General features: G+C 61.8%; 48 protein-coding genes, 3 tRNA genes and 2 pseudogenes (2 of these 53 only partly in view). 31 read left to right on the top strand and 22 right to left on the bottom strand.

From position 1 onward, the window contains the following. From LOY37_RS17410 to LOY37_RS17395, 4 genes are all read left to right on the top strand, one after another. Window positions 1-437, top strand: partial view of a non-ribosomal peptide synthase/polyketide synthase gene (locus tag LOY37_RS17410; protein ID WP_258715388.1) — the 3' portion only. 11,935 nt of this gene lie to the left of the window's left edge; only the last 437 of its 12,372 coding nucleotides appear in the window; its start codon lies off the left edge, out of view; the stop codon is at window positions 435-437. Beyond that, on the top strand, window positions 437-3,850 hold the full coding sequence (locus LOY37_RS17405; RefSeq protein WP_258715387.1) for an amino acid adenylation domain-containing protein: 3,414 nt from the start codon (window positions 437-439) through the stop codon (window positions 3,848-3,850). Before LOY37_RS17410 ends, LOY37_RS17405 begins: the two co-directional genes overlap by 1 nt. Window positions 3,851-3,917: 67 nt before the next feature. Further along, the gene (locus tag LOY37_RS17400; RefSeq protein WP_258715386.1) at window positions 3,918-13,031 is read left to right on the top strand and encodes a non-ribosomal peptide synthetase; all 9,114 of its coding nucleotides are present in this window, start codon (window positions 3,918-3,920) and stop codon (window positions 13,029-13,031) included. 65 nt (window positions 13,032-13,096) lie between these two features. Further along, entirely contained in the window at window positions 13,097-14,056 is a 960-nt protein-coding gene (locus LOY37_RS17395) for an alpha/beta hydrolase (RefSeq protein ID WP_258715385.1), read from the top strand. A gap of 75 nt (window positions 14,057-14,131) precedes the next feature. Here the strand turns inward: LOY37_RS17395 and LOY37_RS17390 are convergent, their stop codons facing one another. From LOY37_RS17390 to pvdM, 6 genes are all read right to left on the bottom strand, one after another. After that, window positions 14,132-16,591, bottom strand: coding sequence for a TonB-dependent siderophore receptor (locus LOY37_RS17390; RefSeq protein ID WP_258715384.1), 2,460 nt, complete (start codon window positions 16,589-16,591; stop codon window positions 14,132-14,134). 93 nt (window positions 16,592-16,684) lie between these two features. After that, the gene (locus LOY37_RS17385) at window positions 16,685-18,334 is read right to left on the bottom strand and encodes a cyclic peptide export ABC transporter (RefSeq protein WP_258715383.1); all 1,650 of its coding nucleotides are present in this window, start codon (window positions 18,332-18,334) and stop codon (window positions 16,685-16,687) included. Window positions 18,335-18,348: 14 nt separating this feature from the next. Then, entirely contained in the window at window positions 18,349-19,695 is a 1,347-nt protein-coding gene (locus LOY37_RS17380) for a lysine N(6)-hydroxylase/L-ornithine N(5)-oxygenase family protein (protein WP_258715382.1), read from the bottom strand. A gap of 112 nt (window positions 19,696-19,807) precedes the next feature. After that, a complete protein-coding gene (locus tag LOY37_RS17375) occupies window positions 19,808-20,671 on the bottom strand; it encodes a formylglycine-generating enzyme family protein (protein ID WP_258715381.1) in 864 nt (287 codons plus the stop codon). Window positions 20,672-20,683: 12 nt separating this feature from the next. Further along, window positions 20,684-21,955, bottom strand: a complete 1,272-nt coding sequence (locus LOY37_RS17370) for an aminotransferase class V-fold PLP-dependent enzyme (RefSeq protein ID WP_258715380.1) — start codon at window positions 21,953-21,955, stop codon at window positions 20,684-20,686. A gap of 17 nt (window positions 21,956-21,972) precedes the next feature. Continuing rightward, complete coding sequence (gene pvdM / locus LOY37_RS17365; RefSeq protein WP_258715379.1) at window positions 21,973-23,322, bottom strand: pyoverdine-tailoring dipeptidase-like protein PvdM; 1,350 nt, start codon at window positions 23,320-23,322, stop codon at window positions 21,973-21,975. A 225-nt stretch (window positions 23,323-23,547) separates the two neighbouring features. On the opposite strand from pvdM, the gene LOY37_RS17360 reads away from it, so the two are divergent. Beyond that, entirely contained in the window at window positions 23,548-23,958 is a 411-nt protein-coding gene (locus tag LOY37_RS17360; RefSeq protein WP_258715378.1) for a hypothetical protein, read from the top strand. 39 nt (window positions 23,959-23,997) lie between these two features. Here LOY37_RS17360 and pbpG read toward each other — a convergent pair whose 3' ends face one another. Both pbpG and LOY37_RS17350 read right to left on the bottom strand, forming a co-directional pair. Next, window positions 23,998-24,921 (bottom strand): D-alanyl-D-alanine endopeptidase, encoded by a 924-nt coding sequence (gene pbpG / locus LOY37_RS17355; protein WP_082075415.1) that lies wholly within the window; start codon window positions 24,919-24,921, stop codon window positions 23,998-24,000. Between the two features lie 229 nt (window positions 24,922-25,150). Further along, window positions 25,151-25,333: a hypothetical protein gene (locus LOY37_RS17350; protein ID WP_093381111.1), complete on the bottom strand. Its 183-nt coding sequence runs from the start codon at window positions 25,331-25,333 to the stop codon at window positions 25,151-25,153. Window positions 25,334-25,590: 257 nt separating this feature from the next. Between LOY37_RS17350 and LOY37_RS17345 the strand changes: the two genes are divergently transcribed. Next, window positions 25,591-26,409, top strand: a complete 819-nt coding sequence (locus LOY37_RS17345) for a shikimate 5-dehydrogenase (RefSeq protein WP_045194586.1) — start codon at window positions 25,591-25,593, stop codon at window positions 26,407-26,409. A gap of 85 nt (window positions 26,410-26,494) precedes the next feature. On the opposite strand, the gene LOY37_RS17340 is transcribed toward LOY37_RS17345, so the two are convergent. From LOY37_RS17340 to nhaR, 3 genes are all read right to left on the bottom strand, one after another. Continuing rightward, entirely contained in the window at window positions 26,495-27,139 is a 645-nt protein-coding gene (locus LOY37_RS17340) for a YceH family protein (protein WP_045194583.1), read from the bottom strand. Between the two features lie 96 nt (window positions 27,140-27,235). Beyond that, a complete protein-coding gene (sstT, locus tag LOY37_RS17335) occupies window positions 27,236-28,447 on the bottom strand; it encodes a serine/threonine transporter SstT (protein ID WP_093381115.1) in 1,212 nt (403 codons plus the stop codon). A 198-nt stretch (window positions 28,448-28,645) separates the two neighbouring features. Then, on the bottom strand, window positions 28,646-29,542 hold the full coding sequence (nhaR, locus tag LOY37_RS17330) for a transcriptional activator NhaR (protein ID WP_045194578.1): 897 nt from the start codon (window positions 29,540-29,542) through the stop codon (window positions 28,646-28,648). Window positions 29,543-29,679: 137 nt separating this feature from the next. Here nhaR and LOY37_RS17325 point away from each other — a divergent pair, with 137 nt between their 5' ends. Both LOY37_RS17325 and LOY37_RS17320 read left to right on the top strand, forming a co-directional pair. Then, window positions 29,680-29,922, top strand: coding sequence for a hypothetical protein (locus LOY37_RS17325; RefSeq protein ID WP_045194576.1), 243 nt, complete (start codon window positions 29,680-29,682; stop codon window positions 29,920-29,922). A gap of 32 nt (window positions 29,923-29,954) precedes the next feature. Beyond that, complete coding sequence (locus tag LOY37_RS17320; protein WP_045194575.1) at window positions 29,955-30,704, top strand: TerC family protein; 750 nt, start codon at window positions 29,955-29,957, stop codon at window positions 30,702-30,704. A 77-nt stretch (window positions 30,705-30,781) separates the two neighbouring features. Here the strand turns inward: LOY37_RS17320 and LOY37_RS17315 are convergent, their stop codons facing one another. Next, window positions 30,782-30,958, bottom strand: coding sequence for a hypothetical protein (locus tag LOY37_RS17315; protein ID WP_258715377.1), 177 nt, complete (start codon window positions 30,956-30,958; stop codon window positions 30,782-30,784). A gap of 161 nt (window positions 30,959-31,119) precedes the next feature. Here LOY37_RS17315 and LOY37_RS17310 point away from each other — a divergent pair. After that, a pseudogene (locus LOY37_RS17310) lies at window positions 31,120-31,858 on the top strand (peptidase C39 family protein). A 22-nt stretch (window positions 31,859-31,880) separates the two neighbouring features. Here LOY37_RS17310 and LOY37_RS17305 read toward each other — a convergent pair. Continuing rightward, a complete protein-coding gene (locus LOY37_RS17305) occupies window positions 31,881-33,164 on the bottom strand; it encodes an FAD-binding oxidoreductase (protein ID WP_045194571.1) in 1,284 nt (427 codons plus the stop codon). A gap of 186 nt (window positions 33,165-33,350) precedes the next feature. Between LOY37_RS17305 and LOY37_RS17300 the strand changes: the two genes are divergently transcribed. The 4 genes from LOY37_RS17300 to LOY37_RS17285 all read left to right on the top strand — a co-directional run bounded on the left by LOY37_RS17300 (window position 33,351) and on the right by LOY37_RS17285 (window position 34,952). After that, a tRNA-Val gene (locus tag LOY37_RS17300) sits at window positions 33,351-33,427 on the top strand. A gap of 159 nt (window positions 33,428-33,586) precedes the next feature. Next, window positions 33,587-33,663, top strand: a tRNA-Val gene (locus LOY37_RS17295). A gap of 155 nt (window positions 33,664-33,818) precedes the next feature. Further along, a complete protein-coding gene (locus LOY37_RS17290; RefSeq protein WP_093381124.1) occupies window positions 33,819-34,391 on the top strand; it encodes an SPOR domain-containing protein in 573 nt (190 codons plus the stop codon). A gap of 135 nt (window positions 34,392-34,526) precedes the next feature. Further along, the gene (locus LOY37_RS17285; protein ID WP_093381127.1) at window positions 34,527-34,952 is read left to right on the top strand and encodes an HD domain-containing protein; all 426 of its coding nucleotides are present in this window, start codon (window positions 34,527-34,529) and stop codon (window positions 34,950-34,952) included. Window positions 34,953-34,955: 3 nt separating this feature from the next. On the opposite strand, the gene LOY37_RS17280 is transcribed toward LOY37_RS17285, so the two are convergent. The 3 genes from LOY37_RS17280 to LOY37_RS17270 form a co-directional block, all read right to left on the bottom strand. Then, window positions 34,956-35,648 carry an endonuclease gene (locus tag LOY37_RS17280; protein ID WP_045194565.1) on the bottom strand — a complete coding sequence of 231 codons (693 nt, stop codon included), beginning with the start codon at window positions 35,646-35,648 and terminating at the stop codon, window positions 34,956-34,958. A 6-nt stretch (window positions 35,649-35,654) separates the two neighbouring features. Continuing rightward, entirely contained in the window at window positions 35,655-35,924 is a 270-nt protein-coding gene (locus LOY37_RS17275) for a DUF1654 domain-containing protein (RefSeq protein WP_045194563.1), read from the bottom strand. Window positions 35,925-36,089: 165 nt separating this feature from the next. Continuing rightward, window positions 36,090-37,178, bottom strand: a complete 1,089-nt coding sequence (locus LOY37_RS17270) for an asparaginase (RefSeq protein ID WP_038994567.1) — start codon at window positions 37,176-37,178, stop codon at window positions 36,090-36,092. A 335-nt stretch (window positions 37,179-37,513) separates the two neighbouring features. On the opposite strand from LOY37_RS17270, the gene LOY37_RS17265 reads away from it, so the two are divergent. The 7 genes from LOY37_RS17265 (at window position 37,514) to LOY37_RS17235 (ending at window position 44,455) form a co-directional block, all read left to right on the top strand. Continuing rightward, the gene (locus tag LOY37_RS17265) at window positions 37,514-38,473 is read left to right on the top strand and encodes a sugar ABC transporter substrate-binding protein (protein WP_258715375.1); all 960 of its coding nucleotides are present in this window, start codon (window positions 37,514-37,516) and stop codon (window positions 38,471-38,473) included. Between the two features lie 47 nt (window positions 38,474-38,520). Beyond that, window positions 38,521-40,071 (top strand): sugar ABC transporter ATP-binding protein, encoded by a 1,551-nt coding sequence (locus LOY37_RS17260; RefSeq protein ID WP_258715374.1) that lies wholly within the window; start codon window positions 38,521-38,523, stop codon window positions 40,069-40,071. Then, window positions 40,068-41,060 (top strand): ABC transporter permease, encoded by a 993-nt coding sequence (locus tag LOY37_RS17255; RefSeq protein ID WP_045194554.1) that lies wholly within the window; start codon window positions 40,068-40,070, stop codon window positions 41,058-41,060. Before LOY37_RS17260 ends, LOY37_RS17255 begins: the two co-directional genes overlap by 4 nt. 4 nt (window positions 41,061-41,064) lie before the next feature. After that, entirely contained in the window at window positions 41,065-42,087 is a 1,023-nt protein-coding gene (locus LOY37_RS17250; protein WP_258607437.1) for a LacI family DNA-binding transcriptional regulator, read from the top strand. Between the two features lie 14 nt (window positions 42,088-42,101). Next, window positions 42,102-43,010, top strand: coding sequence for a ribokinase (gene rbsK, locus LOY37_RS17245; RefSeq protein WP_258715373.1), 909 nt, complete (start codon window positions 42,102-42,104; stop codon window positions 43,008-43,010). Then, window positions 43,007-43,411, top strand: coding sequence for a D-ribose pyranase (gene rbsD / locus LOY37_RS17240; RefSeq protein ID WP_045194548.1), 405 nt, complete (start codon window positions 43,007-43,009; stop codon window positions 43,409-43,411). Before rbsK ends, rbsD begins: the two co-directional genes overlap by 4 nt. A 72-nt stretch (window positions 43,412-43,483) precedes the next feature. Further along, window positions 43,484-44,455, top strand: a complete 972-nt coding sequence (locus LOY37_RS17235) for a nucleoside hydrolase (RefSeq protein WP_408980665.1) — start codon at window positions 43,484-43,486, stop codon at window positions 44,453-44,455. Here the strand turns inward: LOY37_RS17235 and LOY37_RS17230 are convergent. Beyond that, window positions 44,427-44,636 (bottom strand): hypothetical protein, encoded by a 210-nt coding sequence (locus LOY37_RS17230; RefSeq protein ID WP_045195702.1) that lies wholly within the window; start codon window positions 44,634-44,636, stop codon window positions 44,427-44,429. The genes LOY37_RS17235 and LOY37_RS17230 overlap by 29 nt on opposite strands. Window positions 44,637-44,828: 192 nt before the next feature. Between LOY37_RS17230 and LOY37_RS17225 the strand changes: the two genes are divergently transcribed. Both LOY37_RS17225 and LOY37_RS17220 read left to right on the top strand, forming a co-directional pair. Beyond that, on the top strand, window positions 44,829-45,131 hold the full coding sequence (locus LOY37_RS17225) for a hypothetical protein (protein ID WP_258715371.1): 303 nt from the start codon (window positions 44,829-44,831) through the stop codon (window positions 45,129-45,131). A 130-nt stretch (window positions 45,132-45,261) separates the two neighbouring features. Then, entirely contained in the window at window positions 45,262-45,579 is a 318-nt protein-coding gene (locus LOY37_RS17220; RefSeq protein ID WP_093381150.1) for an I78 family peptidase inhibitor, read from the top strand. A gap of 131 nt (window positions 45,580-45,710) precedes the next feature. Here LOY37_RS17220 and LOY37_RS17215 read toward each other — a convergent pair whose 3' ends face one another. Together LOY37_RS17215 and LOY37_RS17210 are read right to left on the bottom strand one after the other, a co-directional pair. Next, the gene (locus LOY37_RS17215; RefSeq protein ID WP_007956027.1) at window positions 45,711-45,923 is read right to left on the bottom strand and encodes a cold-shock protein; all 213 of its coding nucleotides are present in this window, start codon (window positions 45,921-45,923) and stop codon (window positions 45,711-45,713) included. Between the two features lie 163 nt (window positions 45,924-46,086). Next, a complete protein-coding gene (locus LOY37_RS17210; RefSeq protein WP_082075393.1) occupies window positions 46,087-46,389 on the bottom strand; it encodes a hypothetical protein in 303 nt (100 codons plus the stop codon). 384 nt (window positions 46,390-46,773) lie between these two features. Between LOY37_RS17210 and thrS the strand changes: the two genes are divergently transcribed. From thrS to LOY37_RS17165, 9 genes are all read left to right on the top strand, one after another. Further along, a complete protein-coding gene (gene thrS / locus LOY37_RS17205) occupies window positions 46,774-48,696 on the top strand; it encodes a threonine--tRNA ligase (RefSeq protein WP_045194537.1) in 1,923 nt (640 codons plus the stop codon). Next, on the top strand, window positions 48,696-49,247 hold the full coding sequence (infC, locus tag LOY37_RS17200; RefSeq protein WP_174242331.1) for a translation initiation factor IF-3: 552 nt from the start codon (window positions 48,696-48,698) through the stop codon (window positions 49,245-49,247). Before thrS ends, infC begins: the two co-directional genes overlap by 1 nt. 60 nt (window positions 49,248-49,307) lie before the next feature. Further along, complete coding sequence (gene rpmI / locus LOY37_RS17195) at window positions 49,308-49,502, top strand: 50S ribosomal protein L35 (RefSeq protein WP_045194535.1); 195 nt, start codon at window positions 49,308-49,310, stop codon at window positions 49,500-49,502. A gap of 29 nt (window positions 49,503-49,531) precedes the next feature. Next, the gene (gene rplT / locus LOY37_RS17190) at window positions 49,532-49,888 is read left to right on the top strand and encodes a 50S ribosomal protein L20 (RefSeq protein WP_010222414.1); all 357 of its coding nucleotides are present in this window, start codon (window positions 49,532-49,534) and stop codon (window positions 49,886-49,888) included. Window positions 49,889-49,992: 104 nt separating this feature from the next. Then, a complete protein-coding gene (gene pheS / locus LOY37_RS17185; protein WP_038994580.1) occupies window positions 49,993-51,009 on the top strand; it encodes a phenylalanine--tRNA ligase subunit alpha in 1,017 nt (338 codons plus the stop codon). A gap of 36 nt (window positions 51,010-51,045) precedes the next feature. Next, complete coding sequence (pheT, locus tag LOY37_RS17180) at window positions 51,046-53,421, top strand: phenylalanine--tRNA ligase subunit beta (RefSeq protein WP_123565570.1); 2,376 nt, start codon at window positions 51,046-51,048, stop codon at window positions 53,419-53,421. Window positions 53,422-53,424: 3 nt separating this feature from the next. After that, entirely contained in the window at window positions 53,425-53,727 is a 303-nt protein-coding gene (gene ihfA, locus LOY37_RS17175) for an integration host factor subunit alpha (RefSeq protein WP_002553164.1), read from the top strand. Continuing rightward, window positions 53,708-54,064 carry a MerR family transcriptional regulator gene (locus tag LOY37_RS17170; protein ID WP_010222411.1) on the top strand — a complete coding sequence of 119 codons (357 nt, stop codon included), beginning with the start codon at window positions 53,708-53,710 and terminating at the stop codon, window positions 54,062-54,064. Before ihfA ends, LOY37_RS17170 begins: the two co-directional genes overlap by 20 nt. Window positions 54,065-54,170: 106 nt before the next feature. After that, window positions 54,171-54,247, top strand: a tRNA-Pro gene (locus LOY37_RS17165). Between the two features lie 120 nt (window positions 54,248-54,367). On the opposite strand, the gene LOY37_RS17160 is transcribed toward LOY37_RS17165, so the two are convergent. The 3 genes and pseudogenes from LOY37_RS17160 to LOY37_RS17150 form a co-directional block, all read right to left on the bottom strand. Beyond that, window positions 54,368-55,224 (bottom strand): IS5 family transposase gene (locus LOY37_RS17160; RefSeq protein ID WP_258715370.1). Its coding sequence is split into 2 segments (ribosomal slippage): window positions 54,368-54,876 and window positions 54,876-55,224, totalling 858 coding nucleotides; the frame shifts between segments, so codons are not numbered across the junction. A gap of 33 nt (window positions 55,225-55,257) precedes the next feature. Further along, window positions 55,258-55,514 (bottom strand): annotated as a pseudogene (locus LOY37_RS17155) (hypothetical protein); the annotation flags it as partial. A 145-nt stretch (window positions 55,515-55,659) separates the two neighbouring features. Beyond that, window positions 55,660-57,316, bottom strand: the 3' portion of a protein-coding gene (locus LOY37_RS17150) for a response regulator receiver domain (protein WP_258715369.1). The gene runs 65 nt beyond the window's last position; 1,657 of the gene's 1,722 nt are visible here — the last part of the coding sequence; the start codon falls outside the window, past its right edge; the stop codon is at window positions 55,660-55,662.

Raw genomic sequence — 57,316 nt, 5'->3', positions numbered from 1 at the left:
ATGCGCTGCGAGCCGACCTGCCCGACTACATGATTCCAGCCCACGTGCTGTTCCTTGAACAGTTGCCGCTGACCCCCAACGGCAAACTTGACCGCAAGGCGCTGCCGGCAGTCGACAGCCAGGTTGGCAGCAGCGAATTCATTGCGCCAGGCACTGAGCTGGCCTGCCAGGTGGCGCAGATCTGGCAGCAGGTGCTGCAGGTCGAGCGGATTGGCATGAACGATAACTTCTTCGAGATGGGCGGTCACTCCTTGCTGGTGGTGAGCGTCGTGTCGCGAATTCAACTTGAGCTTGGTATGAAACTGACAGCGCAAACGGTTTTTCAATTCCCGGTCCTCGGCGCCTTGGTCGCCGAGCTGGAACAGAGCGGGTCTTCGCTGAACAGTGAAAAACTCAGCAGGCTCGATGCGTTGCTCGACGAAATGGAGGCCATCTGATGGATCAGCAGGTCGCCTTGAAGATTGCTCAGCGTTTCATTCTTCTGCCGCTGGAAAAACGCCGGCTGTACCTGGAAAAAATGCAGGCAGAGGGCATCTCGCCCGCCAACCTGCCGATACCGCGGGTGAGCGATGAGTTCGAACAACTGCCACTGTCTTTTGCCCAGGAGCGCCAGTGGTTTCTCTGGCAACTGGACCCTGACAGCGCCGCCTACCACATCCCCACCGCGCTGCGTCTACGTGGCCCGCTGGACATCGCCAGCCTGCAGCAGGCCTTCGACCTGCTGGGCGCGCGGCATGCCACACTGCGCACGCGGTTTGTCCAGAACGCCCAAGGTGGCACTTGCCAGGTCATTGATGCCCAGGCCAATTTGCGCATTGCGGTGCAGCCGTTGAGTGTGCCGCCGGGGCAGTCGGCCGAGCAGGCGCTCAGGCAGTTCATCAGCGCCGAAACCGCGCAGCTGTTTGACTTGCGCCAGGGGCCCTTGTTGCGGATCAAGCTGCTGACCCTGGGCCACGACGATCACGTGCTGGTGCTGACCCAGCATCACATCGTCTCGGATGCGCGCTCCATGCAGGTCATGGTCGAGGAACTGGTGGCCCTGTACAGCGCCCGCTTGCAAGGACAGCCTTGCAGCCTGCCGGCAGTGGCGCTGCAGTACAGTGACTATGCGATCTGGCAGCGCCACTGGATGCAAGCTGGTGAGCGCGAACGCCAACTGGCCTACTGGCTTGAGCAACTGGGCGATCAGCAACCGGTGCTGGCGCTGCCCACCGACCGGCCGCGCCCGGCCAGCAGGAGCTTTCGCGGTGCACGTGTGGAGATACAGCTGGACAGCGACCTGAGCCAGGCACTGCAAGGGCTGGCGCGACAACAGGGTGCAACGCTGTTCATGCTGTTACTGGCATCGTTCCAGGCGCTGCTGGCGCGCTATAGCGGCGAGCGGGATATTCGCGTCGGAGTACCGGTGGCCAACCGCAACCGCCCGGAAACCGAGCGCTTGATCGGCTTTTTCGTCAATACCCAGGTACTGCGTGCCGAGGTTGACGGGCACCTGCGTTTCAGCGAGCTGCTGGCCCAGGTTCGTGAGCGGGCGCTGGGCGCCCAGGCGCACCAGGACCTGCCCTTCGAACAACTGGTCGAAGCCCTGCACCCGGAGCGCAGCCTGAGCCATAGCCCGTTGTTCCAGGTGATGTTCAATCACCGCAGCGACACCCCGGGCGCGGCGCCTCAGGCCGCGCTGGCCCTGCAGGTCGAGGCGGTTGGCCAGGACAGCCAGGATGCACAGTTCGACCTCACCCTGACCACCCATGAATCCGCGCAAGGCATTGGCGCCAGCCTCAACTACGCTACGGACCTGTTCGACGCGGCCACCATCGAGCAGATGCTCGGGCATTGGCAAGCGCTGCTGCGGGCGGTGGCCGCTGACCCGCAGGCACGTCTGGGCCAGCTGGCGTTGCTCAACCCGGCGCAACAGCAGTCAACGCTGCGCTGCTGGAACCCGGCGCCGCAACAGTTCCCTGTGCGCCACTGCATCCATGAACTGTTCGAAGCCCAGGTCGAACGCAACCCGGATGCGCTGGCGGTGTCGCGCGGTGACCAGTGCTTGAGCTACGGCCAGCTCAACAACAGCGCCAACCAGCTGGCCCATCGGCTGATTGCCATGGGGGTGGGGGCCGATGTCCGGGTGGGCCTGGCGGCGACCCGCGACCTGCCGATGATCGTCGGCCTGCTGGCCATCCTCAAGGCCGGTGGCGCCTACGTTCCGCTCGACCCCAACTACCCGCAGGGCCGCCTGGCCTACATGATGCAGGACAGCGGCATGTCGATGTTGCTGGCGCAGGAGCAATTGCTGGCGCAGCTGCCGGTGCCGGAAGGCGTACCAACCCTGCTGCTGGACGTGGCGGATGACGGTGATTGCAGCAACCCGCAGCTCAAGCTCGACCCGGACAACCTGGCCTATGTGATCTACACCTCGGGCTCGACCGGGCTACCGAAGGGCACCTTGCTGGCGCATGCCAACGTCGTGCGTCTGTTCGCGGCCACCGAGCAGTGGTTCGCCTTCAACAGTGCCGATGTGTGGAGCCTGTTTCACTCATTCGCCTTCGATTTCTCGGTGTGGGAAATCTTTGGTGCCTTGCTGCACGGCGGCCGGCTGGTCATGGTCGACCAGGACACTGCCCGCTCGCCCGAGGCGTTCCTGGCGCTGCTGCAGCGCGAGCGGGTCACGGTGCTCAACCAGACCCCCTCGGCGTTCAAGGTGCTGGCCCAGGTTGCCTGCGCCGCGCCCGCCGGGACGCTGGACCTGGCCTTGCGTTATGTGGTGTTTGGCGGCGAAAACCTCGAGGTCAGCAGCCTGGCGCCGTGGTTCGAGCGCTTTGGTGACGAGGCACCGCGCCTGATCAACATGTATGGCATCACCGAGACCACGGTGCACGTGACCTATCGACCGTTGTCCAGGGCTGATCTGGGCAGTGCCCAGGGCAGCCCCATTGGCGAACCGATTGGCGACTTGTCCTGGTACGTGCTCGATGGCGACCTCAACCCGGTACCTCACGGCTGTGTGGGTGAGTTGTATGTCGGGCGCGCGGGGCTGGCCCGTGGCTATTTGAATCGCGGTGGTTTGAGTGCCAGCCGCTTTGTTCCCGATCCGTTCGGCAACCCCGGCGGGCGTCTCTATCGCACTGGAGACCTGGCGCGCTTCACCGCCAGCGGCACGGTCGAGTATGCCGGGCGTGCCGACCACCAGGTGAAGATCCGTGGTTTTCGCATTGAGCTGGGCGAGGTCCAGGAGCGTTTGCAAACCCTGGCAGAGGTCGACCAGGCCCTGGTGCTGGCGCACCAGGGCGTGGCCGGGCAACAACTGGTGGCCTACCTGATCGCTTCGCGCGCGGACATCGCCCTGGCCAGCGCCGAGGATCAAGCTCAGGCCGTGGAGCGTTTGCGCGGCTTGTTGTTGCAGGCGCTGCCCGAGTACATGGTGCCGACCCACATGGTCTTCCTCGCGGCGTGGCCGTTGACCGCCAACGGCAAGCTTGATCGCAAGGCCCTGCCGACGCCTGACCAATTGCAGGGATCACGCCGTTATCGCGCCCCGCAGAGCGCGCTCGAGTTGCAACTGGCAGCGGTCTGGCAAGAGGTACTGCAGGTGCCCCAGGTTGGCCTCGACGATGACTTCTTCAGCCTTGGCGGGCACTCGCTGCTGGCCACCCAGGTGATTGTCCGCATCCGTGAGCAAGTGAACCTGGAAGTGCCGTTGCGTGAATTGTTTCAGGCCCGCGACTTCAAGGCTTTCTGTGCGCTGGTGGCAACGCTTCAGGCGCAGAGCTCGCCGCTGGAAGACGAATTGGCTAAATCTCTGCAGGCCCTCAAACGTTTAACTGGAGATGAACTTGAAAAGCTAATTTCCTAATGAGGGTCTGGGTGTGCAAGAGCTGATCGGGGCAGTTGGAGCGCTTTCGTCAAAGGAACGCAAAGCCTTGGCGATACTGCTGAAGCAAAAAGGGATCAACCTCTTCAATGTCGCGCCGATTTTCAAGCGCAAAGCCGACGAGCCCTTGTTGTTGTCCTATGCGCAGGAGCGCCAGTGGTTTCTCTGGCAGATGGAGCCAGACAGCGCCAACTACCATATTCCACTCGCGCTGCGCCTGCGCGGCGAGCTCGACCTTGGCGCCTTGCAGCGCAGTGTCGAGGCGTTGCATCTGCGCCATGAAGCGTTGCGCACCACCTTTGTCGACGACGACCTGCAGGCCCTGCAGGTCGTCCACCCGTCCATGACTGCGGACTTCACCTGCCTGGACTGGTCGAACGAGCCAGCGTCGGCGCGTTCTGACGCGCGGCTGAAGGCCTTCGTCGAGGAGCAGGTCGGCCAGCTGTTCGATTTACGCCAGGGGCCGCTGTTGCGCGTCTGCCTGCTGCGCCTTGATGCCGATGAACACGTATTGCTGCTCATCCAGCACCATATTGTCTCTGACGGTTGGTCCATGGAGATCCTGCTGCGCGAGATCATCGAGTACTACAGCGCGTTCACCCAAGGCCGGGCCCCGGACCTTGCGCCGCTGCCGATCCAGTACGCCGACTACGCCCTCTGGCAGCGCCAGTGGATGGAGGCAGGTGAACGTGAGCGGCAACTGGCCTACTGGACTGCGCAGCTGGGTAGCGAGCATCCCTTGCTTGAGCTGCCCACTGACCGACCGCGTCCGGCTGAGCAGAGTTATCGCGGTGCGCGGCTGGCGCTGAGCCTGCCCGATGGCCTGGCCGATGCGCTCAAGCGTTTCGCCGGGCAGGAGAATGTCACCCTGTTCACCCTGCTGCTGAGCAGCTTCGAGCTGTTGCTGCACCGCTACAGTGGCCAGGCCGAGATTCGTGTCGGGGTACCCTCGGCCAACCGCAACCGGGTGGAGACCGAGGGGCTGATCGGTTTTTTCGTCAACACCCAGGTGATCAAGGCCTGCTTTGACGATCAGCTGACCTTCCGCCAGTTGCTGCAGGCCGTGCACCAGACAGTGCTCGATGCCCAGACTCATCAGGATTTGCCGTTCGAACAACTGGTCGAGGCGTTGCGCCCGGAGCGCAGCCTCAGCCACAGCCCGCTGTTCCAGGTCATGTACAACCACCAGAGCGACGCGCGCAAGCGTCACCAGCTGGCGGGGCAGGGCGGGCCCCTGACGATCGAGGCGCTGGCGTGGGAAAAGCACACCGCTCAGTTCGACCTGATGCTCGATACCCATGACAGCCCGAGCGGGCTTGCCGCCGGCCTGACCTACGCCAGCGACCTGTTTGAACGCGCGACCGTCGAGCGCATGGCTGCGCATTGGCTGGGCCTGTTGCAGGCGATCGTGCAACAGCCCGATCAGCGCGTCGCGGCCATGCCCCTGCTCGACAGCGATCAGTGGCAGCAACAGGTCGTGCGCTGGAACGACACGGCGATGGACTACCCCTTGGCGTGTTGCGTGCATCAGTTGATCGAACAACAGGCGCAGGCCACACCCGACCGGGTAGCCCTGGTTCTGGGTGCTGCGCAGCTCAGTTACCGCCAGCTCAATGAGGTCGCCAACCAGTGGGCACACCGCTTGCTGGGCGCAGGTGTCGGGCCCGATGTGCTGGTGGGTATTGCCGCCGAACGCAGCCTGGAAATGGTTATCGGCCTGCTGGCGGTGCTCAAGGCTGGCGGCGCTTATGTACCGCTGGACCCGGATTATCCCGCGGAGCGCCTGGCCTACATGATGCAGGACAGCGGCATGCGCCTGCTGCTGAGCCAACAATCGGTACGTGAGCGCTTGCCGGTGCCGGCCGATGTCGAATGCCTGCTGCTCGATCAACCTCAGGATGGCTGGCCTGTCAGCAACCCGGCGTGCTACCCGCACCCGCAGAACCTGGCCTATGTCATCTACACCTCCGGCTCCACGGGCAAGCCAAAAGGCGCGGCCAACCGCCACCTGGCCCTGACCAACCGGCTGTGCTGGATGCAACAGGCCTATGGCCTGGGCGAACAGGACCGGGTCTTGCAGAAGACGCCGTTCAGCTTCGACGTTTCGGTGTGGGAGTTCTTCTGGCCGCTGATGACGGGGGCACGCCTGGTGCTGGCGGCGCCGGGTGATCACAAGGATCCTGCGCGGCTGATCGAGGTCATCCGCCGTGAACAGATAACCACCTTGCACTTTGTGCCCTCGATGCTGCAGGTGTTCATGCTCGATGACCAGGCGGGTCTTTGCACCTCGCTGAGCCGAGTGATTTGCAGTGGCGAGGCGTTGCCGGCGGATGCCCAGCAACAGGTTCTGAGCCGCTTGCCGCAAGCCAGCTTGTACAACTTGTATGGACCGACCGAAGCGGCAATCGATGTTACCCACTGGACCTGTCGCGACGAAGGCCGCGACAGCGTGCCAATTGGCCAGCCGATTGCCAACCTTGGCACCTATGTGCTGGACGACGAGCTGACGCCGGTGCCCGTGGGGGTAACGGGTGAGCTGTACCTGGCCGGTATCGGGCTTGCGCGCGGCTATCATCGCCGTCCGGGCCTGAGCGCCGAACGGTTTGTCGTCAGCCCGTTCGCCAGCGGCGAGCGTATGTACCGCACAGGCGACCTGGCGCGTCAGCGCAGTGACGGGGTGATCGAGTACCGCGGGCGGATCGACCATCAGGTAAAAATCCGTGGACTGCGCATTGAGCTGGGCGAGATCGAGGCACGCTTGCTGGAACAGGATGAAATCCACGAGGCGGTTGTTCTGGCCGTTGCCACTGCCAATGGCCAGCAACTGGTGGCGTATCTGGTGCCGGCCCGGCGCGACTGGCCTGGCGACGACCGCCAGCGCCAGGCGCAGGCGCGCGAGCGGCTGCGGTCGCGCTTGCTGGCGGCCTTGCCCGACTACATGGTGCCCAGCCAACTGATGTTCCTCGACAGCCTGCCGTTGAGCCCCAACGGCAAGCTGGAACGCCGGGCGCTGCCGGTGCCTGATGCAGAGCAGATGCAGCAGGCCTATGTGGCCCCGGGCAGTGCCGTGGAAGTGGCGCTGGCGGCGCTTTGGCAAGAGGTGCTCAAGGTTGAACGGGTGGGTCTGAACGACAACTTTTTCGAACTCGGCGGCGACTCCATCGTGTCCATTCAACTGGTCAGCCGCGCGCGGCGCCAGGGCATCGTGTTCACCCCTAAAGAGCTGTTCCAGCACCAGACGGTGCAGAGCCTGGCGGCGGTCGCCCGGTCTCGCGAGGTCGGCGAAGGCGATGCAGTGGACCAGGGCCTGGTCAGTGGCGCGGCGTTGCTGCTGCCGATCCACCAGGCGTTTTTTGCCAGTGACATCCCCCAGCGTCACCAGTGGAACCAGTCGGTGCTGCTCAAGCCATCACAGCCGCTGCAGGCCGACCTGCTGGAGCGTGCGCTGCAAGCGTTGGTGATGCACCACGATGTCTTGCGTTCGTGCTTCAGCGCCGAACAGGTGTGCTATCTGCAGCCCGAGCGCCTGCTTGCGCACTGGGCGCAGGCCCCGCTGCTGTGGCAAATCGCGCCAGTCGACCTGGCCGCGCTTTCAGTCGACTGCGACGAGGCCCAGCGCAGCCTGCAACCGGCACAAGGGCAGTTGCTGCGGGCGCTGTTGGCGACCCTGGCCGACGGTCAGCAACGGCTGTTGCTGGTGGTCCACCACCTGGCTGTGGATGGTGTGTCCTGGCGCATCCTGTTCGAAGACCTGCAACAGGCCTACACACAGTTGGCGGCAGGCCAGCCTGTGGCCTTGCCGGCCAAGACCACTTCGGTCAAAGCCTGGGCCGAACGTCTGCAAACCTATGCGCGGGGCGACAACCTGCAGGCGCAGCTCGGCTACTGGCAGCAGCAGTTGCAGGGCGCATGCGCCGAGCTGCCCCAGGATCACGCCGACGGTACGCTGCGCAGTCGCGATGCGCTGACGCTGTACAGCCAGTTGAGCCCGCAGCTGACGCGCAAGCTGTTGCAGCAGGCTCCCGCGGCTTACCGCACGCAGATCAACGACCTGCTGCTGGCAGCCCTGGCCAGGGTGTTGCAGCGCTGGACCGGCGCCGACCATTGCCTGATCCAGCTTGAAGGCCATGGCCGTGAAGAGCTGTTCGATGAGGTCGACCTGACCCGCACCCTGGGTTGGTTCACCAGCATGTTTGCGCTCAAGTTGCAGGCCTTCGAGCAGTGGAGCGACACCCTCAAGGGGATCAAGGAGCAACTGCGGGCGGTGCCGGACAAAGGCATCGGCTACGGGGTGCTGCGTTACCTGGGTGATCAGCAGGCGCGTGAAAGCCTGGCGCAATTGCCGGTGCCGCGGGTGACCTTCAACTACCTTGGGCAGTTCGACGCCAGTTTCAGCAGCGATCAGGCACTGTTCGTTCCCGCCGCTGAAAACCGAGGGCTTGAGCGCAGCCTGGACGCGCCGCTGGGCAACTGGTTGAGCCTCAATGGCCAAGTGTACGACTCGGCCTTGAGCATAGGCTGGACCTTCAGCCGCAGCATGTTCGATGAGGCGACGATCGCGCACCTGGCCGCGCAGTACAGCGAGGAGCTCGAGCGTCTGATCGAGCATTGCTGCGATCAGGGCGTTGGCGCGGTGACCCCCTCGGACTTCCCGCTGGCGCAGGTTTCGCAGGCCTGGCTTGACCAACTGCCGATTGCCGCCGGCGAAATCGAAGACATCTACCCGCTCTCGCCGATGCAGCAGGGCATGCTCCTGCACACACTGGAAGACAACGAGTCGGCGCTTTACATCAACCAGGTGCAGTTGCCGGTGCAGGGCCTGGATGTCGAGCGATTCTGCCAGGCCTGGCAGGCGGCAATCGACCGCCACGAGGCCCTGCGTACCAGCTTTCATTGGCCCGATCGGCAGACGCCGGCGCTGCAAGTCGTGCAGCGCCGGGTCAAGCTGCACGTACAGACCCTCGACTGGCAGGATCAACCCTGGGATGAACAGCGTGTCGCGCAATGTGCCAGCGCCGAACGGGCCCGCGGCTTTGATATCGGCGCCGCGCCGTTGCTGCGCCTGTTGCTGATTGGTACCGGCCCCGGGCAATACCGGATGATCTGGACCAGCCACCACATCCTGATGGATGGCTGGAGCAATTCACGTCTGCTCGCAGAAGTGCTGCAGCATTACTGTGGCGCGCAGGTTGCGGCGCCAGGCGGGCGCTTTCGCGACTTCATCGGCTGGCTGCAGGGGCAGGACGCCAAGGGCCTCGAACAGTTCTGGAAGCAGCGCCTGCAGGCTTTGGTCGAGCCGACTTCGCTGAGCCAGGCGGTGCATCCGCGGCACAGCAGCAGCGAGCCCGGTCACCGGGCGCTGTACACCCGCTGGGATGCAGCGCGCACTGCACGGTTGCAGCAGGTGTGCCGTGACTTGCGTATCACCCCCAACACCCTGATTCAGGGCGCCTGGCTGCTCTTGCTGCAACGCTACACGCGCCAGGACACCGTGGTGTTCGGCGCCACGGTTGCCGGGCGACCGGAGGGCCTGGCCAATGCCGACACCCTGCTGGGCCTGTTTATCAATACCTTGCCAGTCATTCACCGCATCAAGCCGGAACAAGCGCTGGATGCCTGGTTGCGCGACCTGCAAGCCTACAACCTGGACGTGCGCGATCATTCCCATGTGCCGCTGGCGGATATCCAGCGTTGGGCAGGCATGGGCGGACAGGCGTTGTTCGACAGCATCATCGTGTTCGAGAACTACCCGATCGATGAGCGGCTTGGCGAGGCCCGGGACAGCGGCCTGCACTTTGGCGAGTCACGCAATCACGATGTCACCAACTTCCCGATGGACCTGGCCGTCCACCTCAACGACAGCCTGTCGATCGAATACCTGCATTTGCGCAGTGCCTTCAGCGAGCAGGCCGTCGAGGGCATCCGTCACGCCATGGAGGGGCTACTGACGGCCATGCTCGAGACACCGCTGCAGCGGGTGGGTAACCTGCAACGCCTGGATACCGCGCAGTGGCAGCAACTGCAGGCCTGGGGGGCACAGCCGGCGCGGCAGTACCGTCCGCTGTCGGTGGTCGAGCTGATTGACGAACAGGCCCGGCGTCAGCCCGGGGCGATTGCGGTGGAATGTGCGGGGCAGCGCCTGGACTATGCCGCCCTGCAGCGCCAGAGCAATGCTCTGGCCGCGACCTTGATGGCGCAGGGCGCGGGCCCTGAAGTTCTGCTCGGGGTGGCCCTGGAGCGTTCGCCGCAGATGATCGTGGCACTGCTGGCCGTGCTCAAGTGCGGCGCGGCGTATGTGCCGCTGGACATCGATTACCCGAGCGAGCGCCTGGCCTACATGATCGAGGACTCGGGCATGGCCCTGGTCATTACCCACAGCGATCTGCTCGGGCGCCTGCCGCTGCCGGCGCTGTTGCCACGGGTAGAGATGGATCGACTGCCGCTTGATGAACAGCGCGTCGGGCCAGCGCTTGCCTGCGGCGATGATCGCAACCTGGCGTACCTGATCTACACCTCCGGTTCCACCGGTCAGCCCAAGGGCGTGGCGGTTACCCGCGGGCCCTTGAGCATGCACTGCCAGGCAATTATCGAACGCTACGAAATGAACGCCAGCACCCGCGAACTGCACTTTATGTCGTTTGCCTTCGACGGTGCCCATGAGCGTTGGTTGAGCGTCCTCGGCAGCGGCGGGGCGCTGGTCATTCGCGACGCCGAACTGTGGACACCGGAGCAGACGTTCAAGGCCCTTGGGCAGCAGGCAATCACCATCGCCTGCTTCCCGCCGGCCTACCTCAAGCAGGTTGCCGAGTATGCCCGCCAGTGTGGCGAGCCTGCGCCTGCGGTGAACATCTACTGCTTTGGCGGCGACGCCGTACCCGAACAGACCTTCGAGCTGGTCAAGGCAGCATTGCGCCCGCAGTACTTCACCAATGGCTACGGACCGACTGAGACCGTGGTCACCCCGCTGCTATGGAAAGTGCCGGCCGATTCGACCTGTGAAGCTGCGTATGCACCGATCGGCCGCGCCGTCGGCTTGCGCGCCTTGCAGGTCCTGGACGATGACCTCAACCCGTTGCCTGCAGGCTTCGCCGGCGAGCTGTACATTGCTGGCGAGGGGGTCGCCCGAGGCTACCATCGTCGCCCGGGCCTGACCGCCGAGCGCTTCGTACCGGACCCTTTCGGCCAGCCAGGAACCCGGGCCTACCGCAGTGGTGACCTGGTGCGCCTGCGTGAGGACGGCATCATCGACTACGTCGGTCGTATCGATCACCAGGTAAAGATTCGCGGCTTTCGCATCGAGCTGGGCGAAGTCGAGGCCTGCCTGCGCCAGCAACCCGGGGTCAGCGATGCGCTGGTCATTGCCCGTGACTTTGCCGCCGGCAAGCGCTTGATTGCCTACGCGGTCACCCCGCACGGCATCGATCAGGGGCCGGCACTGCTCAGCGGTCTGCGCGCGGTGCTGCCCGACTACATGGTCCCGGCACAGGTTATCTGCCTCGCGGCACTGCCCATCTCGCTCAACGGCAAACTCGACCGCAAGGCCTTGCCAGAGCCGGATTTCAGCGCCGATAGCTACCTGGCCCCGCGCAGCGAGCAGGAACACCTGCTGGCGCAGGTCTGGGCCGAGGTGCTGCAAGTCGACAGGGTTGGCATCAGTGACAACTTCTTCGAGCTGGGCGGCGACTCGATTCTCAGCTTGCAGGTCATTTCCCGCGTGCGTAATCACCCGCAGCTGGACATCAACCTCAAGTTGCGCGACCTGATGCGCTACCAGACCATCGCCGGCCTGTTCGATCAGCAGGTCTTTGCCGGTGCTGCGCAGCAGGAGGACCTGAGCCACCTGGTCAGCGATGGCCGGTTCAGCCTGTTGCCGATCCAGGAATGGTTCTTCGCCCAGAACATGCCAGAGGCGCACCACTTCAACCAGGCATTGATGCTGCGCTCGCGCCAGGCACTCGAGCCGCAGGCGCTGGAGCAGGCTTTGCAGGCTGTGGTGCAGCAGCATGATGGCTTGCGCTTGTGCTTTGCCAAGGAGGGCGAACGTTGGTATCAGGCGTATCGGCCACAGCAGGCCCAGGCCGACAAGCCGCTGCTGGAGCAGGTGAGCGTGGCCGATGAGGCGGCGCTGGAAGACTTGACGGCCCAGGTGCAACGTAGCCTGGACCTGCAGCAAGGGCCATTGATGCGCGCCCTGAATATCACCTTTGCCGGCGAGCAGCGCTTGCTGCTGGTCATTCACCACCTGGCGATTGATACGGTGTCCTGGCGCATCTTGCTGCAGGACTTGCAACAGGCCTACCAGGCTTGCAGCCAGGGCAACAGCCCGGAGTTGCCGATTCGCACCAGCAGCTACCAGGCCTGGGCGACCCGTCTTGAACAACAAGCGCCGCTGCTGTTGGAGCGCGAGCTGGGGTACTGGCTCGAACAACTGCAAGACTCGGGGCAGCCTTTCCCTTGCGATAACCCCCGTGGCAAGAACCTGGTCGGCTTCCATGCGGTAGAGCGCATGGAGCTCGACGCCCAGCGCACCAGCGAACTGTTGACCCAGGTGCCGGCGGTCTACCAGACGCAGATCAATGACCTGTTGCTGGGCGCCTTGAGTCGCGTGCTGTGCCGCTGGACCGGGCAGGATGCGGCGTTGATCCAGCTTGAAGGTCACGGTCGTGAAGACCTGTTCGACGAGCTGGATTTGAGCCGTAGCCTGGGCTGGTTCACCAGCATGTACCCGGTACGCCTGGTGCCCGGTGCCGAGGATGACATCCGCGCCAGCCTGCTCGGGGTTCAGCGCCAGTTGGCGGCGGTCCCCGACAAGGGGCTGGGTTACGGCGTGTTGCGCTACCTGGCGGGCAATAGCCTCAGGCAGCAATTTGCCGGGCTGGCCCAGGCCAGGGTGACCTTCAACTACCTGGGCCAGTTCGACCAGAGCTTTGACGAGCGCGCCTTGTTGGTGCCGGCCGAGCAAAGCGTGGGGGCGTGCTACAGCCTGCAAGCGCCGCTGGGCAACTGGCTGGAGATTGTCGGCCAGGTGTTCGACGGCCGCCTGGCCTTGCGTTGTGTGTTCAGTACCCGGCGCTATCGTCGTGAAACCATTCGCCAGTTGATGGACGACTATCAGCGCGAGCTGCAGGCGATCATCAGCCATTGCCTGGCCCAGGCCGCCTGAGCCGCCAACCTGTGTGCCGGCAAACCTTTGCCGGCACGATTCGATACACCGTTTAGGAAGCTCAAATGTCTTTGCACCCTGATCTTGCTGATTTCCTCGACCTGGCCGAGGAAAGCCGCGGCCCGCTCGATCTGCCTTTTCATCAACAAACCCCGGAGCAGGCCCGGGCCGCGTTCGAGCAGACTACCCAGCAACTGCGCTGGCCCGTCGAGCAGCGGCTCGACTGTCAGGAACTGACGGTCACCAGCCGCGACGGCGGCGCGGTGCCGGTGCGCCTGTATCGTGCCCGGCAATGCGGGGGGGCACTGCCGTTGCTGGTGTACTTCCACGGCGGTGGCTACGTGGTGGGCAGCCTGGATTCGCACGATGGCGTTTGTCGCGAGTTTGCCGCAGGCGGCCAATGTGCAGTGCTGTCGGTGGGCTACCGGTTGGCGCCCGAACACCGTTTTCCGCAGCCGCTGCTCGATGGCGAGGATGTCCTGGCCTGGTTGCCCGGCCAGGCCCGGGCCCTGCAGCTGGACCTTGCCCGGGTCGCGTTTGCCGGCGACAGTGTCGGCGCGACCATTGCCACCGTGTTGGCGACCCAGGCTGCCCAGGCGGGGCCGGACGCGGCGCTGCAGCCGCGCTTGCAACTCCTGTGCTATCCGGTGACGGATGCCTCCCGGCGCAGCGCCTCCATGGAGCTGTTCGCCGAAGGCTACTTGCTCGAGAGCCAGACGCTGGAGTGGTTCTACCAGCACTACCAGAGTGCTGCGCAAGACCGCTGTGACTGGCGCTTTTCGCCGTTGCTGACAGATAAGCTGAGCAACGTTGCCCCCGCCTGCATTGCCCTGGCCGGGCTTGATCCGCTGCTTGATGAGGGCCGGGCCTATGCACACCGGCTGCAGGAGCAGGGCGTACCTGTAACGCTCAGGGAATACCCCGGCCTGACCCATGACTTTTTGCGCCTGGGCTCGGTGGTTGGCCAGATCACGGAGATCTACACGCAGTTATGCGCAGACCTGCGCCAGGCGTTCGAGCGTTGAGGCAAAGGTTTCACCCTGGCCATGAAAAAGGGGCACTGAACCGACGTTCAGTGCCCCTTTTTCCTGTGCCCTGGATCAGAACGAATACTTGAGGCTGGCCATCACATTGCGCGGTTCGCCGTAGAAGGTCGAACCGTAGGAGCCCATGCCGCTGAAGTACTTGCGGTCGGTCAGGTTGTTGAGGTTGATGTTGCCGCGCAGGTTGTCACTGAAATCGTAACCGGCCAGCAGGCCGACCAGGGTGTAGCCCTTCTGGTCGAAGCGGGCGGGGATTGCGCCGGGGCCAAAGCCCAGGGTGGTGTCGTAGTAGATATTGCTCTGCCATGAGACGTTGCCGCCCACTGTCATGCGGTTGAGCAGGCCGGGCAGGCGATAGGTGGTTGCGAACCGGGCAATCTGTTCAGGCTGGGTGGTGCTGACCTTGTTGCCGTCCTTGTCTTCGGAGGTGCGGTAGGTGTAGCCACCATGAACATTCCAGTCGGGAAGCAGTTCACCCGAGACTTCGATTTCAAAGCCTTTGGTGGTAGCGCCTGACACCGCCTTGTAAGCCGTGGCGTTGGGAATGTCCACACGCAGGCCGTCGGCTTCGGCGACGTTGTCCTGCTTGGAGGTGAACAGCGCGAGGCTGGCGTTCAGGCGGCCCTCGTAGTATTCGCCCTTGATCCCCACTTCGTAGCTTTCACCGGTCAGTGGCTCCAGCGGCGTGCCGTTGCGATCGGGGTTGAACGGTTGCGGTTTGAAGATATCGGCGTAGCTTGCGTAAACGGTGTGGTAGTCGTCCAGGTCATAGGTGATGCCCGCGTAAGGGGTGACCACGCCACTTTCGCGGGAGTTGTAATGGGTGTTGGGGTTGGGCAGCAACGGGTTGAAACCATCCTGGTTCCAGTAGTGGTCGGTCACCCGTGAACCGAGAATCACGTTCAGCCGGTCCGTCGGTTTGAGGATGGTCGCAAAGTACCCGGCACGCTCACGGGCAACGGTGTCGTAAGGCACGGTGAACAACAGTTTGCTGGGCTTGACCGGATTGTTGTCCCAGTTGAAAAAGTCATCGATCTTGTAACTGCCGAACGAATGGGTACCGGATTCGTTTTCGTTGCGTGCCCAGTTCAGGCCCATGACCATTTCATGGGTGCGCCCGAACAGCTGGAAAGGGCCGGTGGCATAAGCCGCTACGTCGACTTCCTTGGAGGTCGAGTAGTACTTGCTGGTAAAGGCGTTGGCCGAGTGGGTGACCGCGTCGATCTGGCCGTTGGCGGTGGCGGTGAGGTTGTCGACGTCATAGCGGCGGAAATTGGTCTCGACCTTGAGCAGCCAGTCATTTTCAAAATGGTGTTCGATGTTGGCGAAGTAGCGTTGGGTTTCGGTGTTGCTGTACGACCATTTTGCCCCGGAGTTGGTCGAACGCGACGGCTTGACCGTCGCGCCGTTGGTGTAGAACGCCGGCAGGTTGGAGTTGGTCGAGCCGTCGGCATTGCCTTTCTGATAGTCCATGCCGAAAGCGAAGGTGGTGCTGTCGGACAGGTCGGCCTCGATGATGCCGTAGAACACGTGGTCTTCACGACGCAGGTAGTCGATGTAGCTTTTTTCATCCTGAGTGGCAGCCACCATCCGGCCACGAATATGCTTGCTGTCGGTCAACGGGCCGGACAGGTCGACTTCGGTGCGGTACTGGTCCCAGCTGCCCGCGCCGGCGGTCACATGCCCCTGGAACTGCGCGGTCGGTTTTTTGCGCACGAAGTTGACCACGCCCGACGGGTAGCCGGTGCCATTGAGCAAGCCGGCCGAGCCGCGCAGGATCTCGATACGGTCGTAAATGGCGGTGCCGATCAAACCGTAGTTGTCGCGCAACGGGGCATTGGTGCTGAGGCTGGGCAGGCCGTCGAACTGAAAGTTGGAAATCTCAAAGCCCCGGGAATAAAAGGTATTGACCTCGGTATTGTCCTGGCTGACCGTCACCCCGGGCGTCTGGTTGAGCACATCGGCGATGCTCAACAGCCCTTGGTCTTCGATCTGCTGACGGGTGATTACGCTGACAGACTGCGGGGTCTTGCGCATCGACAGGTTCATCTTGGTCGCCGTACTGGTTTCACCGGTGGTGTAGGACCCGGTGCCCTCAGTGGTAAGGCCCAGGGATGAGCTGTTGACCGTGGTGGCATCCAGGGTCAGGTCGGCGCCGCCCTTGTTGCCATGGATGGTCAGCACATCGCCTTGCAGGTTGTAGCGCACGCTGGTCCCGCCGAGCAGTTCGGCAATCGCCTGGGCAGGCTCCTTGGTGCCGTTCAGTGCGCGGCTTCTAAGCCCGGCGACGTCGTCGGGGCTGTAGAGAATCTGGATGTTGGCCTGGGTGCCGAACGCCTGCAGGGCGCTGGCCAGCGATTGCGCTGGAATTGCAAACGCGACCATCTGCGCATGGGCCTGGGCAGTGACAGCCAGGGCGCTGAGGCCGACCAGGCTACTCAGTGCCAGTGGCCTGGTTAAAGTCCGACGAATCAGCAAAGCCCTGGTGAAGGGTGGCAAGCGGTATGCAGTGGTCAACGGAGGCTCCAGCGCGAAGGCAAACAAGTGAGAATGATTAGTATTTTTTGTAAGACGCTCTAGCAGGCCAAATCCGGAAAACTTTTTTCTTTTTCAAGCCATGGCACGTTCGGCCACGACTTGTCCGTTCTTCATCCGGATCAGTTGATCGGCGATATCGAAGTAACGGTCGTCGTGGGAAATGACAATGATGGTCTTGCCCAGGCGCTTGAGGTCGGGCAACAGCTCGGTGTAGAAAATGCGCCGGAACGTCGGGTCCTGGTCGGCGGCCCATTCATCGAACACCAGCACCGGGCGCTCTTCGATCCAGGCATTGACCAGGGCCAGGCGCTTGCGTTGCCCGGTCGACAGGTCGGTGGTGCTGAAGGCGCCGTCACGGATACTGACTTTGTGAGCGATCTCCAGGCGTTCCAGGTATTGCGAGGCTAGGGCAGGTACCTGCAGGCCGTCATTGACCAGGTCGTCGAACAGGTAATAGTCAGCAAAAATGGTGGTGAAGAGTTGCCGGTAGTCATCGCGGGCGCGATCGTCGATGACCTCGCCGTTGAGGCGGATCTGGCCTTGCTGTGGCGGGTAGAGCCCCAGTAACAGCTTGATCAGCGTGGTCTTGCCGCAGCCGTTTTCGCCGACGATGAAGACAATGTCGCCCTGGCGGATATCCAGGTTGACCGGCCCCAGGTGAAAGGGCGCGCAGCCGTCCCGGGTCGGGTAGCTGTGACAGACATCAAGCAGTTGCAGGCGCTCGACGCTCACTGTCGGCGCGCCCTGGTCGCTGAGCAGCAGGTGCGGCTCGGGCGATGAAAACTGCTCGGACAACTCGGCGATCCGGCGAAAGGCGATCTGCGCCCGGCTGACTATGGGCAGGGTGCTGACCAGATGCTCCAGCGGCCCCTTCATGTACAGCAACACCAGCACGAAGCCACTCATTACCGCTTTGTCGGCGCTCGGCCAGAACGACTGCAGGGCCAGGGCCAGGCCGATGACCACGAAGAACAGCATCGAGCCGAGGCTTTTGGCAATCACGAAAGTATTGATCGAGCGAATCTGGGTATTGCAGATATGCTCGGCAACCTTTTGTATCCCCGCGACGAACATGCGCTGGCGCCGGGGGCGGTGGATGCGCAGCTCCTTGGCGCCCTCGGCGATCGCACTGTAGTGTTTCTGCAGTTCATCCTCGGCTTCGCGAGCGGCCATGAAGCCCTTGATGCCACGAGCCCTGGCCACGTACTGGATCACCGTGCCGATGCCGATTGCCAGCAGCATCATGACAAACATTGGCCAGGACAGCATTGCCAGGTAACCCAGGCAGCCCAGGGTCACGGTCAGGGAAATGGCCAGGGGCGCAAAGGCGAAGGCGAACGAGCTGATGGTATCGATGTCGTGGGTCAGCACCGGAATCAAGCGATGGCTGCGGTAGCGTTCGATCTGCCCGATCGGGGCGCTGAGGACCTTTTCCCCCAGCTCCTTGCGCAGGTTGGCGATGATCTTCTGACCGATGCGGTTGCTGCCGATATCGGACAGAATCGAGCTCAGTAACGCCACCACACACAGCCCGGCGAAACTGGCAATCAGCGACGGGCCAAGGCCTTGCGGGCTGTGCAGGCCATCGTTGATGGTCGCCAGCAAGGCGGTGACACTCAAGCCACCGATCATGCCCAGAACAATCGACACGACCACCTGCGGCCAGAAAGGGCGCAACAGCGCCAACAGCTCGCGCATTGCGCCACGGTATTGCTTGCTCATGAAGGGTTCCTGGCTCAGGCGCTGGTCAGCGCAGTCGGCGCATGGGAAGTGGCAAAAGCAGGCACTGCCTGCTTGCCCAGGGTGTCGTACAGCGACTGGCCAATTTCGGCCGCGCGAATCGGCAGCACCGAGAGCAAGGTGTCGCTCAGGCCATGGGTGGCTTCACAGAAACCCTGCAAGTACACCGCGGCCTGCAGGTCGCTACTGGCCAGGGCGCGGTAGTCGCGGCCGACGCTGTAGTCCTCCAGGTAGTCTTGTAGCGGTGCCAGCAGTTCGCGGTGCGAGCGGCGCTCGTAGCCGGTGGCGAGGATCACGGCATCGTAACGATGGGTCTGCTGTTGCCCGGTCGAGAGGTCTTCCAGGGTCAGCTCGATGCCATCGGCCGTGGCGGAGGCCGCCTGCACCTGGCGGCGGCAGAGCACGGCGTGACGGAACTGATGGGCGACCTTCTGGCGATAGAGGATGCCGTAGATGCGTTCGAGCAGGTCGATATCAACGACCGAATAGTTGGTGTTGTGATATTCATCAATCAGCTTCTTGCGCTCCGGGCTGCTCTGGTTGAACACCAGGTCGGTGTACACAGGGGCGAAGACTTCGTTGACGAAGGGGCTATCGTCGGCCGGCTTGAGCGCCGAGGCGCGCACGATCATGTCGACCTTGACCGACGCAAAGCTGTCGTTCAGATCGATGAAGGCTTCCGCGGCGCTTTGCCCCGAGCCGATGATCGCAATGCGCATGGGTTTGCCTTCGGTGCAGGGCAAGCCGGCCAGGCTGCTGAGGTAGCGAGAATGGTGGAAGACTCGCGGGTCGTCCTTGAAGGCCGCAAAGATGCCGGGGACTTTCGGTGTGCCGCCACTGCCGACGACCACCGAGCGGGTCAGGCGGCCATGCTCCTGGCCCTGTGCGTCACGCGAAATGACCTTCAGGTGGCGGATCCGGCCGCTGTCGAGCACCGGCTCAATGCGCAGTACTTCTTCGCCGTAGCTGGCCTGCGTGGCGAAGTGCTCGGCGGCCCAGCGCAGGTAGTCGTTGTACTCCAGGCGGCAGGGATAGAAGGTGCCGAGGTTGATGAAGTCGACCAGGCGCTGCTTCTGGTGCAGGTAATTGACGAAGCTGTAGGGGCTGGTGGGGTTGCGCAGCGACACCAGGTCCTTGAGAAAGGAGATTTGCAGTTCGCTCTGGGTCGCCAGGGTGTTGCCGTGCCAGCGGTAGTCCAGCTGCTTGTCGATGAACAGCGCATCCAGCGCGTGACCATTGGTTTGCGCGAGCTCTTCCAGGGCAATGGCCAGGGCCAGATTGGAAGGGCCGAAGCCCACGCCGACGAGGTCGTGGACCTTCTGGGGGAAATGGATCTGGCTCATGCTATCGGTTCCTTCAGTGTCGGGGCCGATAGCCTCGAAGGCGGCCCCCGGGGCTTGGGGATTACAACGATAGGACGAGTGGCTTGCGGGACAATTTAGCGCCGTTGGCCCGTCACGGTTCGCGGACCAGGCGTACGCCAATCCAGTCTCCGCGGTTGCCTGGCAGGTTGGCGTTGCGGTTGCCGGAGCGCGAGAAAATCGGCGCCTCGCCCCAGTCGTTGCCACGAATCACCACCACCTTGCAGTCGGCCTGCTGCCAGGCACTGCCGTCGTTCGGGGCGCCTTCGTAGCTGTCGTGATAACAGTCGGCGACCCATTCGTAGACGTTGCCGTGCATGTCGTACACACCAAAGGCGTTGGCCGGGTAGCTGCCCACCGGCGAGCTGAAACTGAAGCCATCCCTGGGCCCGTAGACGTTGGCGTTGCGGCTGATCTGGTAGTCGCCGTCCGGGTCCATGTCGAACGGGAACGGCCCGTTGCTGCCGGCGCGTGCGGCGTATTCGCGCTGTGCTTCGCTGATCAACTGGTAGCGCTTGCCGGTCTTTTTCGTCAGCCAGTCGGCATAGGCCTGGGCATCGTGATAGCTCATGCACACCGCCGGTTGTCGCGGGCCTTGCTGGTAGCGCGGCTTGCTGGCCTTGCACTCGCGGCCCGGGCGGGTGTCGCCGTCGGCAATCTTGGCCCCGGACTCGCGCAAGTAGGCGTCCCATTCACTGGCAGTTACCTGGTAGCGGCTGACCGCGAACGGCTTGGCGAAGGTCACGGTGTGTTGCGGGCCTTCGTCGGGCTGGCGGCCGACTTCGTCGTCCGGGGTGCCCATGGTGTAACTGCCGGCCGGCAGCATGACCATTTCCGGGCAGCTGCTTTTACAGTCGCGAAAGACCTTGCCCGGTTGTACCGCGTCGGCGGCCTGGGCGCTGGCGATGCTGGTCAGCAGCACAAGTACGGATAGCGGGTAGAGCAGTGGTGAAGACATGCGAAGGCCTTTTCAGAGTTTTTTGATCAGCAGGGCCATGGCCCGATCGATTTCCTGCTCGTTGTTGAGCAGGCCCGGAGCGAAGCGAATCACCGGGCCGACGTCGCGCGACACGGCGTCGACCATTACCCGGTTCTGCACCAGGTAAGCGGCGATGGCATCGGCGTTGCGTTCCTTGACCCTGAAGAAGGTGAAGCCCGCCGAGTGTTCGCTGCTGAGCGGGGTGACCAGTTCGATGGCCTTGTGCTCTTTGAGCCGCTGCTTGAGCAGGTCGTTGAGCTGGTGGATGCGCGCCTGGACATCGGCCTTGCCCAGTTGCAGGTGCAGCTCGAAGGCCTTGCCCAGTGCCCAGCGGTGCTCGAAGGCGTGGTAGCCGCCGGGGGTCATGATGGTGGCGAAATCTTCGTCCTCGGAGAAAGTGGCGAAGGTCGGGGTCAGGTGCTGCATCTTCTCCGAGGCGGCGCAGATGATCCCGGTACCACGCGGGCCGAACATCCATTTATGGGTGCCGGCGATGAAGTAGTCGCAGTTGAAGTCGGCGAAGGTGCTGTTCTCGACACCGAAGCCGTGCACGCCGTCGACCACGTAAATGATCCGCTGGTTTTCATCGCGCTCGCGGTTGTGCCGGCGCACCAGTTCGCCGATCTGCCCGACCGGCAGCTTTACGCCGCTGCCCGAGTGCACCCAGGTCATGCCCAGCACCCGGGTGTTGGGGGTGATGGCCTGGTCGATCGTGCTCAGCACCTGGTCGGTGGAAATTTCCCAGGGCTGGCTGAACAGGCGCAGCTTGCGCACCTGGGTGCCTTCGTGGCGCTGACGGAAGGCCAGGGTGCGGTTTGTCGAGTAGTGCTCGTGTTCGGTGGTGAGGATTTCCTGTTGCGGGCTGACCTGCAAGCGCCCGTAAATCATCCCCAGGCCTTCGGTGGTGCTGCCGGTCAGGGCGATCTGCCGGGGCCTGACTTGCAGGTAGCGCGCCGCCCACTGGCGGACCTCGCCTTCACGCTGCCATTCGTACTGGCTCTCCCAGTCCATGCGGCTGGCCGGGTTGCGGTCGACTTCAGCGCGGTAGTAATCGATGGCTTCCTGCACCGGGCGCGGGTGGGCAGTGACCAGGAAATTGGCAAAGTGGGCGTAGTCCGGATCCAGGGGGAACAGCTGGCGCAGGTTGCGCCATTTGTCGCTGCCGCTCAGCGGCGCGGTCGGGGTGGCCAGCGCCTCGGGTAGCAACGGCAGGCTGGCGGCGAGCAGGCCGGCCTGCTTGAGAAAGGTACGGCGATCTGTCATGGCGGGCGGTTTCCGGCTCAAGGGGTGGCGGTGGCGGCAACGGGCTGGGCGGTTTTTTGCACCTGCGCCCACACCCGCAGGAAGTTGCCGGCCCACAGCTTGCCGATATCGGCCTCGGAGTAACCGCGGGTGAGCAGTTCGGCGGTGACGTTGCGGATCTCGCTGACATCCTTGAAACCCTCCAGGCCGCCGCCGTCGTTGAAGTCGGAGCTGATGCCGACGTGGTCGATGCCGACCTTCTTCACCGTGTAGTCGATGGCATCGACAAAGTCCTTGAGGGTGGCTTTGGGTTCTTGATCGAGGATGCCGTAGAGGCTGCTGGCGTACTCGCCAAAGCGTGTCTCGGGCCAGATGGCGATTACCGCGTCGCCGGGCATCAGGGCGTTGGCCAGGCCTTGCAGCGGTTGCAGGTCGAAGCGCAGGCGCAGGGCTTCGAGCTTGTCCAGGGTCGGCTTGCTCAGCGGTTTGAGGTACTGGCCGAAACCGACCACCTGGATGACGCCGCCGCTGTCCTTGATCAGCTGCATTTCCTTGTCGCTGAGGTTGCGCGGAATATCCACCAGCGCCCGCGGCGCCGAATGCGAGGCCACGAACGGCGCCTGGCTCAGGCGTGCGACGTCCTCCAGGGCCAGGGTCGACATCTGCGACACATCGATGATCACCCCCAGCGCGTTGAGGCGCTTGACCGCCTGCTCGCCCAGTGGCGACAGGCCGCCGAGGGCGTCGGCGGTGTCGTTGAAGAACGGCAGCGGGCGCGAGGAGTCGGCCCAATCGTTGTTGCCGGTGTAGCTGAAGCCGAACATGCGCATGCCGCGCTTGGCCCACAGGTCCAGCTGTGACAGGTCGTGGCCCAGCGGGTAGGCGTTGAGCATGCTGATGAACACGGCGAACTTGCCTTCGCCATTGAGGCGCCGGAAATCATCCGGGGTATAGGCAATGCCGACCTGGTTGGGGAAGTCGCGGACCATGTTGCTGATGATCTTGTAGCGCACCTCCTGCTGGTGCCGGGCTTCGTCGACAAAGCCCGGGGTCGGGCGGTGCGGGGCATTGGCGCCGTTCCACAGCTCCGGCCAGCCGAAAATGGTCAACGCCGCGCCCGACAAACGCCCTTGCCCGGCCTTGACCAGGTCGAACTGGCCGTGGCCGTCCTTGTCGATCTCGTTGCCGGCGCTACCGAAGTTCAGCGGCACAGTGACATGGCTGTCGAACGACAGCATGTGCTCGTGCAGGGCATTGGCCTGTTCGACGATCGGGCGCGGGTAGCCGTGCTGGGATTTGAAGTACAGGTAGCCGGCGGTGGCAGCGGCCACTGCCAGGGCCAGGGGCAGGCCGATGTAGAGGGCTTTGCGGGAACGGGATGTGGTCATTGCCATCTCGACGTTAGGCTGATCGGAACGGTTTGCCCGGTGCACAGGCGTGCCGTGGGCAAAGCTTGGGTATCAGGAGGGACGAGTGGCGTGCGGGCAAATTTATCCGGGGGGGCGCCTGGTTCAAGTTTGCGCCTATGTGGCCGATAGCCGGGTTAACCCCAACACCATCAGGACGATAGAAACATGGCAGGTTTTAGCGCCGTATCAATCAACGGGACCCCATTGAACAGCAGCATCAACACCGGCATCACCGTCACCGGCCAGGAAAGACAGGCCGGGATGGAAGCGACGGGCGCGGTCAGTGTCGACCTGTCCAAGCTGCGTGATAGCGGCAAGGCTGAAGAGGCCAAGGAAAAGGAAGAGGCCAGTGCCGGCGAAGAACCGGCGCACATCAAGCAATTGCGCGAGATGATCAAGAAAATGCAAAAGCAGTTGGCCGAGCAGCAGAAACGCTTGCAGGAAGTCCTGGCCAGCGACATGGAGCCGATCCTCAAGGCTTCCGCTGTTGCTGCCGCGCAATCGGCGGTGGGCGCGACCACGGCGTCGATCGCCAGCGCCACGGCAACGCTGCTCAAGGCGCTGACCGAAGCCGGTGGCAGCAGCTCGGGCTCGTTGGTCAGCACCAACGCCTGAAACGAAAAAGGGCCTGTGCATGCACAGGCCCTTTTGTTTTCAGTCAGCCAGTTGCCGGTTCTGCGTGCGCTCTGACTTGTAGCGCATGGCCACTGCCGGGGCCGGCTTGGTGCTGCCGGTCTCAAGCCACTGGCGCATGCGGCTGGCGTCGGCAAAGTGGGTGTACTTGCCAAAGGCATCGAGGATCACCATGGCCACCGGGCGGTTGTCCATCTTGGTCAACAACACCAGGCAGTGGCCGGCATCGTTGGTGAAGCCGGTCTTGGTCAGCTTGATGTCCCAGTTGCTCTTGTTGACCAGATGGTCGGTGTTGCGAAAGCCCAGGGTGTAGTTGGGTTTTTTGAACGCCACGGTCTGCTCGCGGGTGGTGCTCAAGCTGCTCAGCAGCGGGTAGTTGCGCGCCGCCATCAGCAGCTTGCTGAGGTCGCGGGCAGTGGAAACGTTGCTGGTCGAAAGCCCCGTCGGCTCAACATAACGGGTGTGGCTCATGCCTAATGCACGGGCCTTGGCGTTCATCGCCTTGATGAAGGCGTTGTAGCCGCCCGGGTAGTTGTGCGCCAGGGTTGAGGCCGCGCGGTTTTCCGACGACATCAGGGTGATCAGCAGCATGTCCTTGCGGTTGAGCTGGCTGCCCAGCTTGACCCGCGAATACACCCCTTTCATTTCCTTGTTCTGGGCGATGGTGACCGTGAGCATCTCGTCCATGTTCTGCTTGGCGTCGAGCACCACCATGCCGGTCATCAGCTTGGTCACCGAAGCGATCGGCACCACCCGGTCAGGGTTGTTGGCGTAGAGCACCTTGTTGGTTTGCAGATCGATCAGCAGGGCGCTGCCGGAGGCCAGGTGCAATTTCGCTGGATCGCGTTGTTGCTGGGCCGGGGGTTGAGCAGCAGCGGTCGACGTGACAGTCGCAGTACCTGTGAGCAACAGCAGCAGGCTTAGAATCGAAAGGGAAGTTTTCACGTTGAGGCTCACTAGAAGTTGTTATGTCGTTGGCTGTGCAAGGGTTTTCCCCCAAAAAACCGCTGCATTCTAGGAGTATGGCCTAGTTGCTGTCGATTGCCCGGACAGCGCTATCGTGCAGATGAAAAAAACTTAATCCAAGTGCCTTTCAGCGGCCCATAAAAAGCCCCGCCAAAGGGCGGGGCAAGGGGCTGTGCGGAGCAACGCACGATAAAACGGTGGGCAGGCCTCAGGCTTGCAGGCCGGGGCCCTCGAGACGCTCGGCGAGGGCCTGGGCGGCCGGCAGGGAGGTCAATGGCCCGGAGATCGCTTCGCCATTGCGCACCAGGTACCAGCAGGCCAGCAGGCCCAACTCCCTGAGCGAGGTGGGGACGGCGCTGCCGATGACGGACATGATGTTGATAGGGGCCATTGGGGGTTCCTCCCGTGAGTCATGGGCCTACCTTAGCGTCGAGTGCCGGGTGGTTGAAATCAACGCGCTTGATAGTGATCATCAGCCACGACAGTTCATAGCCACTCCTCACAGCACAACGCCGACGTCGGGGATATTTATAAGACTGCGGGAACCGAAAAAATCACACAGGTTCAGAGTAAAGGTTATGTAAGGGCCGATCAGCGGTCTGCGGCGGGCGAGGGCGCAGTGCCAGTCCGTTTCCTGAGGAGATTTCAATGGCAACATTTCCAGGCAAAGACACCCAGCTGTGCATCTCATTGGCGGGACGGCCGGGCACCTTTGGCGTGCGCTTTCACAACCATCTGTATCAGCAGCTGGATCTGGATTTCTACTACAAGGCCATGACTACCGATGACCTGCCGGCAGCCGTTGCCGGTATCCGTGCCTTGGGCATCCGCGGCTGTGGCGTGTCGATGCCTTACAAGGAAGCCTGCCTGGCCCTGGTCGACGGCATTGACCCGTCGGCGGCGGTCATCGAGTCGATCAACACCATCGTCAATACCAATGGCCACCTGGAAGGCTATAACACTGACTACCTGGCCGTGCGCCATTTGCTCCTGCGTCATCAGGTGGATCCGTCGACGGCCTTCGCCCTGCGCGGCAGCGGCGGCATGGCCAAGGCGGTGGCCAGTGCCCTGCGCGATGCCGGCTTTAGCCAGGGCATCATCGTTGCCCGCAATGAACAAGCCGGGCGGCAGCTGGCCGACAGTTGCGGCTATCGCTGGCAGGCAGAGCTGGGCGACCTGTGCCCGCCGATGCTGGTCAATGTCACGCCGATCGGCATGGCCGGTGGGGTTGAAGCCGAACAGTTGGCCTTCGCCCCCGAGGCGATAGCGGCGGCGCAACGGGTATTCGATGTGGTGGCGATGCCGGCGCTGACGCCGTTGATCGTCGAGGCCCAGCGTCTGGGTATACCGGTGATTACCGGGCTGGAGGTGATTGCCTTGCAGGCGCTGGAGCAGTTCGTGCTGTACACCGGGGTACGGCCAACGGCGGAGCAGGTGGCGCGGGCAGTGGCGTTTGCCCGCGGCTGAAGGGTAAAACCTATCGCGGGGCAAGTCGGGTCGCCGCACCGCCGCTCCCGCAGTGGGTCTGATGGTACACAACCCCGCGATGCTGTTACTCGAACTGCGCCAGGCGCTCTTCCAGCGCCGCAATCCGTGCTTCCAGCGCTTCGATCCGCTCCAGCGACACCGCGCCACCGGCCGAACGCTCCGGCCCTTGCTGGCGCGCCGCCAGGATCGCCTCGATTTCGGCCGGATCGCCCAGCGCATGGGTGTAGCGATCTTCACGCTGCCCGGCCTGGCGCGGCAGGTGCAGGGCAAAACCGCGGGCGATCAGGCGCTCAAGCTGGTGCACCACCTGCTCGGCATCTTCGAACTCATGCATGCGGCTGCTGCGGGTCAGCAGTTCGTTAACCGTTTGCGGCCCGCGCAGGAACATCAGCCCCAGCAGGGTTACCTGCGCCGGCACCAGCTCCAGGGCCTTGTCCACGCGCTGCTCCCAGCGGTCGGCGCGGCTGCCCATCTGCAGGCGGGTCAGGCCCTGGCCTTCGAGCGCGCGCAGGGCCTGGCCAACCTGGCCCTGGCTGAGGTTGGTGACCGGCTCACGGCTGGTCTTCTGGTTGCAGGCCAGCACTAGGGCGTTGAGGGTCAGCGGGTAGGTTTCCGGGCTGGTGGCCTGTTTTTCGATCAGCGAGCCGAGCACGCGGATCTCGGTGCTGGTGAAGCGGGCGTCGGAAGCGGTTTCGTGTTCGGCGGACATGGCCCTGTCTCTATGCGAAGAAAGGCCTCTAGCCTAGGTGCGCAACAGGGTAAAACACAAGCAGCCGGTGCAGGACGCACCGGCTGCAGGTCAAGCTCAGGCGGCCTGGCGCTCTTTGGCCATGCAGGCCGCAGCGGTGAACAGTACGTCGGTGGAGGAGTTCAGCGCGGTTTCCGCCGAGTCCTGCAGCACACCAATGATGAAACCGACGGCCACCACCTGCATGGCGATCTCGCTGGGGATGCCGAACAGGCTGCAGGCCAGCGGGATCAGCAGCAGCGAGCCGCCGGCCACGCCCGAGGCGCCACAGGCGCAGACAGCGGCGACAACGCTGAGCAGGATCGCGGTCGGGATGTCGACGGCGATGCCCAAGGTGTGCACGGCAGCCAGGGTCAGCACGGTGATGGTGGTCGCTGCGCCGGCCATGTTGATGGTCGCGCCCAGCGGGATCGACACCGAGTAGGTGTCTTCGTGCAGGCCGAGTTTCTCGCTCAGGGCCATGTTGACCGGGATGTTGGCCGCCGAGCTGCGGGTGAAGAAGGCGGTGATGCCACTTTCACGCAGGCACAGCAGCACCAGCGGGAAGGGGTTGCGGCGAATCTTCCAGAACACGATGATCGGGTTGACCACCAGCGCCACGAACAGCATGCAGCCGATCAGCACGGCCAGCAGGTGCAGGTAACCGAGCAGGGCGTCCAGCCCGGACTGCGCCAGGGTCGAGGCGACCAGGCCGAAAATCCCCAGCGGCGCAAAGCGAATCACCACGCGTACGATCAAAGTCACGCCGTTGGACAGGTCGGCAACCACCGTGCGCGTGGTCTCCCCGGCGTGACGAATGGCCACACCCAAGCCAATGGCCCAGGCCAGGATGCCGATGAAGTTGGCGTTCATCAGCGCGCTCACCGGGTTGTCGACCACGCTCAGCAGCAGGCTTTGCAGTACTTCAGTGATGCCACCGGGAGCACTCAAGGCAACGTCCGAGGTGCTAAGCGCCAGGTTGGACGGGAAGGCCATGCTGGCAATCACTGCGACCACGGCGGCGGCGAAGGTACCGAACAGGTACAGCACCAGGATCGGGCGGATATGGGTTTCGGTGCCGTGACGGTGGTTGGCGATCGAAGCCATGACCAGGATGAACACCAGGATCGGCGCCACCGCCTTGAGCGCGGAGACGAAGACCTTGCCGACGAAGCCGAGGCTTGCGGCGGTCGTGGGGGCGAACACGGCCAGGGCAATGCCGGCAGCGAGGCCGATCATGATCTGGACCACCAGGCTGGTGCGGTTCAACAGGTTTAGAACAGGGGTCATGGCAGGTGTTTCTCTGTCTTGTTCAGGGCGCGGTGGGCGAACCACGGCGCTGGAGCATGGGGCACCTGGCGGGGCAGGGCCGAGAAAAAGGGCGCGACTTTAGCACAGCAGGGCACATTTGGTGTTTGCGCTGCGTCAGACGGTAGGACGCAAGTGTAGTCTGCGCGCCCTTTGCAAACGGCGATGAACCCACGCCAGCTACCAGTTGAACAGCTCGCGGCGTGCGCCTTCGGTGATGGCGACGATACCCGGGTGCTTGACCTTGCGCTCCACTGAAATGGCATAGAACGACTCGTTGACCGCGTCGGTCTGGCCGATCAGCTCGACGCCATACTGCTTGCAGACCTCGTCGGCGATCACGCTGGGGGCAATGAAAATGCCGCTGCCCGATTGGCCGAAGGCCTGCATCAAGGCGCTGTCGTCGAACTCACCGACGATCCGCGGCTGTAATTGCTGTTCGGCGAACCAGCGCAGCAGGCGGCTGCGCACCACGGTTTCCTGGCCGGGAATCAACAGCGGCGCGTGTTGCAGGCAGGCCGGGAAGTTGCGCCCGTACTGTTCAGCCAACGCCTGCGTGGCAAAAAAGCTGATGCCGCATTCACCGAGCTTCTGGCTGTAGCCCTTGATGTCCAGGTGGCTGGGCATGGGGCTGTCGGAAATCACCAGGTCCAGGCGCTGGATCGCCAGGTCTGCCAGCAGCCGTTCGAGCTTGTCTTCGCGGCAACTCAGGCGCAGGGCGTCTTCCATGTCCATGGTCGGCGCCAGCAGGCGGTAGACGATGGACTTGGGCACCACATCGGCCACCCCGACCCGGAACAGTATCTGCTGCTCATCCGGCCGGGCCCGCAGCATCGCCTCGAGTTCGCCGCCAATCTGGAACATCTGCTCGGCGTAGGTCAGGGTCTGCCGGCCGCTTTCGGTCAGCTCCAGCTGGCGCCCGACCCGGCGAAACAGCTCGATGCCGTAGGTTTGCTCAAGCAGGGTGATCTGCCCGCTGATGGTCTGCGGGGTCAGGTTCAGTTGCTCGCAGGCACGCACGATGCTGCCGGTCTTGGCCACTACCCAGAAGTAATGCAACTGGCGGTAATTGAGCATGGCGATTTCCCGATTCGTAAAAACCGAAGTATAACCGCTGAAAATACGAATTTTCCTGATGTATCTGGCTCTTTAGAATCCCTTGCCATCACGGTGCCCCTGAATGCGCACCGATTTAATTGCATGGAGACCCACAGATGCTTCACTTCAAATCCATCGGTACACCCCTGGTGTTGCTGTTGGCCCTGCTGGCCATGAGCGGTTGCGAGCAGGCGGAAAAGTCCGCCCAGCAAATGCTCAACCAGGCGGCGGAGTCGGCCAAGGAGGCCATCGACAAAACCAACGAAGCCGCCCAGCAGGCCCTGAGCGAAGCCACCGGCTCCGAAGGCAGCGACAAGGCAGGCAAACCCGAGCGCGACGCCAGCGCCCAGGACATCTGACCCACCCCTTACCCCGATGCAGGATTTGATTCATGGAATACTTGTTGGAACTCGCTGCAAGCCCGACCGCCTGGGTCGCCCTGGCCACCCTGGTGGCCATGGAGATCGTCCTCGGTATCGACAACCTGATCTTCATCTCGATCCTGACCAACAAGTTGCCTGAAGAGTACCGCTCCAAGGCGCGGCGCATTGGTATCAGCATGGCCCTGATCATGCGCCTGGGCCTGCTCAGCACCGTGGCCTGGATCGTCCAGCTGACCGAGCCGGTGGTCGATGTATTCGGTCATACCTTCTCCTGGAAGGACATGATCCTCATCGCCGGTGGCCTGTTCCTGCTGTGGAAAGCGACCAAGGAAATCCACGAGAGTGTCGACCCGCGCGCCCAGGCTGAAGCCAAGGCGTCCTCGACCATCACCCTGGGCTTTGCTGCGGCGATTGGTCAGATCCTGGTGCTCGACATCGTCTTCTCGATCGACAGCATCATCACCGCCGTGGGCATGACCGAGCACCTGCCGATCATGATCATTGCCGTGATCAGTGCCGTGATCGTGATGCTGGTGGCCGCCGACCCGCTGGCCCGCTTCATCAACGACAACCCGACCGTGGTGATGCTGGCCCTGGGCTTCTTGATCATGATCGGCATGACCCTGATCGCCGAAGGTTTCGGTGCTCATGTACCCAAGGGTTATGTGTATGCGGCGATGGCCTTCTCGACGGCGATCGAGATCCTCAACATCATGTCGCGCCGGGCACGCTTGAAGCGCGAGGCGGTTGAGGGCTGATAAAGCCATCGCGGGGCAAGCCCGCTCCTGCAGTCACTGTGGGAGCGGGCTTGCCCCGCGATGCTTTTCAAGGATTTCTAATGCGCCCCGGCATGCCGGCGACTGCGCCGTACCGGTACAGCGTCTTTGCCTTCAGGCTGGATGCGATGGTGCGGATGATGACGCCGGGCGATGCGCAGCACCCCCCAGAGCATGGCAGCAGCGACGCTCAACCAGGCGCCGAGCAGCAGCAAAATTGCCATTGTCAGGCTCATGTGTGCCTCCTCAAATCCGCGCCAAGGCAACGAGGCTCGCCACGCGGACACGTCTTCAGTCTAGCCCGTTGCAGGTTGCAGGCTATTGACCGATGGTCTAGAGGCTTGGGCCGCTTTGTTCTAAGCCTGCAACGGGCTATACCCACGGCGCGCGCCAGCCTATGATCAGCGCTCAGGGCCGGGCAGTGGCTGCCGGCCGTCATCGAGCGAGTGTTCATGCCTGCACTGACTTCCCTAACCGCCTTTACCCCGCGCCGCCTGCTGCTGGCCTGCGCGCTCGGCCTGGCCCTGGCCGGCTGTGCCAGCCAGCCGCCATCCCAGCTGAAAAACCTGCCGCAACGGGTCGAGATCGGCTCGGTGCCTTTCTACCGTGGCGAAGCCAACCAGAGCGCCTCGATGGCCCTGGCGGCCTTGCTCTCGCAACAGGGGGTGCGCATCACTCCGGGGCTGCTCGACAAATCGCTGGGCCTGCCGCAGCACATCGACCAGCTTGAGCAGGCGATCCCGCGGGTGGGCCGCGAGTACGGCATGGTCGTGTATCCGCTCGAACCACGCCTGGACGCCTTGCTGGCGCAGGTAGCGGCGGGCAACCCGGTGTTGCTGCGCTTTCAGCAAGGTTCGACGTTCTGGAGCGAGCCACGCTATGCCTTGCTGGTCGGCTATGACCGTTACAAGCAGCGGGTATTGTTGCGGGCAGGGATGAACCGGCGCCTGCTGATGGAGTTCGATGACTTCGAATCAGCCTGGCAAAAGCAGGGGAGTTGGGCGGTGCTGGTGCAGCAGCCGGGCCAGTTGCCGGCCCAGGTTGACCGTCAGCGCTGGCTGAAAGCGGCCAATGACCTGGCCCAGGCGGGCCAGGAACAAGCCGCCCGGCAGGCCGTCAGCGCCCTGGGGCAGTGACGGCGCAGGCCGGGCAGGGGGCTTAGAAGCCCAGGCGATCGCGCAGGCTGTAGTACCAGGCGCCCAGGGCGCTGAACGGTACGCGCAGCAGCTGGCCACCCGGGAACGGGTAGTGCGGCAGCTCGGCGAAGGCATCGAAACGCTCGGCCTGGCCACGCAGGGCCTCGGCCAGCACCTTGCCCGCCAGGTGGGTGTAGGTGACGCCGTGGCCACTGCAACCCTGGGAGTAATAGATGTTGTCGCCCAGGCGGCCCACTTGCGGCAGGCGCGACAGGGTCAGCAGGAAGTTGCCGGTCCAGGCGTAGTCGATCTTCACGTCCTTGAGCTGCGGGAAGGCCTTGAGCATTTTCGGGCGGATGATCGCTTCGATGTTGGCCGGGTCGCGCGCACCGTACACCACGCCACCGCCGAAGATCAGGCGCTTGTCGCCGGTCAGGCGGTAGTAGTCGAGCAGGTAGTTGCAGTCTTCGACGCAGTAGTCTTGCGGCAGCAGGCTGCGCGCAAGCTCTTCGCCCAGCGGCTCGGTGGTGATCACCTGGGTGCCGCATGGCATCGACTTGGCGGCAAGTTCCGGCACCAGGCCGCCGAGGTAGGCGTTACCGGCAACGATGATGAACTTGGCGCGTACTTTACCTTGTGGTGTGTGCACCACCGGGTTGGCACCGCGCTCGATGCGGATGGCCGGCGATTGCTCGTAGATCTTGCCGCCCAGCGACTCGACCGCGGCCGCTTCGCCCAGGGCCAGGTTCAGCGGGTGGATGTGGCCGCCGCTCATGTCGAGCATGCCGCCGATGTACTGGTCGCAATCGACCACTTCACGGATGCGCTTCTGGTCCATCAGCTCCAGCTGGGTGTGGCCGAAGCGTTCCCACAGGCGCTTTTGCGATTCCAGGTGGCCCATCTGCTTGGGCGTCAGGGCGGCGAACACGCCACCGTCTTTAAGGTCGCACTGGATGTTGTATTTGGCCACGCGCTCACGGATGATGCGCCCGCCTTCAAAGGCCATGTGGCCCAGCAATTGTGCCTGCTTGGGGCCGACGGTGCGTTCAATGACGTCGATGTCGCGGCTATAGCTGTTGACGATCTGGCCGCCATTGCGGCCCGAGGCGCCAAAGCCGACCTTGGCAGCTTCCAGCACGGTGACCTTGAAGCCGCTCTCCAGCAGGAACAGGGCGCTGGACAGGCCGGTATAGCCGGCGCCGATCACGCAGACATCGGTCTGTACCTCTTCCTGCAGCGCCGGGCGCGGCGGAACCGGATTGGCCGATGCGGCGTAGTAGGACTGAGGGTAGGGGGTATTGGCCATGCTGCGAAACCTCTGTTTTATATTTTTTACGACTGTACCGATGCTATCAATAATAATAAACACCCGCTAGTCGTGTGTTGAAAATCCTTTACCCCGGCTTTTAGCAAATACTTTTGATATTCAGTGGCTTAGCGTTAAAAAAAGAGTTGACACCTTTCGGCGATTGGGTAGAATGCGCCCCACAGCAGGCACATAGCTCAGTTGGTTAGAGCACCACCTTGACATGGTGGGGGTCGTTGGTTCGAATCCAATTGTGCCTACCAAATCAAATCCGCCCCTGCTGGCGGTACACAAAAAGGCGATCCGCGAGGGTCGCCTTTTTTGTTTGCGGGAATTTTTTGCCGGCAAAGCAAAGCTGCTGATTTTTTTATGAAATTTCGCTTTACGAAGGTTAAAGACCTGCGTATTATGCGCCCCACAGCAGGCACATAGCTCAGTTGGTTAGAGCACCACCTTGACATGGTGGGGGTCGTTGGTTCGAATCCAATTGTGCCTACCAAACAAATCCACACTGCTGTGTGGTAACAAAAAGGGCGATCCGCAAGGGTCGCCCTTTTTGCATTTCAGCTGTAGGAGCGGGCTTGCCCCGCGATAGGGCCCTAAAGGCCAGCCAAGAATGCTAAAATCCGCCGCTTGCATTCAGGAGATAGACGCGTGCGCAAAGTGGCGGTGGTAATGGCGGTGCTGGCTCTGGCCGGTTGCGAAAACGAAGTCGAAGGCGTGCACAAGCAGGTGGCCGAACACCTGCAGAACCCCAAGACAGCCAAGTTCGCCAACGTGCGATTCGACCAGCAAGGCATTATTTGCGGCCAGGTGCGCGGCAAGGACGACGCCGGCGTGTTCGTGCCGTATCGCAGCTACGTGGCGATCAAGCAGGCCGCGGGCGACTATCAGCTCATTATTGCCGACCAGGGCAGCAACCTGGCCATTCGCGAAAAATGCGGTGGCGCTGACCTGCAGCGCGCCGCCGACGCTGCGGCAGACAAACCTGCGCCCCAAGGCTGGGATGTCGAGATCGTCCAGGGTGCGAACATGGGCGCCCTCAGCGACATGACCGCACGCCTGATCGAAAAGCAGATTCCGTCCTCGGTGGTCTACCGCAACGGCAAGCCGGTGGTGCTGCTCGGCCCTTATCCCGACAAGGCGCAAGCCGAGGCGCAGCAAGCCGATGTCATGGCGCGCCTGGGCACCGACTCGATCGTCATCCAGCACGACGCCCCGCGCTAGTTTATTAAGGTTGAGAGTTATGAGGGCGAGGTATTCATTCTCAACTGATTGACTATGCTATGCGTGACGGGGAGTTGATCGATGTCTACAGCATGGCGCGTCTACGACGCCAGCCGCGCTGAGCAGGAGGGCCATATGTCTACGCTGGAGCGGGCCATTGCGGTTGCGGCGAGGGCACATGAAGGGCAGCGCGATAAAGGCGGAACGGCCTATATCCTCCACCCGTTGCGGGTGATGCTGAGGGTGTCGACGGCCGAGCAGCGCATTGTCGCGGTGCTGCACGACGTGCTCGAGGATTCACCGATGACCCTCTCTGACCTTGCCCGCGAAGGCTTCGCCCTGAAGATCCTGGCCGCCGTGCAGGCGCTGAGCCGGCGCGATGACGAAAGCTACGAAGCCTTCGTGGTGCGGGTCGGCGATGATCCGCTGGCGCGGGTGGTCAAGTTGGCTGATCTGGCCGACAACAGCGACCTGTCGCGGATCCCCATGCCCGGCCCCGATGACATCGCCCGCCTGGCCCGTTACCAGCAGGCCAGCGCCTACCTGCAGGCGCTGGCCTGAGCCTCAACCGCAGGCGCTGAGGTTGACCGGGCCGACGAACTCGTTGCCATGGCCCATCACGCAAGCCACCCGCTGGTTGCGCTGGCGCTCCCAGGGCTGCGGCGGGTAGGTCTTGTTCCAGGCTTCGTACAGCTGGCGGTCCTGCTTGGACAGCTTGAGGCTGTACTGCTTGCTCATATAAAAGTAGGTGCGCGCAATCATGCCGCGAATGGACGGCCGCGGCATGACCTTCTTGGCTTTAAAGTCCACCTGGGTCAGGCACGAGCCGTATTGTCCGCGCTGCTCGGGCAGCCAGCCGAAACTGAAGTTGCTGCGGTCGCCATTGACCTCGCCAATGCTCGGCACCAGGTTGTGCAGGTCGGCCTCGGCGCGCTGGTAGACCTTGTCATTGCGCGAGCAGTTCTTGCGCCCGCCGCTTTGCCAGCACTGGCGCTGGTGGCCGATCTGCCAGGCCGGGACGATATGCTCCCACTCGATGCGCGAGGCGCGGTTGGCATTCTTGCGCGGCACATACCCGCAGGCCTGCAAATCGACCTTGTTGCCGTTGTATTTGCAGCCGCAATAAAACTCGGTGGACTGCGGCGCATACAAACGCCAGGCGACCTTCTTGGCTTCGCTGAAGGTGCGCGGTGCATCGGCGTGGGCGGTGGTGACACTGAACAACAAACAAGCTACTGCAAAAACCGGAAATCTCATGCGCTTTCAATCTTCCTTCGGCACAACCCAGAAAATCTGCACGCCACCGTCATCGCGGTAGGCGAGGGTGACGTTGTCGTTCTCGGCGATTTCGTCGAGCAGGGTGGCCCAGTCTTCAGGCGTTTCGTGCTCCAGGCGGAAGATCAGCGCGGCCCGGGCTTTTTGTGCGGTGGGGGAATTGATGATTTTCTGGATGCGGGTGCCCAGTTGCTCATAGCTGCTGGCAGGGGCGGAAGTGGTGGCCACAAAGCGTTCCTTTTTTAGCTGTATGCGCATACAGTATTTTACTGTAAGCAATTTCGCAACAGCTCGTCGGTGAAAGAGCGCATGTGACCGCAAACCGCGCCATTTGCTGCGGTCTGTTTAAAGTATTTTTTGCCAGGGTAGGGGAGGCAGGCTTGCCCGTCCTACAGGGCGGGCAAGCGCTTGGGGGTTACTCGATCAGTATTCCCAGAAGATCCGCTGCAGCTCTTTGCTGTCCTGGGTCTTGGTCATTGCAACCATGGCCAGGATCCGGGCTTTTTGCGGGTTCAGGTCGTGGGCGACGACGAAGTCGTTCTTGTCGTCAGGCTGCTCGGCGTTGCGCAGCACGAAGCCGCCGGCATTGACGTGGGACGAGCGAATGATCTGCACGCCTTGCTTGCGCAGGTCGATCAGGGTCGGGGCTACTTTAGAAGACACCGAGCCATTGCCGGTACCGGCGTGGATGATCGCCTTGGCGCCATTTTGTGCCAGGGCCTTGTAGGCGGTGTCGGTGACGTTGCCGTAACCGTAGGCGATGTCGACCGCAGGCAGGCTGCTGATTTTCTTGATATCGAATTCCGAGTCGACGGTGTGACGCTTGGCCGGCAGGCGGAACCAGTAGGACTTGCCTTCGACGACCATGCCCAGTGGGCCCCATTGGCTCTTGAAGGCTTCGGTCTTGATGTTCACCGATTTGCTGACGTCGCGACCCGACTGGATCTCGTCGTTCATGGTGACCAGCACGCCCTTGCCGCGCGAATCCTTGTTGCTGGCAACAGCCACGGCGTTGTACAGGTTGAGCATGCCGTCAGCCGACATGGCGGTGCCTGGGCGCATGGAGCCGACCACGACGATTGGCTTGTCGGTTTTTTCTACCAGGTTGAGGAAGTAGGCGGTCTCTTCCAGGGTGTCGGTACCGTGGGTGATGACGATGCCGTCGACATCCTTGCTGTCGGCAAGCTCGGCAACGCGCTTGCCCAGTTGCAGCAGGTTTTCGTTGCTGATGCTTTCGGAAGCGATCTGCAGCACTTGTTCGCCGCGCACATTGGCCAGGGTGGCCAGTTCCGGAACGCCGGCGATCAGCTTGTCGACACCGACCTTGGCGGCCTGGTAGGTGGCGCTGTTGGCGGTGCTGGCGCCGGCGCCGGCGATGGTGCCACCGGTGGCGAGGATCACCACGTTGGCCAGTTTCTGTTGGTTCTCGACTTCCTTGGCGTTGACGCCTGCGGGCATTAACAGCAGCAGGGCCAAAGCGCCCGGAACGAAGGAATTAAGCGCAGCTTTCATCGTTGATCTCTCTTGTGTCTGGAGTTCGCTGTGTAACGCGCTAACAGAGGCAGATTCCGTACCAGAACAGCCGTTCGTCGGTTTTCATCTTCAATCTATTGATTTTCATGGGCTCAGAGCGCTTGGGAAAACGTCGGTAAAGCATTTTCCTATTCGGAATTCCGAATATTGTGTACAAGAGGTGTTCGGTTTTCCGGTTATTTTTAGGATAATTCCTACGTGCGCTTTCCAAATGGTCTGCGGCAGCGGATTTGACAAAATTTGGTTACGTTTTCATAGTGAGTTAACGCAAACGTTTGCGGCCCGATAAAAATCATAAGATCCGGAGTAAACCCATGAAGCTGCCCTTTGCTGGACGCCTGCTGGCGCTCGCCGTACTTTCCTCACTGTCCCTCGCCACACCCGTTTCCCACGCCCTGGCCGACGACGCCAAGCCGAAAGTCGCGCTGGTGATGAAATCGTTGGCCAATGAGTTCTTCCTGACCATGGAAGACGGCGCCAAGGCCTACCAGAAAGACCACGCCAATGAATTCGAGCTGGTGTCCAACGGCATCAAGGACGAGACCGACTCCAGTAACCAGATCCGTATCGTCGAGCAGATGATCGTCTCCGGGGTCAACGCCCTGGTCATCGCTCCGGCCGATTCCAAGGCCCTGGTGCCGGTGGTGAAAAAGGCCATGGATGCCGGCATCACCGTGATCAACATCGACAACCGCCTCGACCCCGAGGTGCTCAAGAGCAAGCACCTCAGCGTGCCGTTCGTAGGCCCCGACAATCGCAAGGGCGCGCGGCTGGTCGGTGAATACCTGGCCAAGCAGAAGCTCAAGGCCGGCGATCAGGTGGCCATTATCGAAGGCGTCTCGACCACCACCAACGCCCAGCAGCGCACTGCCGGCTTCAAGGATGCAATGGAAGCGGCGCAGATCAAGGTGGTCTCGGTGCAATCGGGCGACTGGGAAATTGCCAAGGGCAATGCCGTCGCCGCCTCCCTGCTCAACGCCAACCCTGACCTCAAGGCTCTGCTGGCCGGCAACGACAGCATGGCCCTGGGCGCTGTATCGGCGGTGCGCGCCGCAGGCAAGGCCGGCCAGGTGCAGGTGGTCGGCTACGACAACATCAACGCCATCAAGCCGATGCTCAAGGACGGTCGCGTGCTTGCCACTGCCGACCAGTACGCCGCCAAGCAGGCGGTATTCGGCATCGAGGCGGCGCTGAAGATGCTCAAGGGTGAGAAAACCGATGTCGACGACGACAACGTCATCCAGACCCCGGTCGAGCTGGTTACCCAACCCTAGTCGCAGCGTGCGCGCCTGCCATGGGGTGGGCGCCAGGAGAACAGGCAATGTCAGCGACTGCGGATGTCGTACTTTCAGTCAGCGCCATCGGCAAGACCTACGCGCAGCCGGTGCTCGGCGATATCGAGCTGAGCCTGCTGCGGGGCGAAGTGCTGGCCCTGACCGGTGAAAACGGCGCGGGCAAGAGCACCCTGTCGAAAATCATCGGCGGCCTCGAACGGCCCACCACCGGCCATATGCTTTACCAGGGCCAGCCGTACCAGCCCGGTAGTCGCGCCGCGGCCGAGCGCTTGGGCGTGCGCATGGTCATGCAGGAGCTCAACCTGCTGCCGACCCTGACCGTGGCCGAGAACCTGTTTCTCGACAACTTGCCCGGGCGCGCCGGCTGGATCAACCGCAAACGCCTGCGCCAACTGGCGGTGGCGGCCATGGCCCAGGTCGGCCTGGACGCCATCGACCCGGACACCCCGGTGGGCGAACTGGGCATCGGTCATCAGCAGATGGTCGAGATTGCCCGCAACCTGATTGGCGACTGCCATGTGCTGATTTTCGATGAGCCGACGGCGATGCTCACCGCCCGCGAGGTGGAGCTGCTGTTTACCCAGATCGAGCGCCTGCAGCAGCGCGGCGTGGCCATCGTCTACATCTCCCATCGCCTCGAAGAACTCAAGCGCATCGCCCAGCGCATTGCCGTGCTGCGCGATGGCAAGCTGGTGTGCGTCGAGCCGATGCAGCGTTACAACAGCGAGCAACTGGTCAACCTGATGGTCGGCCGCGAGCTGGGCGAGCATATCGATTTGGGCGTGCGCAACATCGGCGCGCCGATCCTCAAGGTCAACGGCCTCGGCCGTAGCGACAAGGTCAAGGACGTCTCGTTCGAGGTGCGCAGCGGCGAGATCTTCGGCATCTGCGGCCTGATCGGCGCCGGGCGTACCGAGCTGCTGCGGCTGATTTTCGGCGCCGACAGCGCCGACAGCGGCACTATCGAGCTGGGCAATCCCTTGCGCGAAGTGCGCGTCGATTCGCCGGTGGCGGCGGTGCGTCAGGGCATTGCCCTGATCACTGAAGACCGCAAGGGCGAAGGGCTGCTGCTGAGCCAGTCGATCAGCGCCAATATCGCCCTGGGCAACCTGCCGGCGATTTCCCGCGCCGGCATCGTTAACAGCGGCGCCGAGCGCGAACTGGCCGAACGGCAGATCGCCGCCATGCGCATCCGCAGTTCCAGCCCCGAGCAGGTGGTCGGCGAGTTGTCGGGCGGCAACCAGCAAAAGGTGGTGATCGGCCGCTGGCTGGAGCGCGACTGTTCGGTGCTGCTGTTCGATGAGCCGACCCGCGGCATCGACGTCGGCGCCAAGTTCGACATCTATGGCTTGTTGGCGGAGCTTGCGCGCCAGGGCAAGGCGCTGGTGGTGGTGTCGAGCGACCTGCGCGAGCTGATGCTGATTTGCGACCGCATCGGCGTGCTCAGTGCAGGGCGCCTGATCGACACCTTCGAGCGCGACAGCTGGACTCAGGACCAACTACTGGCCGCAGCCTTTGCCGGCTATCAGAAACGTGATGCGTTGCTGCACGAAGCGGCGCCCAGGACGACCCCATGAAAACCACCCAACTGGACACCGCTGCCCCCAGCGCCAAGCGCAGCGGCAGCTACTACGGCCTCGGCACCTACCTGGGCCTGGCCGGCGCCTTGCTGGCAATGATCGTGCTGTTCTCGTTGTTGAGCAGCCACTTTTGGTCTTACGCCACCTTCAGCACCCTGGCCAACCAGATCCCCGATCTGATGGTGCTGGCGGTGGGCATGACCTTTGTGCTGATCATCGGCGGCATCGACCTGTCGGTGGGTTCGGTGCTGGCCCTGGCCGGTTCCGCGGTCAGTGTGGCGATGCTCGGCTGGGGCTGGAGCGTGATGCCGGCGGCCTTGCTCGGCATGGCTGTGGCGGCGCTGGCCGGCAGCATCACCGGCTCGATCACCGTGGCCTGGCGCATTCCGTCGTTTATCGTCTCGCTCGGCGTGTTGGAAATGGCCCGGGGCATGGCCTACCAGCTGACCGATTCGCGCACCGCTTACATCGGCGATGCCTTTGCCTGGCTGTCCAACCCGCTGGCTTTTGGCATCTCGCCGTCGTTCCTGATCGCCTTGCTGGTGATCATCCTCGCCCAGCTGGTGCTGACGCGCACGGTGTTCGGCCGCTACCTGATCGGCATTGGCACCAACGAAGAGGCGGTGCGCCTGGCCGGCATCGACCCGCGCCCGTACAAGATCCTGGTGTTCTCGCTGATGGGCCTGCTCGCAGGGCTGGCTGCGCTGTTCCAGATTTCCCGCCTGGAAGCCGCCGACCCCAACGCCGGCTCCGGCCTGGAGTTGCAAGTGATTGCTGCCGTGGTCATCGGCGGCACCAGCCTGATGGGCGGGCGGGGCTCTGTGATCAGCACCTTTTTTGGCGTGTTGATCATCTCGGTGCTGGCCGCAGGCCTAGCGCAGATCGGCGCTTCGGAGCCAACCAAACGCATTATCACCGGGGCGGTGATCGTCATCGCCGTGGTCCTCGACACCTACCGCAGCCGGCGCGCGCGCAGGCGGAACTGAAACAATGGCAACCATCAAAGATGTCGCGGCACTGGCGGGGATTTCCTACACCACCGTGTCGCATGTACTGAACAAGACCCGCCCGGTCAGTGAACCGGTGCGCCTCAAGGTCGAAGCGGCGATCGCTGAGCTCGACTACGTGCCCAGCGCCGTAGCGCGCTCGCTCAAGGCGCGCAGCACCGCGACCATCGGCCTGCTGGTGCCCAACAGCGTCAACCCGTATTTCGCCGAGCTGGCCCGCGGCATCGAGGACGGCTGCGAGCGCAACGGCTACTGCGTGATCCTCTGCAACTCCGACGACAACCCGCAAAAGCAGCGCAGCTACCTGCGCGTGCTGCTGGAAAAACGCATCGACGGCCTGATCGTCGCCTCGGTCGGTGAAGACAACGACCTGCTCGACAGCCTGGCCAGCGTGCGCACGCCGATGGTCATCGTCGACCGCGCCCTGGAAGGCGTGGCCGCTGACCTGGTACGTATCGATCACGAACAGGGCGCTTATCTGGCGACCCGCCACTTGCTGGAACTCGGACATCGCGACATCGCCTGCATCGGCGGCCCGGCGACCACCAGCGTCGCCCAGTTGCGCCTGGCCGGTTTCCATCGGGCGCTGGCCGAAGCCGGCGTCAGCCCGCGCCAGGAGTGGCTGCTGAGCAGCGAATTCACCAGCATCGGCGGCTATAGCGCGGCAGCGGCGCTGCTCGAAGGCGAGCGGCCGACGGCGATTTTTGCCGGCAACGACATGATCGGCATCGGCGTATTGCGCGCCGCCGCCGAACGCAACATCTGCGTGCCCAGCGAGCTGTCGGTGATCGGCTTCGACGATATCCAGATTAGCCAGTACGTATTTCCGGCGCTGACCACCGTTGGCCAGTCGATCCGCGAGCTGGGCGAGAGCGCCGCCGAACTGCTGCTGCGGCGCATCGCCGAACCCCTGCGCGGCGCGCCAGAGCAGCGCATTGTTGCGCCGAGCATCGTCCTGCGCGAATCCACCGCGCCGCGCCCTGACCTTTTCAATGATTACCGCTGAGAACGAGCCCGCACATGCAAGCCAATGTAGTAGTGGTAGGTAGCCTGAACATGGACCTGGTGACGCGTGCCCAGCGCCTGCCGCGCGGCGGCGAAACCCTGGTGGGTGAAAGCTTCGTCACCGTGCCAGGCGGCAAGGGCGCCAACCAGGCGGTAGCGGCGGCGCGCCTGGGCGCGCAGGTGGCGATGGTCGGCTGCGTCGGTGACGATGCTTACGGCCAGCAACTGCGCCAGGCCCTGGTCGATGAGCAGATCGACTGCCAGGCAGTGAGCATCGCTGCCGGGGTGTCCAGCGGCGTGGCGCTGATCGTGGTTGATGCCGCCAGCCAGAACGCCATCGTCATTGTTGCTGGCGGCAATGGCCAGTTGCTGCCCGAATCAGTACAGCGCTTCGACGCCTTGCTGCAAAACGCCGAGGTGATTATCTGCCAGCTGGAAGTGCCGATGGCCACCGTCGCCTACACCCTTGAGCGGGGCAGGGCGCTGGGCAAGACGGTGATCCTCAACCCGGCACCGGCCAGCGGCCCGCTGCCGGCTGAATGGTTTGCCCATATCGATTACCTGATCCCCAACGAAAGCGAAGCCGAAGCCCTGAGCGGGCTGCCGGTCAACGACCTGGACAGCGCCAAGGCGGCCGCCACGCATTTGCTGGCCATGGGCGTTGGCAAGGTCATCGTCACCCTCGGTGCCCAGGGCGCGCTGTTTGCCGATGGTCAGGTGTTCAGGCATTTCCCGGCGCCAGTGGTGCAGCCTGTGGACACCACAGCGGCCGGCGACACCTTTGTCGGCGGTTTCGCCGCGGCCCTGGCGCGTGGCGAAGCGCAGGGCGCGGCGATTGCCTTCGGCCAGCGTGCAGCGGCGTTGTCGGTCACCCGCGCCGGTGCGCAGCCTTCAATCCCGCACTTGAGCGAGCTGCAGCCATGAAGAAGACGCCCTTGCTGAACATCGCCCTGTCGCGCCTGATCGCCTCCCTCGGCCATGGCGACATCCTGCTGATTGGCGATGCCGGTTTGCCGGTGCCGGCGGGGGTGGAGCTGATCGACCTGGCGCTAACCCCGGGCATTCCGGATTTCGCCAGCACCCTGCGCATTGTTCTGACGGAAATGCAGGTCGAAAGCCACGTGCTGGCGGAGGAAATCCTTCAGCATCAGCCGCCGGGCCTGACCGCCGTCGAGCAGTTGACCGCCCAGGGCGAACTGGGCGCCCGACGCCTGCTCAGTCACGAAGAGTTCAAGCAGTTGAGCCGCAGCGCCCGAGCCATCGTGCGCACCGGCGAGTGCCAGCCCTACAGCAACATTGCCTTGGTTGCCGGGGTGACCTTCTAGCTGTTCCATCTGATCATAAGGACGTGTCTTATGTTGAGCTGTGCCAAACGTTTGCTCCAAGGAGTGTTGCTGATGTCCGTGCTTTCGGCTGGCGCCCAGGCGGCGCCCATTGACCTGATTATCGATACCGACCCCGGCGCCGACGACGTGGTGGCGCTGTTCCTGGCCATGGCTTCGCCAGATGAGCTGAAGATTCGCGCCATCACCACCGTGGCCGGCAACGTGCGACTCGAGAAGACCTCGCGCAATGCCCGCCTGGCCCGCGAATGGGCCGGGCGCGAGGACATTCCGGTATACGCCGGCGCGCCGAAGCCGCTGGTGCGCACGCCGATCTACGCCGCCGATATCCATGGCGAAGAAGGCTTGCCCGGGGTAACGGTCAGCGAGCCGCAGAAGGGGCTGGCCAACGGCAGTGCGGTGCGTTACCTGATCGACACCTTGAGCAGCGCCAAGCCGCACAGCATCACTATCGCCATGCTCGGCCCGCAGACCAACCTGGCTTTGGCGCTGATTGAAGCGCCCGAAATCGTCAATGGCATCAAGGAAGTGATCGTCATGGGCGGTGCCCACTTCAATGGCGGCAATATCACCCCGGTGGCCGAGTTCAACCTGTTCGCCGACCCTCACGCTGCCGAAGTGGTGCTCAACAGCGGGGTCAAGCTCACCTACCTGCCGCTGGACGTCACCCACAAGGTGCTGACCAGCGAGGCGCGGCTCAAACAGATTGCCGACCTCAACAATGGGGCGAGCAAGCGCGTGGTGGATATCCTCAACGCCTACGTCAAGCAGGACATGAAGCACTACGGCATGCCTGGCGGCCCGGTGCATGACACCACGGTGATTGCCTACCTGCTCAAGCCCGAACTGTTCCGCGGCCGCCAGGTATTCATGCAGGTCGACAGCCGCGACGGCCCGACCTTCGGCCAGACCATTACCGACTGGTACGGCACCCTGAAAGAGCCGGGCAACGTCACCTGGATTACCGAGGGGGATGCCCAGGGCTTTTTTGATCTGCTCAGTGCCCGTCTGGCGCGTCTGCCATAACCGGCTGGCTGTAACGCTCAAAGACCTGGTCGACGTAGCTGCGTGCGTCGTCCGGGCCCAGGTCCTTGACCAGCAAGTCGAGGGCGATCAGCAGCAGTTCTTCGGCGCTGGCCGGGCTGTAGGCGCTCTGGCCCTCGGGCCATTTGACCTTGATGTCGGCATCGATGATGTGGCTTGTCATGAACATTCTCGAGTAAAACCTGCGCGCGCTGTCGGTTCAAATGCCGGGCCCTGGCGTTTGAAGGGGAGGCTGGCCTGCGCTCCGCCGATAGCTGCAGTAAATCATGGCCGCCGCCTGCATCGCACTGCGACTTAGGCATAAGCGCAGGGGGCGTGGCAAACTATCGGTGTTTTAGCTTGCCGGGACAGCGCAGTGCAGATCGACCTCAACAACCCCAACGACTTTACCCTCGACAACGTCCGGGCCCTGCTGGTGGCCGGCAATGGTGCGGTTCACAACCAGCTGCGGGTCAATCACAAGGGCATCGCCTGGTTGTCCCAGGTCACCGGTGGCCGCGAACTGCAGGGCCTGTCCTTTCGTCTGGAAACCTGGGCGGCAGGCTCCGGTTGTGTCGGCCCGCAGGTGGCCGATGACGAGCGCTGGATACGCCAGGTGTACAACGCCCTGAAAAACAACTGGCCCAAACCTGCCAGCGATTACATCGACCTGTATTGAGCTTGCGCAAAATCCGGTCACGATTAGCCTTGGTCTAGAGCGCTCTGGCTCGGGCACAATGGTCCGGTTTTGCAACGAAAAACCAGGAGTGCTGTCACATAGGCAGCATTCAAGTATTTAAGGAGGATTCATGTTCCGCACGCGTGCATCATTGGTAAGCCTGTTGGCTGTCGCCGTATTGGCAGGTTGCAGCAGCACTGGCGGCTCTTCGTCGAAGGCCCCGCAGGCTGCTGCCAACACCGATGGCCGTTGCCAGGCCAGCGGCGCCGAGTTCGCCATCGGCAAGCCGGCCACCCCCGAGTTGCTCGAGCAGGCGCGTAAAGCCAGCGGCTCGCAACTGGCCCGTGTGCTCAAGCCTCACGACGTCATGACCCTGGAATACCGCTCCGAGCGCCTGAACCTCAACGCCGACGAACAAGGCGTGATCACCCGCGTAAACTGCGGCTAAAACGGTCTCTGTGGGAGCGGGCTTGACCCGCGATAGGGTCATTACTGGTTCTATCGCGGAGCAAGCCCGCTCCCAAATCCCAGGCACAAAAAAACCCGCCACAAGGACGGGTTTTTTTATTCGGTCAGATCTTACTCTGGACGAACTTGTGCAGCCTGCATGCCCTTCTGGCCTTTTTCGGCAACGAAGGAGACAGTCTGGCCTTCCTTCAGGCTTTTGAAACCGTCGGTTTCGATAGCCTTGAAGTGAACGAACAGGTCGTCGCCGCCACCTTGTGGAGTGATGAAGCCGAAGCCTTTCTCATCGTTGAACCATTTTACGGTGCCGGTTTGGCGATTAGACATGGGTGTATCTCCAGGAAACATGATTTTCAGTAGTGCGGTGTTGCCGAGGCCAACAGGGTGCACGCCGACCATCATAGTCTAATTATGGGCTTGTAGCCCCTTTTACCTTCGCAGATTGCTGATCTGGAGCAAATTAGCGATGGATAACTGGCCAAAGGCCCTATTATTTCGGGTTTTTCGGGCCGCAGACCGCTGCAATATTTTTTTGCGCGCGCTCCATTACCGCTGCATCAACGCCATCCTCCAGGGTATCCAGGTCTTTCATCTCTTTGTCGCTGAGGTTTTTCTGGAGCACGTCTCCGGCGCATTTGCAGTGCTGTTCGGCTTTATCCTTTGCCAGGCCTTGCTTCTGCGCCTGCGCTACGCAGGTCGACTGGTAGTTGCCGGGCAGTTTGCCGGCATGGGCTCCCAACGGCAGCAGCAGGGCAGAGGCAGCCGCCAGGGCCAGAAGAGACTGAAGTCGCATAACCAAACACTCCTTGGGGTCGAGTCTCACAAGAGTAGGACGCTTCACAAACTCTGAGCGGAAAAAATCCGCGCAAGTTCACCGCCAAAGCTCAATTTGCGAATATTTCTGCCCAGCCGGCCAATCTGCCCGCAATCGCCCGAAAGCTTTGTGCTAGCATGCTGGCCTTGAGCTCGCCGCCGGCTGTTTCTTGCAGCTTGCAGCTTGCAGCTCCCAACTGTTTTTTTACTATTCCAGTCACTCTGGTTCGTTCCCTGGCAGGCCTTCGGGCTTCTGCCACTGTGAGGCAGGCTTTGCTTGTGCAAAGACAGGGGCGGATCGCGTACTGGCTCATCCCAACCCACGTGACCTTTGGTAGGGGTCACCACTAGGAGAGGAGGCGCCATGCCCATTATTACTCTTCCCGATGGCAGTCAACGTTCATTCGACAAGGCAGTTTCGGTTGCCGAAGTCGCCGCATCCATTGGTGCGGGCCTCGCCAAAGCCACCGTCGCCGGCAAGGTCGACGGCAAGCTGGTCGACGCCTGCGACCTGATCGAGAACGATGCCAGCCTGCAAATCATCACGCCCAAGGACGAAGAGGGGCTGGAGATCATCCGTCACTCGTGCGCCCACCTGGTCGGCCACGCGGTCAAGCAGCTGTACCCGACTGCGCGCATGGTCATCGGTCCGGTCATCGATGAAGGCTTCTATTACGACATCGCCTACGAGCGTCCTTTCACGCCCGAAGACATGGCGGCGATCGAACAGCGCATGCAGCAGCTGATCGACACCGAATACGACGTCATCAAAAAAGTCACTCCGCGCGCCGAAGTGATCGAAGTGTTCAAGGCCCGCGGCGAAGACTACAAGCTGCGCCTGGTCGAGGACATGCCGGATGAACAGGCCATGGGCCTGTACTACCACGAAGAATACGTCGACATGTGCCGCGGCCCGCACGTGCCGAACACCCGTTTCCTGAAATCCTTCAAGCTGACCAAGCTGTCCGGCGCCTACTGGCGCGGCGACGCTAAAAACGAGCAGCTGCAGCGCGTCTACGGCACCGCCTGGGCCGACAAGAAACAGCTGGCTGCTTACATTCAGCGCATCGAAGAAGCAGAAAAACGCGACCACCGTAAAATCGGCAAGCGCCTGGGCCTGTTCCACCTCCAGGAAGAAGCGCCGGGCATGGTGTTCTGGCACCCGAACGGCTGGACCCTGTACCAGGTACTCGAGCAGTACATGCGCAAGGTTCAGCGCGACAACGGCTACCTGGAGATCAAGACTCCGCAGGTTGTTGACCGTTCGCTGTGGGAAAAGTCTGGCCACTGGGCCAACTACGCCGACAACATGTTCACCACCCAGTCGGAAAACCGCGACTACGCCATCAAGCCGATGAACTGCCCATGCCACGTGCAGGTGTTCAACCAGGGCCTGAAGAGCTACCGCGAGCTGCCGCTGCGTCTGGCCGAGTTCGGTGCCTGCCACCGTAACGAGCCGTCGGGCGCGCTGCACGGCATCATGCGTGTGCGTGGCTTTACCCAGGACGACGCGCACATCTTCTGCACCGAAGAGCAGATGCAGTCCGAATCCGCCGCGTTCATCAAGCTGACCATGGATGTCTACGCCGACTTCGGCTTCAAAGACATCGAAATGAAGCTCTCGACCCGCCCTGAAAAGCGTGTTGGCTCCGATGAGCTGTGGGATCGCGCCGAAGCCGCACTGGCCGCCGCCCTCGACAGCGCCGGCCTGCCGTACGACCTGCAGCCGGGCGAAGGGGCCTTCTACGGGCCGAAGATCGAGTTCTCGCTGAAGGATTGCCTTGGCCGCGTCTGGCAGTGTGGTACCCTGCAGCTCGACTTCAACCTGCCGATCCGTCTGGGCGCAGAATTCGTCTCCGAAGACAACGGCCGCAAGCATCCGGTGATGCTGCACCGTGCAATCCTCGGTTCGTTCGAGCGTTTCGTCGGAATTCTCATCGAGCATTACGAAGGTGCATTCCCGGCCTGGCTCGCGCCAACCCAGGCGGTGATCATGAATATCACCGACAAGCAGGCCGAATTCGCCCAGAATGTTGAAAAAACTCTCAATGAAAGCGGGTTCCGTGCCAAGTCCGACTTGAGAAATGAGAAAATCGGCTTTAAAATCCGCGAGCATACTTTGCTCAAGGTCCCTTACCTTTTGGTTATAGGGGATCGCGAAGTCGAAACGCAAACCGTCGCTGTGCGTACTCGTGAAGGCGCTGACCTGGGCTCGATGCCCGTCGCTCAATTCGCTGAATTCCTCGCTCAAGCGGTTTCCCGGCGTGGTCGCCAAGAATCGGAGTAATTACTATTAAGCGTGAAATGAGAAACGATAAACGAGCTGCACCGAAGGCCCCGATCAACGAGAATATCTCGGCACGCGAGGTTCGGTTAATTGGCGCTGACGGCGAGCAGATTGGCATCGTCTCGATTGATGAAGCGCTTCGTATCGCTGAAGAAGCGAAGCTGGACCTGGTAGAGATTTCTGCCGACGCAGTACCGCCTGTCTGCAAGGTCATGGACTACGGCAAGCACCTCTTCGAAAAGAAGAAGCAAGCTAACGAGGCCAAGAAGAATCAGAAGCAGGTCCAGATTAAAGAAATCAAGTTTCGTCCAGGGACGGAGGAGGGGGATTACCAGGTAAAACTACGCAACCTGGTACGTTTCCTGAGTGATGGGGACAGGGCCAAGATTTCCTTGAGATTTCGCGGTCGTGAGATGGCCCACCAGGAGCTGGGTATGGAACTGTTGAAGCGGGTCGAAACTGACCTTTTGGAATACGGTTCCGTCGAACAGCATCCTAAGATGGAAGGACGCCAGCTGATCATGGTCATCGCACCCAAGAAAAAGAAGTAACCACCAGGGCACGGCAGGCCTTGCGGTTATGTTTATCAACTGAATGCGGAGTATCCGAACATGCCAAAAATGAAAACCAAAAGCGGTGCGGCCAAGCGTTTCTTGAAAACGGCTAACGGCATCAAGCACAAACACGCTTTCAAGAGCCACATCCTGACCAAAATGTCGACCAAGCGTAAGCGTCAACTTCGTGGTAGCAGCTTGCTGAACCCGTCGGACGTGGCAAAAGTCGAGCGCATGCTGCGCCTTCGTTAATTTTTGGTTCTAGATAGAGGAAGTTACTCATGGCTCGTGTAAAGCGTGGCGTCATCGCTCGTAAGCGTCACAAGAAAATTCTGAAACTGGCTAAAGGCTACTACGGCGCTCGCTCGCGCGTATTCCGTGTTGCCAAGCAAGCGGTCATCAAGGCAGGCCAATACGCCTACCGCGACCGTCGTCAGAAAAAACGTCAGTTCCGCGCTCTGTGGATCGCTCGTATCAACGCTGGTGCGCGTATCAACGGTCTGTCCTACAGCCGCCTGATCGCTGGCCTGAAAAAAGCGTCGATCGAAATCGACCGCAAGGTTCTGGCCGATCTGGCAGTGAACGAAAAAGCGGCGTTTGCTGCGATTGTCGAGAAAGCTAAAGCCTCGCTGGCTTAAGTACCCCCGACAATCACCTGGCGTCATTTCCGGCGCCTGGTGTTAAACGTCTTAATAGGGGAAGAGCCTGCGCTCTTCCCCTATTTCGTATCTGGAGTCTGTACATGGAAAACCTGGACGCGCTGGTCTCCCAAGCCCTGGAGGCCGTGGAACGCGCTGAAGACATCAATGCCCTGGAACAGATCCGGGTGCAATTCCTTGGCAAGAAAGGCGAACTGACCCAGGTGATGAAGACCCTGGGCAACCTGCCAGCCGAAGAGCGGCCGAAAGTCGGTGCGCTGATCAACGACGCCAAGGAACGCGTCACCGAGGTCCTCAACGCGCGCAAAGCGGCGTTTGAAGAGGCCGAGCTCAGCGCCCGACTGGCCGCCGAGTGCATTGATGTAACCTTGCCGGGCCGTGGCCAGACCTCCGGTGGTCTGCATCCGATCACCCGTACCCTGGAACGCATCGAGCAGTTCTTCACCCACATTGGCTACGGCATCGCCGAAGGCCCTGAGGTCGAAGACGACTACCACAACTTCGAAGCGCTCAACATTCCCGGCCACCACCCGGCCCGGGCAATGCACGACACCTTCTATTTCAATGCCAACATGCTGCTGCGTACCCACACCTCGCCGGTGCAGGTGCGGACCATGGAGTCCACTCAGCCGCCCATCCGCATTGTCTGCCCGGGCCGCGTTTACCGCTGCGACTCGGACTTGACCCACTCGCCGATGTTCCACCAGGTCGAAGGCCTGTTGATCGATCGCGACATCAATTTCGCCGACCTCAAAGGCACCATCGAAGAATTCCTGCGGGTGTTCTTCGAAAAAGAGCTGGCGGTACGTTTCCGTCCGTCGTTCTTCCCCTTCACCGAGCCTTCGGCTGAAGTCGACATCCAGTGCGTGATCTGCAGCGGCAAAGGTTGCCGTGTGTGCAAGCAGACCGGCTGGCTGGAAGTCATGGGCTGCGGCATGGTTCACCCGAACGTGCTGCGCATGTCCGGCATCGACCCTGAAGAGTTCCAGGGCTTTGCCTTCGGCATGGGCGCCGAGCGCCTGGCCATGCTGCGTTACGGCGTCAACGATTTGCGCCTGTTCTTCGACAACGACTTGCGGTTCCTTGCGCAATTTCGCTAGGTCGCGCACCCGTAACGAATCTTTCAGGAGAGCAGGATGAAATTCAGTGAAAAGTGGCTGCGCGGTTGGGTCAACCCGCAAGTATCCCGTGACGATCTGGTCGCCCGTCTGTCGATGGCCGGCCTTGAGGTCGACAGCGTCACCCCGGCCGCCGGCCAGTTCAGCGGCATCATCGTCGGTGAGGTGCTGAGCACCGAACAGCACCCCGATGCCGACAAGCTGCGCGTGTGCCAGGTCAGCAATGGCAGCGAGACCTTCCAGGTAGTGTGCGGCGCGCCCAACGTGCGCCCTGGCCTGAAGATCCCGTTCGCGATGATCGGCGCCGAACTGCCGGGCGACTTCAAAATCAAGAAAGCCAAGCTGCGTGGCGTTGAATCCAACGGCATGCTCTGCTCGGCGGCCGAGCTGCAGATCAGCGAAGAAAACGACGGCCTGCTGGAACTGGCGGCTGACGCCCCGGTTGGCACCGACATTCGCGTGTACCTGGACCTGGACGACGCCAGCATCGAGATCGGCCTGACCCCGAACCGTGGCGACTGCCTGTCGCTGGCGGGCCTGGCGCGCGACGTCGGCGCCCTGTACGACGTACCGGTGACCCGTCCGCAAGTGCCGGCTGTTGCCGCCACTCACGACGAAGTGCGCCCGGTTGAAGTGCTGGCACCGGCTGCCTGCCCACGCTACCTGGGCCGCGTTATCCGTAACGTCGACCTGACCCGGCCGACCCCGCTGTGGATGGTCGAGCGCCTGCGTCGCTCCGACCTGCGCAGCATCGACGCTGCCGTCGACATCACCAACTACGTGATGCTCGAGCTCGGCCAGCCGATGCACGCCTTCGATCTCGCCGAAATCAACGGCGGCATCCGCGTGCGCATGGCCGAAGAGGGCGAGAAGCTGGTACTGCTCGACGGCCAGGAAGTCACCCTGCGCCCCGACACCCTGGTCATCGCCGACCACAGCCGCGCCCTGGCCATCGCCGGTGTGATGGGCGGTGAGCACAGCGGCGTTGCTGCTGGCACCCGCGACATCTTCCTCGAGAGCGCCTTCTTCGAGCCGATTTCCGTGGCTGGCAAGGCCCGTTCCTACGGCCTGCACACCGATGCCTCGCACCGCTACGAGCGCGGCGTCGACTCGCAACTGGCCCGCGAAGCCATCGAGCGCGCCACCGGCCTGCTGCTGGAGATCGTTGGCGGCGAAGCGGGCCCGGTGATCGACGTCACCAGCGAAGCGCACCTGCCCAAGGTGGCCCCGGTCACCCTGCGTGCCGAGCGCCTGACCCAGATGCTGGGCATGGAAATGGCCAGCGCCGAGGTCGAGCAACTGCTCAACGGCCTGGGTCTGAAAACCACCGCCGGCGAAGGCCAGTGGCAGGTTGAAGTACCAAGCCATCGCTTCGACATCAGCCTGGAAGTCGACCTGATCGAAGAGCTGGCGCGCCTGTACGGCTACAACCGCCTGCCAGTGCGTTACCCGCAAGCGCGCCTGGCCCCGCAAGCCAAGGCCGAGGCTCGTGGCGAACTGCCAGCCCTGCGCCGCCTGCTGGTGGCCCGTGGTTACCAGGAAGCCATCACCTACAGCTTCATCGACCCGAAACTGTTCGAGCTGTTCAGCCCGGGCGTCGAGCCGCTGCTGCTGGCCAACCCGATCTCCAACGACATGGCGGCCATGCGTGCCTCGCTGTGGCCGGGCCTGGTCAAGTCGCTGCAGCACAACCTCAACCGTCAGCAAGACCGCGTGCGCATGTTCGAAAGCGGCCTGCGCTTCGTCGGCCAGCTGGGCGACCTCAAGCAGCAGCCGATGCTTGCCGGTGTGGTCTGCGGCAGCCGCCTGCCGGAAGGCTGGGCCAACGGCCGTGACAGCATCGACTTCTTCGACGTGAAAGCCGACGTTGAAGCGGTACTGGGCTTCTCTGGCTCGCTCGCCGAGTTCAGCTTCGTTGCGGGCAAACACCCGGCGCTGCACCCGGGCCAAACCGCACGCATCGAGCGCGACGGTCGCGAAGTCGGCTACCTGGGTGCCATCCACCCGGAGCTGGCCAAGACCCTGGGCCTGGATCGTCCGGTGTACGTGTTTGAGCTGGTGCTGGGTGAAGTGGCCGAAGGCCGCCTGCCGAAGTTCAGCGAACTGTCGAAATTCCCGGAAGTGCGTCGTGACCTGGCCTTGGTCGCAGGACGTGATGTTGCTTCGAGCTCGGTGCTTGAAGTAATTCGTGACAATGCAGGCGAATGGCTCACAGACCTCAGGCTGTTTGATGTTTATCAGGGTAAAGGCATTGATCCTGATAGAAAAAGCCTGGCCGTCGGCTTGACCTGGCAGCATCCATCGCGCACTCTTAATGATGAAGAGGTGAATACTGCAACCCAGAACATCCTCACCTCGCTCGAACAAAGGTTGAACACCACGTTAAGGAAATAGCGTATGGGTGCTCTGACGAAAGCTGAGATGGCCGAACGGCTGTACGAGGAGCTGGGCCTGAACAAGCGCGAGGCCAAGGAATTGGTCGAGCTGTTCTTTGAGGAAATCAGGCACGCTCTTGAAGACAACGAGCAGGTCAAATTGTCCGGATTCGGCAATTTCGACCTGCGCGACAAGCGCCAGCGGCCGGGCCGCAACCCCAAGACCGGGGAAGAAATCCCGATCACGGCGCGTCGGGTCGTCACCTTTCGTCCAGGGCAGAAGTTGAAAGCCCGAGTTGAGGCCTATGCTGGAACCAAGTCATAACGACGAGCTTCCGCCGATTCCAGGCAAACGCTACTTCACCATTGGTGAAGTGAGTGAGCTTTGCGCGGTAAAACCGCACGTGCTCCGCTACTGGGAGCAGGAATTCCCACAACTCAACCCGGTAAAGCGCCGCGGCAACCGGCGGTACTATCAGCGCCAGGACGTGCTGATGATCCGCCAGATCCGCGCGCTGCTCTACGACCAAGGCTTCACCATCGGCGGGGCGCGTCTGCGCCTCTCTGGCGACGAAGCCAAGGACGACACCACCCAGTACAAGCAACTGATCCGGCAGATGATTGTCGAGTTGGAAGACGTGTTGGTGGTGCTGAAGAAGTAACCCCTATCGGGCCCGGAATTTTGGAAAAAATGCTTCCATAATTCAAAAGGTTAGGGTACATTCTTCAACGTTCTCAGCAACCAGGGGAACATGCTTCAAGCCCAGTCGGGGCGTAGCGCAGCCCGGTAGCGCACTTGCATGGGGTGCAAGGGGTCGAGTGTTCGAATCACTCCGTCCCGACCATTATTTAGAACGACTAAGCCACCTTCGGGTGGCTTTGTTGTTTCTGGCCTCAGTGACTTTTCGAGTGGCTTGGTCTTTTTCTTCATCCAGATCTCCTCTTCAGAATCGTCAGCACTGGTCCTAGGTTCTGTACGAAAAAAGATGTCGCAAACACCGTATGGAACAAGCCAGCGAGACCATAGCGCCATAGCTTTTCGCGAGCTTGTCGAAGCGCGTCACGATCCGTCGGTTCTCTTTCAGCCAGCCAAACATGCGCTCGATGATGTTGCGTTGTCGGTACTTGGGCCGATCAAACAGTCTTGGTAAGCCAGGCTTGGGTTTGCGTTTCATCGAACGCAGCGGGATGACGGGTTGCATTCGATATTGGTCGCAGTAACGGCGTAGGGCTTCGGCGTCGTAGCCCTTGTCGGCAAGCAGCCATTTACAGCGCTTACGCGGGCGGCCACGTTGGCTCGATGGAATGCTGACCTCGTCCAACAGGGGTTGGGCATAGCTGATGTCACTGGCTTGACCGCCAGAGAGGAGGAAGCGCAACGGTGTCCCGTTGGCGTCGCAGAGCATGTGGATTTTGGTTGTCAGGCCACCGCGACTGCGGCCTAGAGCGTGATCGGCAGGCTCGTCAGGCCCCCTTTTTTCCCGGCGCCAGAAGAGGCTCGGGTTGCACGTACTGCGGTTGAGTCGATCATCCAGGTTTGCACATCGATCAAGCCTTGCTCATTCAATCTCAGGTGCAAGCGTTTGAGCATCTGATCGAATGCCCCGTGGTTTCGCCAGCCCCGAAACCGTTGATACACAGTTGACCACGGGCCGAAGCGTTCCGGCATATCTCGCCACGCTGCGCCTGAGCAGAGCACCCAGAGCACGCCATCGAGCATCAGGCGGTCACTCAGGCGGGGCCGCCCCCGGCCAGGGGTTTCGGTGAAGAGATCAGCGACCACAGCCCAAGCCTCATCCGAGAGTTCGTAACGCTTTGCCATCACAGGATTCCTTTCCGTAGATGGCTGGAAACTCTACAAAACTTCAGCTTCCGAGGGACGTCGATTGGGTTTCTCGGGATTTCGTACAGAACCTAGAGAATCAGTGGCTGATACCATGTTTGCCGCCTCGATCAACTGGCCAAGCTCGGCACCCGAGTAGTGGCTGGTGATACTGTCGTTCTTGTGCCCGAGCAATGCCTTGCGGTCTTCCTCGGTTGCTCTGTGTGCTTCAGATCGGGAAGCCTGATGGATGCATGCCCTGGCACAGCAGGGCGTAGGTTTTTCTCCTGTCAGAGTTACGCACTGAAGAGCCTTGAGGAAAGGCTCAAGCGCCTGCTCATCAATGTGGGTCGACGTCAGGGGCGGGTTAACCTGAATATGACATGACAGCCACAAACCGTTGTCGGTGACAACGGTCTACCTGCGGGACGCTTACTAAACGAATGGAAACGTTTTTCTACCAGCCAATCGCAGATTTTCGGAGTCGATAATGCCGACCCGCATCCAGCGACTTGCAAGGGTTGCCATCTCGCTCATAGCTCTCCCATAGCGTACTTCGCCTAACCAAGTTAACTCATCGCCTTCAGCGCTACCTTCGGGTTTGAATATATATTTAGTGGGGGCGCCAGGAGTAATTACCTTGCTTCCGCGGACGCGCTTTAGTTTTTTCTCTGGTTTGAAAGAGTAAGTAATAACAGTTGGATAGTTCTTATCAAAGAAAACTGGTACTTCAACATCACCATCGAGGACGATCATATTATACGGAGAGTTCTTTCTGACACCCTCTATAAAAACGAAGGGCCTCGGGCCGTTGAGGCGCAGCATATCGCAGGCGGGGCTGAAGCAAAAAAGGTATTTTGCTTCACCATTTTTCACAGATTTGAGCAACGTCCCCGTCGTCAGTGATGGTAGCCAGTCCTGTGCTTGAGTGCTGACTGATGCGCCCGAAGCTTCCCTGCGAAATGCGACAAGCCGTGAAAACTCATTCTCAGCATTTCGTGATTTCTCTACACTTCCTGCTAGCACATGGGAAACAAGTCCTCTGAATTCCGCTGGGAATTTACGGCTTACAGAGTTGCTTATTTTAATGCCATGGTCATTAATGCCATGTGTGAGTAGGCCATTAATAGCAGTACGGTCAAACTCAAGAGTATCTAGTGGGTCAGTAGTGCCGACCCGATAGTGGAACGAATTTATGTCGCGCATGTTTAGCCAGGCAGTAATGGCATCTGGTTCTAGAAAGTCATCGGCGACACTGTCAAGTCCAATTGCGTTATCACATTCTGCTACAAGTAACTCCCGCATTAATTCCGCCACATCACCCGGTGGATTGGTGATTAGCCGATTTGCTATATATGCAGGGTCTAACGCCTCACCAAAGCGAGTCAGCATATGGTGAGTGTTCTTTCTGACGGCCCCAATAGCTGCGAGTGCAAAAGCGGGTATCAAACCATTTGCCAAAATAGCGAAAATATCAATCAGCTTGACTGGTAACACGTCCGCTTGCGTAGACGACTTGTTGGCGATGACGATAAGCGAGTTTTTGCTTTTGGCACAAAACGGAAAGTCTGCAATATTATCGACATTGGAAAATTGAACTCCTTGAACTGAAAGCTCTTGCTTTGCCTGATCAAGTATGTGTGAGTCTAAAGGCTCTCCAGTGTAGATACAAACCAAGCGCATACGACCATTTTCACTCGCATCGGATTCTGCGATTTCCCTTAGAAGCTTCAGGGTAAGGCTGGAAGATTTCGGTCTGAGATGCCAATCTATTACAAGGATGTCTGCAGTTTTGGCTGCTAAAACTACGCGTTTACGAATTCTCTCTTCGTTGGTGTCGCTGTCTTCAGGCAATACAAAAGCACATGCCATGCCGTTTTCGGAGAATGAGTCAGAGATTTTTCTTATGTCTAAGATGTTCTGCGAGTTATTCGGCAAAGGAGGTGTGTTTTCCTCCGCAATAACGTACGCGTCATTGCCTAACCCAGAATCCTCCACCGCCAAGCTTAAGCTAGGTGCGGATGGAGTAGGCGGAGTATTCTCTCGTGGATCATTGTCTACTACCACCGCAGTTTTCAGGAACTTCAGGACC

The organism is Pseudomonas sp. B21-012, assembly GCF_024749305.1.
GTDB lineage: Bacteria > Pseudomonadota > Gammaproteobacteria > Pseudomonadales > Pseudomonadaceae > Aquipseudomonas.
This window is presented reverse-complemented; position numbering and strand designations above follow the sequence as displayed.

What these genes read in the sequence shown, in the direction of transcription:
- LOY37_RS17405 (WP_258715387.1), top strand. Translation starts at nt 437, where the DNA reads ATGGATCAGCAGGTCGCCTTGAAGATTGCTCAGCGTTTCATTCTTCTG.
- LOY37_RS17395 (WP_258715385.1), top strand. Translation starts at nt 13,097, where the DNA reads ATGTCTTTGCACCCTGATCTTGCTGATTTCCTCGACCTGGCCGAGGAA.
- LOY37_RS17385 (WP_258715383.1), bottom strand. Translation starts at nt 18,334, where the DNA reads ATGAGCAAGCAATACCGTGGCGCAATGCGCGAGCTGTTGGCGCTGTTG.
- LOY37_RS17380 (WP_258715382.1), bottom strand. Translation starts at nt 19,695, where the DNA reads ATGAGCCAGATCCATTTCCCCCAGAAGGTCCACGACCTCGTCGGCGTG.
- LOY37_RS17375 (WP_258715381.1), bottom strand. Translation starts at nt 20,671, where the DNA reads ATGTCTTCACCACTGCTCTACCCGCTATCCGTACTTGTGCTGCTGACC.
- LOY37_RS17370 (WP_258715380.1), bottom strand. Translation starts at nt 21,955, where the DNA reads ATGACAGATCGCCGTACCTTTCTCAAGCAGGCCGGCCTGCTCGCCGCC.
- pvdM (WP_258715379.1), bottom strand. Translation starts at nt 23,322, where the DNA reads ATGACCACATCCCGTTCCCGCAAAGCCCTCTACATCGGCCTGCCCCTG.
- LOY37_RS17350 (WP_093381111.1), bottom strand. Translation starts at nt 25,333, where the DNA reads ATGGCCCCTATCAACATCATGTCCGTCATCGGCAGCGCCGTCCCCACC.
- LOY37_RS17345 (WP_045194586.1), top strand. Translation starts at nt 25,591, where the DNA reads ATGGCAACATTTCCAGGCAAAGACACCCAGCTGTGCATCTCATTGGCG.
- LOY37_RS17340 (WP_045194583.1), bottom strand. Translation starts at nt 27,139, where the DNA reads ATGTCCGCCGAACACGAAACCGCTTCCGACGCCCGCTTCACCAGCACC.
- sstT (WP_093381115.1), bottom strand. Translation starts at nt 28,447, where the DNA reads ATGACCCCTGTTCTAAACCTGTTGAACCGCACCAGCCTGGTGGTCCAG.
- nhaR (WP_045194578.1), bottom strand. Translation starts at nt 29,542, where the DNA reads ATGCTCAATTACCGCCAGTTGCATTACTTCTGGGTAGTGGCCAAGACC.
- LOY37_RS17325 (WP_045194576.1), top strand. Translation starts at nt 29,680, where the DNA reads ATGCTTCACTTCAAATCCATCGGTACACCCCTGGTGTTGCTGTTGGCC.
- LOY37_RS17320 (WP_045194575.1), top strand. Translation starts at nt 29,955, where the DNA reads ATGGAATACTTGTTGGAACTCGCTGCAAGCCCGACCGCCTGGGTCGCC.
- LOY37_RS17315 (WP_258715377.1), bottom strand. Translation starts at nt 30,958, where the DNA reads ATGAGCCTGACAATGGCAATTTTGCTGCTGCTCGGCGCCTGGTTGAGC.
- LOY37_RS17305 (WP_045194571.1), bottom strand. Translation starts at nt 33,164, where the DNA reads ATGGCCAATACCCCCTACCCTCAGTCCTACTACGCCGCATCGGCCAAT.
- LOY37_RS17285 (WP_093381127.1), top strand. Translation starts at nt 34,527, where the DNA reads ATGTCTACGCTGGAGCGGGCCATTGCGGTTGCGGCGAGGGCACATGAA.
- LOY37_RS17280 (WP_045194565.1), bottom strand. Translation starts at nt 35,648, where the DNA reads ATGAGATTTCCGGTTTTTGCAGTAGCTTGTTTGTTGTTCAGTGTCACC.
- LOY37_RS17275 (WP_045194563.1), bottom strand. Translation starts at nt 35,924, where the DNA reads ATGCGCATACAGCTAAAAAAGGAACGCTTTGTGGCCACCACTTCCGCC.
- LOY37_RS17270 (WP_038994567.1), bottom strand. Translation starts at nt 37,178, where the DNA reads ATGAAAGCTGCGCTTAATTCCTTCGTTCCGGGCGCTTTGGCCCTGCTG.
- LOY37_RS17265 (WP_258715375.1), top strand. Translation starts at nt 37,514, where the DNA reads ATGAAGCTGCCCTTTGCTGGACGCCTGCTGGCGCTCGCCGTACTTTCC.
- LOY37_RS17260 (WP_258715374.1), top strand. Translation starts at nt 38,521, where the DNA reads ATGTCAGCGACTGCGGATGTCGTACTTTCAGTCAGCGCCATCGGCAAG.
- LOY37_RS17255 (WP_045194554.1), top strand. Translation starts at nt 40,068, where the DNA reads ATGAAAACCACCCAACTGGACACCGCTGCCCCCAGCGCCAAGCGCAGC.
- LOY37_RS17250 (WP_258607437.1), top strand. Translation starts at nt 41,065, where the DNA reads ATGGCAACCATCAAAGATGTCGCGGCACTGGCGGGGATTTCCTACACC.
- rbsK (WP_258715373.1), top strand. Translation starts at nt 42,102, where the DNA reads ATGCAAGCCAATGTAGTAGTGGTAGGTAGCCTGAACATGGACCTGGTG.
- rbsD (WP_045194548.1), top strand. Translation starts at nt 43,007, where the DNA reads ATGAAGAAGACGCCCTTGCTGAACATCGCCCTGTCGCGCCTGATCGCC.
- LOY37_RS17235 (WP_408980665.1), top strand. Translation starts at nt 43,484, where the DNA reads ATGTCCGTGCTTTCGGCTGGCGCCCAGGCGGCGCCCATTGACCTGATT.
- LOY37_RS17230 (WP_045195702.1), bottom strand. Translation starts at nt 44,636, where the DNA reads ATGACAAGCCACATCATCGATGCCGACATCAAGGTCAAATGGCCCGAG.
- LOY37_RS17220 (WP_093381150.1), top strand. Translation starts at nt 45,262, where the DNA reads ATGTTCCGCACGCGTGCATCATTGGTAAGCCTGTTGGCTGTCGCCGTA.
- LOY37_RS17215 (WP_007956027.1), bottom strand. Translation starts at nt 45,923, where the DNA reads ATGTCTAATCGCCAAACCGGCACCGTAAAATGGTTCAACGATGAGAAA.
- LOY37_RS17210 (WP_082075393.1), bottom strand. Translation starts at nt 46,389, where the DNA reads ATGCGACTTCAGTCTCTTCTGGCCCTGGCGGCTGCCTCTGCCCTGCTG.
- thrS (WP_045194537.1), top strand. Translation starts at nt 46,774, where the DNA reads ATGCCCATTATTACTCTTCCCGATGGCAGTCAACGTTCATTCGACAAG.
- rpmI (WP_045194535.1), top strand. Translation starts at nt 49,308, where the DNA reads ATGCCAAAAATGAAAACCAAAAGCGGTGCGGCCAAGCGTTTCTTGAAA.
- rplT (WP_010222414.1), top strand. Translation starts at nt 49,532, where the DNA reads ATGGCTCGTGTAAAGCGTGGCGTCATCGCTCGTAAGCGTCACAAGAAA.
- pheS (WP_038994580.1), top strand. Translation starts at nt 49,993, where the DNA reads ATGGAAAACCTGGACGCGCTGGTCTCCCAAGCCCTGGAGGCCGTGGAA.
- pheT (WP_123565570.1), top strand. Translation starts at nt 51,046, where the DNA reads ATGAAATTCAGTGAAAAGTGGCTGCGCGGTTGGGTCAACCCGCAAGTA.
- ihfA (WP_002553164.1), top strand. Translation starts at nt 53,425, where the DNA reads ATGGGTGCTCTGACGAAAGCTGAGATGGCCGAACGGCTGTACGAGGAG.
- LOY37_RS17170 (WP_010222411.1), top strand. Translation starts at nt 53,708, where the DNA reads ATGCTGGAACCAAGTCATAACGACGAGCTTCCGCCGATTCCAGGCAAA.